The organism is Nocardiopsis rhodophaea, from assembly GCF_039530945.1.
Classification (GTDB): domain Bacteria; phylum Actinomycetota; class Actinomycetes; order Streptosporangiales; family Streptosporangiaceae; genus Nocardiopsis_C; species Nocardiopsis_C rhodophaea.
In genome coordinates this window covers 112027-156622 of record NZ_BAAAPC010000017.1, presented here as the reverse complement: position 1 = coordinate 156622, position 44596 = coordinate 112027, and the positions used below count along the sequence as shown (strand labels likewise).

Below are 44596 nucleotides of genomic sequence, written 5' to 3'. Positions count from 1 at the left end.
TCGCCCGCACCGCCCAGCGGCTGCTCGCGATGGCAGCGGCGATCTGGCACAACTGGGAGACCGGAGCACCGGTCAAGCGCTCCCTGATCGCCTACGACCACTAAAGACATCGGACTCAATCATCTAGCCCGCGCCCGAACCGAGCACGGCTGAGGCCTCCTCCCGCCACAGGCGCGGCAGGAGGCCTCGGCGATTCGGCAATCGTGGATCGCCGCACGCCCGGAGCAACCGGTCACCCGGCGCCGCCGCGGACCCGCTCGGCAAGGTCGGCGTTGCGGGCGATGCTCACCAGCCCGGCGGCAAGGGCGGCGGTGTCCTGCTTGGGGACCAGCCCACCCAGTTCCGGCTCAGAGGCGGGCAGCCCCACGCGCTCGGCGCCGCGCAGGCTGAGGTCGTCGGCGAAGGGGCGCAGCCACGCCCACACCGCCTGGGCCTCGCGGCAGAACATCATCGCACCCGTCGGGCCGATGCCGGGGAAGCGGCGCAGCGCGGCAATGAGACGGCGGCGGTCGCCGCCCGCCTCCTCCCCGAGTCGGCGCAGGTCGCCGTCGTAGTCGTCGAGCACGATCCGCGCACACTCCCCGAGCCGGGTGGCGGTGCTCTCGTCGTAGCGGACGTAGCCCCCGCGCCCCAGGGCGTCCACCCTGTCCTGCCAGTCGAGTCGGGCCATCCCGGACGGAGTGGCGCCGCCGGCAGCGTAGAGTTCCCGTGCCGCGGCGATCGCGATGTCGGCGGAGATGCGCGCGGAGAGCAGGTTCACCAGCACCAGCAGCTGCCACAGAGGCGCGGGACGATCGGCCATGCGGATCCCGGCCCGCTCCGCCAGCGTCTGTCCGGCTTCGCGGACCACGGCCCGAGCGATGTCGGTGTGGGTAGCCATGGCGTCCTCCCTTGTCCGGTGTCCACACACAGAGGTGTCGGTCCCACCGCTATCCCTACCCGACCGCCCGGGTCTCCCTGCCGACGCGGCGCGCCCCGCGCCACGGGGGCGTCGAACCCCCCGGGACACGCCGGTCGCGGCCTTATTGTTAGGCTCCACGCCGAGTCGCGGCGCGGAAAGGGAACCTCGATGGACCGGCGGCGGAGGAACTGGGCGGGAAACATCACCTTCCGCGCGGGGCGCATCCACTTTCCCGCGTCGATCGAGCAGTTGCGGAACCTTGTCGCGCGCAGTGCGAAGGTACGCGCGCTCGGGTCCGCCCATTCCTTCAGCGACGTCGCCGACGGGCCCGGGGATCTGGTCTGCCTCGACGACCTCCCGGGCACGATCGAGGTGGACGGCGAGCGCTCGACCGTGACGGTCGGTGCGGGCGTACGCTACGCGGAGCTCGGACGGCTGCTGCATGAGAAGGGGTACGCCCTGCACAACCTCGGTTCGCTGCCGCACATCTCGGTGGTCGGCTCGTGCGCGACCGCGACGCACGGGTCGGGGGACGCCAACGGCAGTCTCGCCACGGCCGTGCGCGAGATGGAGATGGTCACCGCCGAGGGCGGCCTCGTCGTCCTTCGCCGCGGCGACTCCGGCGGCCCGAACGGCCCCCAGGACTCCGCGGACCACTTCCACGGGGCGGTCGTCGGTCTCGGCGCCCTCGGCGTCGTCGTCCGGATGACCCTGGACATCCGGACGACCTTCGATGTACGGCAGCACGTCTACGAGGGGCTGCCGACCGCGGCCCTGGACGACCACTTCACCGAGATCACCTCCAGCGGCTACAGCGTCAGCCTGTTCACCACCTGGCGGGGGCCGCAGATCGACCAGGTGTGGGTCAAGCGGCGGGTCGACGGCCGCGGCACCTCCCCCGCGGACGGCACCGCCACCGCGGCCCGCGGCCGCGCACGGCCGGGGCCGGACTGGTTCGGGGCGCGGCCCGCGGACGGTCCCCGCCACCCCATCGTGGAACTGTCGGCGGTCAACTGCACCGAGCAGCTGGGGGTGCGCGGCCCCTGGTTCGAGCGGCTGCCGCACTTCCGCCCCGACGCCACCCCGAGCAGCGGCGAGGAGCTGCAGTCGGAGTACCTGGTGCCGCGCCGCCACGCGGTCGCGGCGCTCCGGACGCTGGACGCCATCCGCGACCGCATCGCGCCGGTCGTGCAGGTCAGCGAGATCCGCACCGTCGCCGCCGATCAGCTGTGGATGAGCCCCGCCTACCGGCGCGACGCCGTCGCGTTCCATTTCACCTGGATCGCCGACGCTGAGGCGGTGCTGCCGGTGATGGCGCTGGTGGAGGAGCTGCTGGCGCCATTCGAGGCACGCCCCCACTGGGGGAAGCTGTTCACCACCCCGCCGGGGGTGCTGCGCCCGCTCTACGAGCGCCTCCCCGACTTCCAGCGGCTGGTGCGCCACTACGACCCGGCCGGGAAGTTCCGCAACGACTTCCTCGAACGCCATCTCCTCGACGACGCGTGACGCGCGCCGGGGTCTCCTTCTCCCGCCGAGCGAGGCCCGGCCCGCGTCAGCGGCTCTGCCCCACCGCCGAGCGCAGCATCCGCAGCTGCTCCTGGTACTCCTCGGCGTCGATCTCGCCGCGCGCGAACCGCTCGTCGAGCGTCTGCTCCGCCGCCTCGCGCCGCGCTTCGCCGTCCCGGCGCCCCTCGCGGACGGCATAGCGGACCAGGAGGACGAAGGCCACGATGACGAGGACCCAGAACACCACGGTGCTCAGGCCCATGAGAACGTGCCCCCACGACCCCGTAACCTCGTACCAACCGTGCATCTCGCGCTCCCCCTACGCTTCCACACGTTCACTGGGCCGCACCCCCGTACTTGTGAGGGTGCCCGAGAACGCCGCTCACGCGCCACCGCCGACCGCCGCGCTTCGGCAAGCCCAGATGTCCCGGGGGCGCGCCCCGGCGCGAGACACGGCAGGGCTCAGGCAGGGGACGACCAGTCAGCGAGGACCCGGTCGATGGCGTCGGCGATCCGCGCGCGGGCGTCCTCACGGGCAACGCCCGACATCAGCAGCGCGTCGTAGTCGGTCTCCTCGTGGCGCACTGACGCGATGACCGCGCGCCGGACCGCCTTCGGCTCGACCTCCCGCCCGGCCGCCGAGCGTCCGACGCGGCCGCTGCCGCGCGTCGCGGTGTGCTGGGCGACGCGCAGCGCGCGCTCCTCCGGACAGCCGGGGAACTGGGACAGGATCTCCCGGGCGATGCGCGCCTCCAGCTCCACGTCCTGTTCCGCCCGGCGGACAGCGTCGCGCTCCCGCCGCCGCGCCCGCAGGTCCTCGTCCGCCAGGCACTGCTCCTCCGCGCGCTCCAGGGCGGTCTCTTCGACGAGGATGCCGCGCCGCTGGAAGCGCTTGCGACGGCGGTCCCAGCGGACAGCCACCGCCGACAGCCCGCTCGCCTTCTTCGCACGGCGGGTGAGCGTGGCGTCGCCGGACGGCAGGAGGACGAGGTGGTCCATCTCCGCGCACAGCAGGCAGATCCGCTGCCCCGCCTCCAGCAAGTACAGGTCGCCGACATCGTTGGTGCCGTGGCCGCACTCGGCGCACGACCAGTCCCCATCGGCCATGACGGCCATCAGGTCGGGAACTGTGGTGCGCTGGCGCTCGATGCGCCTGCGCTGCGCCTCGGTCAGGTCCGGGGCGGTCCAGCGCGTGCGGTAGGCGCGCTCCACGGCCGCGTCCCCCTCAGCGGTGAAGCGCAGCGGCCGACGATCGCGTGTGGCGGCGGCGTAGGTGGCTTCCTCGGGGTTCAAACCGTGCTCCTCCGCCCAGGCGCGCAACAGCGCCGCGGCACGCGCCACTTTGTCCGGCGGCGCTTGGACGGCCTGCTCTAGGTGGTCGATCCTGCCCTGCTGCCAGGCGTCCACCTGGGGTTCCGGCAGCCAGCCGAGACCGGTCAGCACGTCGACCGGCGCTACGGCGCCGCGCCGATCGACCGCCTCCCGCGCCGCGGCGGCAACGCGCTTGCCGAGCTTGGTGGTGTGCGGATCGTTGTTCGGGCTCTCCTTGTGCACGCGCAGAGCCTAGCGCCGTCAGACGAGGGTGAAGAGCGGACCGGTGATCGTCAGCCCGAGATCGGGCGTGGCGGCGAAGAAGGCGAACAGCATCAGCGCCGCACCGGCCAGGCCGATGTCCTTGTTGAACTGGATCATCTCGTTCTGCCGGGCCTCGTCGTCGCTCTCCTGCCAGAAGGAGTGCATGAGCAGCGCGGTGGGGACCAGGAAGACCACGAGCAGCAGCGCCCCGAGGTCGGGCCAGATCCCGAGCAGGACGCTCAGCCCGCCGAGGGCGAGCACGATGCCGCTGACGAACACCATGACCGTCGGGGCGGGAACCCCCTTCGACTGCGCATAGCCCGCCATCGCCTTGGGCTGGGTGAGGTGCCCGAGTGCGGAGAAAAGGAAGACGATCACGAAGAAAACACGTCCAATGAGCACCACGATGTCCATCACTGCCCCCTGTCAGGAATGGTTTGCTCAGGTACCCCGTACCCAGCGACGGATCGTCGCGAACAGTAATTTCGTCAATTCTCTCCGTATTGACAGCTCACGGCGCGGGACGTGTCCTCGGTTGCCGGGGACTGCCGTCAGGCAGCGGCGATCGGGGCAAGGTGGACCCTCGTGCGGAACTGACCGGTCCCCTGAGCGGGCGTCCGGCCGTTGACCTCCCGCCCGGTGGTGACGCGGATCCGGCCGGCGACCGTCCTCCGGCCATCCCCGCGTATGCCACCGTTCCGCCCGCTGTGCAGGGCGCCGGGGCGCTGGTCACGGTCGCCGATGTGGGCGTCCGACGGGCGGTGCTGGAGGTTCCGTCACGTCGCGGCCGACCGCAGTGACTCCCGCGCCGCCGCGTACCGGTCGCGGATCTCGGGAACGGGTTCGGCCTCGTGGTCCTCGGCCGGGCGGGGTGCCCAGGCCGGGGGCGTTCCCGCAAGGGCCCACGCCGCTTGCCGGGCGGCGCCGTCGGCGACGTACTCCCCCGGTTCGGGGACGGTGACGGTGCGGCCGAAAATCTGGGGTGCGATGGTCCTTACGGCTCGGGAGCGCGCCCCGCCGCCGACCAGCAGGACCCGGCGGACCGGGACCCCCTCCCCGGCCAGCGCGTCGACCGCATCGGCGAGCCCGCACAGCATTCCCTCGACAACGGCCCGCGCGATGTTGGGCGGAGCGAGGTTGGCCCGGGTCATGCCGTCGATGCGTCCGGTGGCGCCGGGGAGGTTCGGCGTACGCTCGCCGTCCAGGTAGGGCAGGAAGGTCAGCCCCCCGGCCCCCGCGGGGGCGGAGCGCGCCAGGGCGTCGAACTCCTCCAGGCTGACGCCGAGCATCGCGGCACCCGCGTTGAGGGCGCGGGCGGCGTTGAGGGTGCAGACGAGCGGCAGGAAGCGCCCCGTGGCGTCGGCGAACCCGGCGACCTGGCCCGAGGGGTCGGCGGTAGGCGTGTCGGTGGCGGCGAAGGCGGCTCCGGAGGTGCCCAGCGAGACAACGACGTCGCCGGGCCGCACGTCGAGGCCCAGTGCTGCGGCCATGTTGTCACCGGTGCCCGGAGACACGACGCCGATCGGCGGGAGGCCGCGCGCGTCGACGGCGGAGCCGGGCTCGAACGGGGCGGCGACGCGCGGCGTCCCCACCTCGCGGCCGAACGCGAGGCGGAGCAGGTCGGGGCAGTACTCGCCGCGGGCGGGCGCGTAGTAGCCCGTTCCGGAGGCGTCGCCGCGGTCGGTAACCGCGTCCCCGCACCCGGTGAGACGCCAGGTCAGCCAGTCGTGCGGGAGCAGGACCCGCTCGACGCGCCGACTGTTGTCCGGTTCGTGTTCGGCGAGCCAGCGCAGCTTCGCTACGGTCACGCTCGCGACCGGGACGGTTCCCACGGCATCGGCCCAGGCTTTCGGGCCGCCGAGCTCGCTGACCAGGTCGGCCGCGGCGGTGGCGGAACGGGTGTCGTTCCACAGCAGGGCGGGCCGCACCACGCGCCCGTCGGCGTCAAGGGCCACCATGCCGTGCTGCTGTGCGGCGACGCCGATGGCCGCGACCCCGTCGAGCAGGCCGCCCTCAGCGGCGCTGAGCAGGGCGGTCCACCAGTGGTCGGGGTCGATCTCGGTTCCCTCGGGGTGCGTGGCTCGCCCCTCGCCGACCAGCGCTCCTGTGTCAGCCCGGCGCACCACGATCTTGGTGCCCTGGGTGGACGAGTCCACTCCGGCCACGAGCGTCATTCGGCCCCCAAAGCCCGCACTTTCCCACAACCGTATCCGGCACGTGCGGTGATGAGTGTGGACGTTTGCCCACGCGCACGTCAATGTCCCGGATTCCGGTACCGCAGCCGTCGGCCGAGGGTTCGCGGGGAGCGGCAAAGGAGCTTCTCAGCCGAGGTGGGCGCGGATCTGCCGGATGTGTTCGGGGGTGGTGCGGCAGCAGCCGCCGATGAGGCGGGCGCCGGCCGCGCGCCAGCCGCGGGCCTCGGCCCCGAAGCGCACCGGGTCGCTCGATCCGGTCCAGCCGCGGCGCTCCGCATCCCACGTCTCCCCCGAATTGGGGTAGACGACCACGGCGGCGCCACTGGTCGCCGCCTCGCGGATCAGGGAGGGGATGTAGCGGGGCGCGGTGCAGTTGGCGCCGACGGCGACCACCGCGTCGAGTCCGGAGAAGAGTGCCGCGCAGTCGGACAGGCGCGCGCCGTCGTTGATGTGTTCTCCGTCGCGGCAGGAGAAGCTCATCCACGCGCGGACCCCCGGCGTCTCGGCGAGCAGGCGGGCCAGGGCACGGGCCTCGGGGTAGGAGGGGATGGTCTCGCAGGCCAGCAGGTCGGCTCCGCTGTCGGCGAGGATGTGCCACCGGTCGCGGTGCCAGGCGGCCAGGCCCTCCTCATCGAGGTCGTAGGCGCCGGTGTACTCGGCACCGTTAGCCAGGTAGGCGCCGTACGGGCCGACGCTCGCCGCCACCAGTCCGGCACCGCGCTCGTCGCGGGCCTCGGCCGCGAGCGTCACGGACCGGCGGATAAGGTCGGCCGCCTCCCGAACGCTCATCCCGCGTCGGATGAGCGCCGGGACACTGGCCTGGTAGCTGGCGGTGGTGGCGACGTCGGCGCCCGCCGCGAAGAAGTCGCGGTGCGCGCGCCGGATCAGGTCCGGATCGTCCATGAGCAGGCGGGCCGACCAGAGCTCGTCGCTCAGGTCGCAGCCGAGTTCCTCCAGCCGCGTGGCCAGCCCGCCGTCGAGGACGAGGGCGTCGTGCTGGTCGAGCAGTGTGCGCACGAATTCACCCTAATCCAGCGGTCTCGTCGGGCCTTCGGTCGTTCCGGGAGGCGCGAACGGGGCGGCACCTGACGGTTGCCCGAGCGGCCTGCCGCGTCCGTGGCGGCTCTCAGAACCGCTGCGGACTCTCGGCGCCTCGGGCCGCTCCCACCCCAGCAGGCGTCCCAGCGCGCGGGCGAGAATCCCGGCGGCGTCCTCGGCGTTGTCGAACGAGCGGAAGGCCACGTGGTTGTCCGGGCGGACCAGGAGGGCGCCGGACTCGGCGATTTCGCGCAGCCGCGCCCAGTCGCCGTAGGGGTCCTCATACTCCTGGCCGGGGCCGATGACCGCTGTGGCGATGTCCAACCCGAACTCCTTGCCGGCCAGGCGGGCCGCGTCCGCCCAGCACTGGCCGCCGATGCCGGTGATCAGGGTGAACCGGCCCTGCCCGCCCAGGTCGAGGGTGGACAGGTTGCGCGTCCCCGCGGTGAGCCAGGCGTGCGGGAGCTTGGCGCCGGGCCGGGTGGTGGGCTGGTAGTGCAGTTCGGGGTCGCGGTCGTAGCCCGGCTCGGCCGTACCGTCGGGAATGACCGCCGACGAGGTGTAGCGGTGGTTGAGGTCCACACCGTGCGCGTTGAACTCGTACACCTTGCGCGCGATCGCCTCACGCAGCCGGGCACGCTGGTCGGCGGCCTCGGGGGTGTCGGACTTGCGGGCGGCGATGTTGCGGTGCAGCTGCTCGGGTGTCTGCGGGGCCAGGCCGTCCAGCGCCTCGAAGATGGGGGCGGTCTCGACGATGGACTTGTTGGCGCGCTCGACGACCTGCTTGCCGATGGGAGCGCGCTCAGCGTCGTAGCTGTCGAGAAGGGAGGGCGCGGCGGTGCCGTCCAGGACCAGCTTCAGCTTCCAGGCCAGATTGTAGGAGTCCTGGATGGACGTGTTGGAGCCCAGTCCGTTGGACGGCGGGTGGCGGTGGGTGGCGTCCCCCGCGCACAGCACCCGCCGGTTGGAGTACCTCTCGGCGTACATCTCGTTGACGGTCCAGGCGGAGGTGGAGGTGACGGTCACCGGGATCTCGTCGTCTCCCACCAGCTTGCGCACCACCGACAGGGCGTAGTCCTCGGTGAGGTCCGGCGGCCCGCTCGCCACGTCGTACCCCCACACGATCAGCCACTCGTTCCACGGGCGCACGCAGCGGACCAAGCCCGCGCCGATGCCGCCAACGGTCGCTCCAGGCGCCAGCACCCAGTACAGGGTGGCGGGGCGGTGCGCCACGTACTTGGACAGGTCCGCCCGGAACACGATGTTGATGCTGCCCGCGACACCCATGTGTCCGCGCATCGGCAGCCCGGCGTGCTCGGCGACGCGGCTGCGCCCGCCGTCGGCACCGATCAGGTACTTGGCGCGGATCTGGTAGGTGTCGCCGCGCAGACGGTCGTCGACGGTGGCCGTCACCCCGTGGTCGTCCTGCTCGAAGGACGTGTAGGCGGTGTGGAAGCGGAGCCGGGTGCCGCGCTCGATGGCGGCGTTGACGAGTATCGGCTCCAGCAGGTGCTGGGGCATGTCGCACATGCGGGTGGGACTGGCGAGCTCGTGTTCGGCCTGGACGAGCGGGGCGTTGCCCCAGGAGCGCACGCGGCCGAGCTCCTCACCGGCGAGGGAGGTGCAGAAGACCGTGTTGCCCATGAGGTGTTGCGGGGTGGCCTTGGCGACCACGTCTTGCTCGACGCCCAGATCGCGCAACACCTCCATGGTCCGCTGGTTGGTGATGTGCGCCCTCGGGGTGTCAGCAAGCCGCCCGTCACGGGTCACCAGGATGTTGTCGATGCCGTAGGTGCTCAGGGCGAGGGCGGCACTGGCGCCCGCGGGCCCGCTGCCCACGATCAACACATCGGTTTCCACCGCTGCCATCGGGTGCTCCTCCTGATTGGACGACAGACCGTGGGCCCGCCGCCGCACGGGGTCGCGTTGCAGTCGCAGTCGATAATTGGGACACGGGGCGCAATCGTCCCCGCGACGCTCAGCTACCGTAGCCCAGACAGCGAAAGCACACACCCTCGGTTAGTGCGGGAATCTCGTTAGTGCAGGTACGCGATACTGTGGGTTCATGAGGGAAAGCGTCGAGACCGCGTCTACGCCACCCGCCGAGCCGGGCGACACCGGAGACGCGTTCGACGATGTGGCATTCGATGTCTTCGCTAAGCGCTGCCCGTCACGCACCACGTTGGAAAACATCACCGGCCGCTGGGGCGCCCTGGTCCTGGCCGCGCTGAACGACGGCCCCTACCGCTTCAACGCCCTGCGCCGACGGGTCGACGGCGTGAGCGAGAAGATGCTCTCCCAGACCCTGCACGCCCTGGAACGCGACGGATTCGTCATCCGCGACGTGCGGCAGCAGATCCCACCGCACGTGGAGTACCGCCTCACGCCCCTCGGCGCCGCCACCGCGGAAAAGCTTCTGGACCTGGTCGAACTCGTCGAAGCCCGCATGGACGAGGTCCTCAGCGCGCACACGTCCTACGACGCGGCACGCGGCTAAGAACGCACCAGCCCCCGTCGGCCGACGCCGACCCGTCTCGACGCGCGCGAGGTTCGCGTAGTACCTTCCGGAGCCAGCGGTGTGCGGCATACGCGCATTTAGGGACGGAATGGGGCGGCGGGGCCACATGGGGTTACTGCGGACGGTGGCACGGGTTTCCACCAGCGCGCTGATCACGCTTCCGGTGCTGGCGGTCGCACTGCCCGCGCGTGCGACGGTGGGGCCGCCCGAGTCCGCGTGTCAAGGGAGCGGGGAGATCACCGTCGAGGAGTCCCGGCTCAGCGGTGAGGTCCCGCAGGAGATCCTGCGGCGCTCGGGTTTCGACACGGCCGCCACCGACTTCGCCGATGCCCTGTGCGGCGCGCGGAACCCGCGCGCCGCTGAGGCCATGGTCCGGCACCACGGTTCGCGGCTGTGGCGCGCGGCCGTCAAGCGAGCGCAGGAGGTGGGCCGGGCGACCGGTGACCTGAGTGCCGGGGACGACCGCCCTTTGTACTGGGCACGGCTCGGGATGACGGCGGCGCTCCGCCGCTGGGAGCCGTCGTTCGAACTCAGCGACAATGAGCGGGCCGAGCTCATCGCGTCGCTGGAGCGATGGTCACGCGGGCACCACCAGATGCGCTTCCCCGGCGACTCCGACATCACCCGCGTCGTGGTCACCGGGTTCGACCCTTTCCGGCTCAACAATGACATCCGCCAGGCCAACCCCTCGGGGGCGGCCGCACTCGCTCTGGACGGCACGGCCATCGAGACCGATGAGGGGCCCGCCGTTATCGAGGCCGGGATGTTCCCCGTGCGCTGGCGCGACTTCACCGAGGGCATCGTCGAGCACGCGCTGCTCCCCCACTACACCGGCCACCGGCCGGCCGACCTGGTGATCACCGTCAGCCAGGGCCGCGAAGGGCGCTTCGACCTGGAGGCCTACAACGGTGCGTGGCGCGGCGGGGGCACCGACAACCTCATGGTCGGCGTCTCCGGCCAGATCCCCATTCCCGAGGGCGTGCCCACGGTAGAGCCGCAGCCGCAGTGGAGCCCCTCCACCCTCGACCGCGAGGCGATCGTCGACGCGGCCGCCGGGCCCTTTCCCGTCATCGACAACACCCAGGTCACCGAGATCCCGGCCGGGGAGACCGAGCCGGTGGTCCGCCCCGACGGCCCCACTCCGGGGTCACGGGCCGTGGCGGGCGGCGGAGGTGACTATCTCTCCAACGAGATCGCCTACCGCAACACGCTGCTGCGCGACGCGACCGGCCGCGAAATCCCCGCCGGGCACGTGCACACCCCGGTCCTGCACTTCGGTGCGGGCAACGGCGGGGACGTCACCGATGACGTGTTCGAACGCAACCGCACGGAGATCGTCGAGCAGGTGCGCTCCATCGTCGCCGAGGCGGCGGCACACCGGTAGGCGTGCCGCCAAGGGACGACCTCCCTACATCCGACTGGCGGCGGCGACGAACCGCGCCCACTCTGCAGCGGCAAGTCTCAGGTCACCGAGATGCCGATTCTGAGTGTCGCGAATACGGGTCTCGGGGCCTTCGGACACCTCAACACAGTTGGGGCCGTCAACCGAGTAGCTTGATGTGTGCCACGCCTGACGCATCGCATCCATTTCGTACCTTCCTGATTAGCTCCACGGATTGAGCGGGGGAGTACGCCCAGGCCTGGAGTTCGGCCCATACGGCCGAGATCCGCTTCACTTCGGGGGCGTCCGTAACGACAGTGTTCCCCGACATGTGCTCCATATGAGCGATGGCGGGGCGATCGTCGAACAGCAGCAGGCGGAACGGCCCCCCGAGCGCCGGATGGCGCTCAAGCTCTGTCCCCGCTGGTCTCGTCAACGCGACCTCAGCGGTGAAGGTGGATACTTCGCGTGTCACGCGGGGCGGGTGCCCTTATGTGACCGGTCAGCTCGTGTTCAGTCCCCAGCGCGTGCGGATACTCGCGTCGGCCCGGCTGAACACGATGTCGATGAGGATGCCGATCGCCAAGACGACGAAGATGTAGGCGAGCAGACGGTCGGCGTCATTCATGGCGCGCGACTGGCTCAGGGCCCACCCGATCGAGTGCTGCTGGTTGATGATGACGAGGAGCTCGCCGGCCATGAGCGACCGCCATGCGAACGCCCACCCCTGCTTGAGCCCGGAGACGAACATCGGCAACGACGCCGGGACGATGAGGAACCGGTACAGGGAGATCCCGCGCAGGCCCATGACCTGACCGGCGCGCCGCAGGGTCGGCGGGACATAGTCGGCACCGTTGGCCAGCCCGTTGGCGATGGAGGGGGCGGCGCCCAGCACGACGACGAACATGATCGCGGCCTCGCTGATGCCGTACAGCAGCATCGCGAAGGGGAACCACACAATCGACGGCATGGTCTGCAGGCCGGTGATCAGCGACCCGAGGGCGTTGCGCAGCACCTTGAATCGGGAGATCAGCAGTCCGACCGTGCCTCCCACGGCGAAGGCGAGGGCGAAGCCCGCCACCGCGCGCTCCATCGTGGTGCGCACCGCCTCCCAGAAGGCACCGGATTTCAGTTCCTCCAAGAGGGTGCCCAACACACGGTCGGGGCCGGGCAGCACGTAGACGGGTTTCCACCCGATCCACACCACCGCCTGCCAGGCGATGAGCACGACCGCGACGGCCAGGAGCTTGGGCCAGGCGGCCGACCACAGCCGGAAGGCCAGGACCGCGGCCCCGCGCTCCGTCTCCGCCGGATCGGGGCCCAGTTCCAGGGCATCAAGGCCTTGGACCCGTCGGTCCCCGGCGTCGGCCGCCGCTTCCTCGGCGCCCGGCGACGCGTTCTCGGTCGTGGCCCGCGGGGGGCTAGGGCTCGGTTCAACGGGCATGACGGGAGACCTCCGCACGGAGACGATCGGTGATGACGGCGGCCTGCTCGGCGATCTCGGCGGAGTCGATGCGCCGCGGGCGCCGCCCGGCCACGGCGAACTCCTCCATGACCCGCCCCGGTCGGCTGGACAGTAGGACGACCCGGTCGCCCAGCCGCACGGCCTCGCGGACGTTGTGCGTCACAAACAGCACGCTCAGTCCGCGCTCGCGCCAGATCCGCTCCAGCTCGTCGTGGAGGATGTCACGGGTCATGGCGTCGAGGGCCCCGAACGGCTCGTCCATCAGCAGCACGTCGGCGTCCTGGGCAAGTGCCCGGGCCAGCGCCACCCGCTGGCGCATGCCGCCCGACAGCTCGTGCGGACGCTTGCGGGCGAAGCCGCCGAGCCGGACTAGGTCGAGCAGCTCCTCGACGTGGCGCCGCCGCTCGGCTTTGGCGATTCCGCGGACCTTCATCGGCACCTCGATGTTGCCGCCCACGGTCAGCCACGGGAACAGCGCCGCCTCCTGGAACATCATGGAGACCCGGTGTCCGTTCACCGAGACGGTACCCGCGGTGGGCTCGTCGAGTCCGGCGACGAGCGAGAGCAGGGTGCTCTTGCCGCACCCCGAGGCGCCGAGGATGGAGACGAACTCGCCCTGCCGCACCGTGATGGACAGGCCGTCGATGGCGGTCAGTGTGTGGTGGCCGCGCCCGAACACCTTGGTGATGTCGTCGATGGAGACCGCGGTACCGACGGATTCGGCCGTGAGGACACTCATCAGTCAATCGCCTTCCAGTCCGCTGACCCGGTCGCGACCGGCGTCGGAGAGCAGTTCGTTGAGGATGTCGAGGGCGTAGAGGCCGTTGAGGTCCACCGGTGGGAGCACTCCCGCGGCCTCGGCGTGCTCGGCGCTGCCCCGCAGGGAGGGGGCGACCGGGTCGACGGTGAAGGTGAGGTTGTCGAAGGCCGCGGTGAGGAGGTCGTCGTCGAGCCGCCGCCCGCTGAGTTCCGCGAACTGGTCGGCGGTGGCACGGCGGGCGTCCTCGGGGTCGGCGTTCATCCGGTCGATCGTCGCGATGTGGCCCTTGAGCAGCCGCCGCACGTTGTCGGGGTGGGCCTTGAGGTAGTCGGCGTTGACGATGAGCTGGGTCGTCACGAAGCGGCCGCCGGTGTCGGGCCATTCGTCGGATTCGTCCACCAGGACGTGTCCGCCGCCCTTGATCACCAGGCGGCTGAGGTAGGGCTCGGGCACCCAGGCCCCGTCGATTCGGTCGGTGAGGAAGGCATCGACGATCTCGGAGTTCTTCTGCGGGATGATCGAGATGTCGCCGCCGCCCGCCGTGTCGAACGTCCACCCCTGGTTGGTGGCCCACCAGCGCAGCGCCACATCCTGGGTGTTGCCGAGCTGGGGAGTGGCCAGGGTCGCGCCCTTGAGGTCGTCAACCGAGGTGATCTCCGGGCGGACCACGAGTCCGCTGCCGCCGGACGTCGAGCCGGCGATGACGCGCAGGGCGGCGCCCTCGGACTTCGCCCACCCGTTGATGGCGGGGTTGGGGCCGACGAACGCGGCGTCGACGTCGCCGGAGAAGATGGCGTTGACGGCGTCGGGGCCGGCGTTGAAGGTCTGGGTGGAGAAGTCGATGCCGTCGCCGAGCGCGTCGGCGTAGATTCCCTCCTTCAACCCGACGAGCGCGGGTGCGTGGGTAATGTTCGGGAAGTAGCCCAGGACCAGGCGATTCTCCCCGGCGGAGGCGTCGCCGCCGCACGCGGTCGCGGTCAGTCCCAAAAGGAGGAGGGAGGTGGCCGCGGCGGCTCGGCGTAACCTGCGCACGCTCATGCTGTGGAGCCCCTTACATCTGTGACCCTGACTCAGGACTGCGCAAATCCTACTTAATGAGTAGGATTAATGGAAGTGATCTTGCACTCGTACCACCTACTCTCGCCGCCGAACCCCCGCAGCGCACCGAACAGCCCCGACACGCCTGCCACACAGGGATTCCGGGGTCACGGGCGAGCGCCCGCACAGCGGTGCTAGATTCGCCGACTGGCGGCGGGATGCCGGGTTCCTGCCGTTTTCATGCTGATCTTCCGAGTACGGGTGGACCCATGCGCAGAATCCTCATCGTCGGTGCGGGGCAGTCCGGCCTGCAGATGGCGATCGGGCTGCTGGCGGACGACTACGACGTCACGCTGGTCAGCCTCCACTCCCCCGACGAGATCCGGGCCGGTCACGTGATGTCGACCCAGTGCCTGTTCGGCTCGGCGCTACGCGACGAGCACCGACACGGCCTCGATATCCACAACGAGCGGGCACCGCGCATCGGCGGGATCGGCGTGGGCGTCGCCGACAGCGAGGGCCGACTCGGCGCCGACTGGGTGGGGCGGCTGCGCGAGCCCGCGCGGTCGGTCGACCAACGGCTCAAGATGGCCGCGTGGCTGGAGGAGTTCGAGCGCCGCGGCGGACGCCTGATCATCCACGGCGCCACCGTCACCGACCTGGACTGGTTCTCCCGCTCCTACGACCTGGTGGTCGTGGCCACGGGCAAGGGGGAGCTCGGCGAGCTGTTCGAGCGCGACCGCGACCGCTCGGAGTTCAGCGCACCGCAGCGCACCATCACCACCGCCTACGTGCACGGTATGGCGGAACACGGCGCAGGCACCGTGCTGCGCCGCAACATCCTGCCGGGCGTCGGCGAGATCATGGTCACACCCTCTTGCACGCTGAGCGGTCCGTGCCATGCGATCGCAGTGGAGAGCGTCCGCGGCGGCCCGATGGACGCCGGTCCCGAACCGCTCCGTGACGCCGACGCCGTGCTCGCGCACGTCTTGGGGGCGATGCGCGCGCACGCGCCTTGGGAGTACGAGCGGTGCGGCGACGTCGAGCTCACCGACGCCCGCGCGGTGCTGCAGGGGGCGATCACCCCCGTGGTCCGCAAGCCGATCGGGCGGCTGCCCGGCGGAGGTACGGTGCTGGCGATGGGCGACGCGGTCGTCAGCAACGACCCGATCACCTCCCAGGGCGCCAACAGCGCGGCCCAGTGCGCGAAGGTCTACCGGCGCGCCATCGTCGACCACGGCGACCGACCGTTCGACGAGGACTTCATGCGCGCGGCCTTCGACGCCTACTGGCAGCACGCACGGCACGTGGTCGCCTGGAGCACCGTCATGCTCAAGATGCCCCCGCACGCCCAGGAGCTGCTGCACGCCGCGCACTACAGCCAGGAGACAGCGGACCGCTTCGCCAACGGGTTCGCCGACCCCGCCGACTTCATCGGCTGGTTTCTCCACCCAAGGCGCGCGTCGGAGTACCTGACCAGCCTGCCGATCCCGCTCTAGCCGTTCTGCTCGGGGGCGGCGCGGCGCCGACACCGGTTCCCGCGGGGCGCGGGAATTATTGGGGCATGCTGATGACCAGAGGGCCTCCGTTGTCCAGGCCGGTCAGGCCGCGTTCGACGACGACCTGGTCGGAAGGGACGGAGGCATAGGTATCCCTGGCGGCGTCGGCAGGGGCGGGCGATCCAAGGCCTAACACGGCTGCGCCGAATAGAGCTGCACAACGCTCCACAACTATCCAATCACTCGACGTGACGAAGGTGCTTCCCACTCTCCATCACCCCGGTGGGAACGACCTAGCCCGGCATCGACCCAAGACCCCGTAAGCACACGTCCGTATCCGGGTATGCACCGAAAAATCCCATAAACCCGGTCATCCGGTCACCGTGTCCCGCTCGACCGGCAGACCGGCGGCCGCCCAGGCGCGAAATCCGCCGATCATGTCGGTGGCGCGGCGCAGGCCGAGGTCGCGCAGGTGCGCGGCGGCAAGGCTGGAGGCATATCCCTCGTTGCAGAAGAGGATGACGCGCCGGTCAGCGCCGTCGGCCTCGGGGATGCGGTACGGGCTGGTGGGGTCCAGACGCCATTCCAGGACGTTGCGGTCGACGATCACCGCGCCCGGGATCACCCCCTCGGCGGCGCGGTTGACCACCGGACGGGTGTCCACGAGAAGCGCCCCGTCCGTGTGGGCGGCGTGCGCGTCGCCGGGCGTCACCCGGTCGAGCCCGGAGCGCCGACGGCGCAGCAGGTCGTCGATCGCACTCACCGGATCGCCTTCCCGGCCGACGCCGCGCCGATCGTGGGGACGTCGTCGAGGGTGACCACATCGGGCTCTGGGTCGTGGGTGAGGATGCTGTGCGTGCGCCGCAGCCCGCCGTCGTCCAGGTCGTAGTAGGACATGGCGGTCAGCGGAGGGGAGTAGGCGTGCACGCTCACCGCGGGTTCGGGCTCGCGGTTGACGACATCGTGCACGTGGCCGAGGGGGAAGGCGGCGCCGTGGCCGCTCGCGATGGTGCGCCCGCACAGGCCGGAGGCCCAGTAGTGCTCGGTGAGCACGCCGCTGACGACGGTGAGCGCGCCGAGCGATCCGGCGTGGTCGTGCAGGGCGGTGGACTGGTCCTGGGTCCAGGTGATCAGCCAGACGTCGGCGTAGGCGTCTCCGCGGAGCCGGACCGACCAGCGGTTCTCGGCGTCGAAGTGGATCTCGTGCAGTCCGGCGCGGACGTCGGCCGCGGTGGCGACGGTCAGTTCGATGAGTCGGCCCAGGGTAAGGGGCGTCGGTGCGGCGCCGAGGGCAGGGTAGGTGTCGATGCTCATGGGTGTCGTTCCAAGTCGTTCAAGGGGCGGACGGGTGCATGCGTCGCCCCTGACACCCCTCGTCGAAGATGAGACTGCGCCGCCGCGCGGGGCGACCAGCATCGATGACGTCCATGACCGCAGTTAACCACATTCCCTACATACTTGGTGGGTTACCTCCGCCACACCTGGGCGTCCACCACTCCCCTCGCCAACTGCGAAAACAGTGATTTCCTACTTTTTTGGTTGACAAAGACGACTTTTCGCTCAACGCTGGACCCGCGGCCCTGCGACGCGCGGAACCAGGGCCGCCCGGAGCGGCGTCGCCACCACGCGGGAGGTGGCCGACCCGGGTCGGGACCCCAGCGCCCCCCGTCACCCGCCCCAACCGCACCGGATCACCCCGGCCGGAGGGCCGCTCCACGTGTGCGGAGCAGGGCGGCCCTCCGACCGGGCCACCCAATCGCGGTCACAGCGCGGGAGACGGCTTTCACTTCCGACATCACGGCCGCAGTCGACGACCGGATCCGCGCCCTGGAGTCATCTGGCCGAAGGGAACGGCTTCCCTGGTGCGACGTGGTCGCCGCGCCTGCCGCACCCACGTCGCTCCCCACCGCGATCCCTCACGGCACCCCATTCCCCGCCACCGCCCGCCGCTTCTCTCGCGTGAAATTCCGTTTATCTTTCAACTGTTTCCCGATCACGAGAGACCGAACAGCCACACGCTGTGCGAGGAGAACCCCACATGGACGTCCGCCCAGCCGGACTGCACCACGTCACCGCGATCGCGAGCGATCCGCAGGCCAACGCCGACTTCTACCTGAACGCCTTGGGAATGCGGCTGGTCAAGCAGACCGTCAACTTCGACGATCCAGGCACCTATCACCTCTACTACGGCGACAGAGCCGGCAATCCGGGCACGATCATGACCTTCTTCCCGTGGCCGGGCGCCCCCAAGGGCCGCATCGGCGCGGGCCAGGCCACCACCACCTCCTTCTCCGTGCCCGAGGGCTCACTCGGCTGGTGGCAGCGGCACCTGGCCTCACTCGGGATCGCGGCCGCCCGCCCCACCGAGCGGCTTGAGGAGGACGTGCTCACCCTGCGCGATCCCGACGGCCTCGCCATCGAGCTGGTCGCCAGCACCGACGTCCACGGCACCGACCCGTGGGACGGCGGCCGCGTCCCCGTCGAGCACGCGATCCGCGGCATCCGCGCGGTCACGTTGACCGAGCACGACCCGGAGCGCACCACGGACATGCTCAGCGGCCAGCTGGGCTTCCACCTGGTCGCCGAGGACGGCGCCCGCTTCCGCTTCCACGCCACGGGGGCGGGCGCGGGTGTGGGCGCGGTCGTGGACGTCATCGCCGACCCGTCCGCCCAACCGGGACTGGTCGCCGCCGGCACCGTGCACCACATCGCCTACCGCGCCCCCGACCCGCGGGCCCAGCTCTCCTGGCGCACGGCGCTCGTCGAGGACGGCGTCGAAGTCACCGAGGTACGCGACCGCACCTACTTCCAGTCCATCTACTTCCGCGAGCCGGGCGGCGTGCTGCTGGAGATCGCCACCGACGGACCGGGCTTCGACTACGACGAGCCGCTGCTCGAACTCGGCCGCAAGCTGCGCCTCCCGCCCTGGCTCCAGCCCGACCAGGCCCAGATCGAGGCCGCGCTGCCGCCACTGAAGCTCGGAACGTGACACCCGTGGCCCGCTCGAACGTGACGGCCCCCGCCGGGACCGGCCGTCCGCCTCGGCTGAGCCCCGGTTCGTATTCCCGCCCGGAGGAGAACATTTCTGTCTCCTCCGGGCTACATGCACGATCGATGCATTTGCAGCAGTGTCGTCGTGTGTCTGGCGTCCCTTATGGGGACAGCGGACGATCCGGCGCCACACGAGAAGAACGGACACGGACGATGCTGCAGGTCATCGGCGCAGGCATGCCGCGCACCGGAACCGCCTCGATGAAGGCGGCCCTGGAACAGCTGGGGTTCGGCCCCTGCCACCACATGTACGAGGTGATCCAGCGCCCCGAGCAGTCCCGCCGGTGGAGCAGGGTACTGACCGACGATCCGGTCGACTGGGAGTACCTCCTTGAGGGATATCGATCCGCGGTCGACTGGCCCAGCTCCTACTTCTGGCGCGATCTTGCGGCCGCTTACCCCGACGCCAAGGTCATCCTCACCCGGCGCGACCCCCGGCGCTGGTATGCGAGCTGCAAGAACACGATCTTCGAGTTCAACGCGAGGGCAGCACGCGGCGAGAACATCGGCCGGTCCTCGGAACACGAGGAATTCCGGCAGGCGGTGCTGGACGTGATGTTCCAGACCAGCTTTGGCGCCACCATCGCGGACATCCCCGCGGAGGAACCCTCCATCGCGGGGTTCGAGCGGCACAATGCCGCCGTCATCGAGACCGTCCCCGCCGACCGCCTGCTCATCTACGAACCCGGCGACGGCTGGGAACCGCTGTGCGACTTCCTCGAAGTCGACGCCCCGGCCGACGCCCCCTTCCCGCACCTCAACGAGGGCCAGGAGATGCGCCGCATGCTCCAGGAGGGCGCCCGGACCGGTCGCTTCGCCACCCCCTTCGATCGGCGCGATGACGCGGGGACGGCCACGCGGGAACTCGGCTAGCCTGCCGGTATGCCGCAAAACTTCCTGCCCCCGGAGCAGTGGTTCGCCACCCTGCCGACCGCCTACCTGTCCTCCTTCGGGCTCATCAGCGACGAGTCGGGCAATGTTCTGATCGTGGATCCCAACTACCGCGACCACTGGACGCTGCCGGGCGGAGTTGTGGAGGAAGGGGAGGCGCCGCACCTCGCGTGCGAGCGCGAGGTGGCCGAGGAGGTCGGGCTGCGGCTAACGCCCGGGCCCCTGTTGGCGCTGCACTGGAGCGCCCCCCAGGGCGTCCGCCCCAAGCCGTTCGTGGCGTTCATCTTCGACTGCGGGACCGTCGCCTCCGACGCGGAGATCATTCTGCAGGAGGAGGAGCTCGACGCCTACGCCTTTGTCGAGCCAGAGGAGGCCGTGCGGATGCTGCCCGCACCGATCGCGCCCCGCCTCGAAGCCGCGCTGCGGGCCCGCAAGACGGGGAGCACCATCTACGTGCCGTAACCGGGGCCGGTCTGGGCGCGGAAGGGCCCGTCGGGGCCGTCCGTCCTCCGGCCCCGACGGGTCGCCGTGGTTCCCCTCGGGGCGCACGGCCCATCGCTTCAGGCCGCGTGCTCCTCGGCGGAAACGGGGACAGTCTCCCCCCGGCCACAGACAAAACAGGCCCTACGACGGCGGTAGTAGTAGGCCAGCGTCGCCGCGCCGAGCGCCACGCCCCACAGCGGGAACAGGGCGGTGGGCAGGACGCCGAGCGGCTGAATATCCTCGGCGGATCCGCCCACCGCCGCGCCGACCATCTCCGCGTAGCCCGACCACATCGCCACCCCGCCCACGGTCAGCAGCACCGCGACGACCGACGCGGGAACCACCGCGAGCGCGATCGGCACGCGTCGCCCGCTCCGCCCGACCATCCAGCGCGGGAACACCTCGCCCCAGCGCTGGATCAAACCGAGGGTGAGCACAGCGCCAACGAGCCCGAAGGACGCCAGGAACGCACCTGACGTCCACATGCCGAGCTCCTGTCCCTCGCGCAGGAACTCCTCGCTGATCCCCAGCGGAAACCCCAGCGCCCAGGCGAAGCGGGTGAAGGCGTACACGACGGGCGGGACGACGGCCAGGTAGGCGGCGGCCCGGCCCCAGCGCGCCGCGCTCGCCGGGCTCCGCCAGCTCTCGGAGCCCTCCCGCCGCCCACAGCGCGGGCAGCCGCTACCACTGCGGCGGGCATAGGCGAGTGTCGCCAGCGCCCAGAGAAACCCGCCGACCAGCCAGAACAGCTGGTGTGCCACACCCGTCTCCGCGGCGGTGCGCGCGTAGGCCGCGGCGACCTCGGGACGAGTGGCCAGGCTGACCAGCGCATAGGGCGTGTAGCCGATCAGGGTCAGCAGGTCGATGCTGGTCATCAGCAGCAGGAGCTGAACCGCGACCAGTACCCCCAGAGCGATGAGGACCGGCCGAGCGGTCCGGATCCCGCGGAGCATGACGCCACCCAGCACCGCCGCCGGGGCACCGACCACGACGACCGCGACCCAGGCGGCGTCCGGACCGAACCGTCCCACGACCGGTCCGGTAACATCCGACACCGCGTCGGACGCGTAGGGGAAGCCATGCCCGGTCAGCGCCCAATACGCCGCCAGTCCCGTCGACACCACCGACCACGCCACGGCCGCGCGGCCGACATACCGCGCACGCCTGCTGGCCGCCCGCACCGCCGCGTTGTGCGACGTCGGCGCCGTGCCGCACCGCTCGTTCGGTCCCTGACCCATGTGATCCCTCCCGGTTCCCCCGCAGGCCCACGCCTCGGTCCCGTGGGTCCCCTGTCAGCGAGGCCGCATCGAGCGTCTCACCAGGAGGGGCGGCCTGACCTCCCCTGCGAGGGTGGTCCAGCGGGCGGGGCTTCCCCCATGGGAGGGACACGGACGTGGGCAATGAGAAGACGCGGGGGCAGCGGCGCCAGCCGTCCTGCCTGACGCCGCGCCGCCCCCGGTATCCGACCGGACCGGTCAGGGCGGGGTCAGGCAGGCTGGTCGGGCCGGGCCCCGGCCGGCGTGCGGTACGGGAACTTGAGGTCGAAGGCGGGGCGCTCGCTGCGGATCCGCGGCAGGGAGCGGAAATTGTGCCGCGGGGGCGGGCAGGAGGTCGCCCATTCGAGCGAGCTGCCGTACCCCCACGGGTCATCGGAGTCCACCCGCTCGCCGTAGCGCGTGGTGTAGTAGACGTTAGCGAGGAAGAACAGGGTGGAGGCGCCCAGGACGAACGAGCCGACGCTGGAGATGGCGTTGAGCTCGGTAAAGCCGTCGCTGGGCAGGTAGTCGACGTAGCGGCGCGGCATCCCCGCCGCGCCGAGCCAGTGCTGCACCAGGAACGTGGCCTGGAAGCCGAGGAACAGCGTCCAAAAGTGGAACTTGCCCAGCCCCTCATGCAGCAGGCGCCCGGTCATCTTGGGCCACCAGAAGTAGAACCCCGAGAACATCGCGAAGACCACGGTTCCGAACAGCACGTAGTGCATGTGACCGACGACGAAGTAGGAGTCGGTCACATGGAAGTCGATGGGCGGCGAGGCCAGGAGGACCCCGGTGAGCCCTCCGAACAGGAACGTGACCAGGAACCCCATCGCGAACAGCATGGGCGTGGGGAAGGTGAGCTGGCCGCGCCACATCGTGCCGATCCAGTTGAAGAACTTGATGCCGGTGGGAACGGCGATCAGGAACGAGAGCAGGGAGAAGAACGGGAGCAGCACCGCCCCGGTGGCGAACATGTGGTGCGCCCACACCACCATCGACAGCCCGGTGATCGCCATGGTGGCGCCCACCATGGTCTTGTAGCCGAACAGCGGCTTGCGCGAGAAGGCCGGGATCACCTCGGTGATGATCCCGAAGAAGGGCAGCGCGACGATGTAGACCTCGGGGTGGCCGAAGAACCAGAACAGGTGCTGCCAGAGGATCGCCCCGCCGTGGGCGGCGTCGTAGACGTGCGTGCCCAGCATCCGGTCGGTGCCCATCGCCGCCAGCGCGGCGGTGAGCACGGGGAACGCCAGCAGGATCAGGACACTGGTGAACAGCGTGTTCCAGGTGAACAGCGGCATCCGGAAGGGCGTCATGCCCGGTGCCCGCATACACGCGATCGTGGTGATGAAGTTGGTCGCGCCGAGGATGGTGCCCAGACCCGACACGATCAGGCCCAGCACCCACAAGTCGCCGCCCAGGCCGGGAGTCCGCACGGCGTCCGACAGCGGCTGGTAGGCGAACCATCCGAAGCTCGCCGCGCCACCGGGCGTGAGGAACCCGCCCATCACCATGAGCCCGCCGAACAGGAAGAGCCAGTAGCTGAACATGTTCATCCGCGGGAATGCGACGTCCGGCGCGCCGATCTGCAGCGGCATGACGACGTTGGCGAAGCCCACGAACAGCGGCGTGGCGAAGAGCAGCAGCATGATCGTGCCGTGCATGGTGAACAGCGCGTTGTACTCCTGCGCGGTGACCACCTGGAGTCCAGGCCACAGCAGCTCGGCGCGGATCACCATCGCCATGGCCCCGCCGGCGAGGAAGAAAGCGAAGGAGGTGGTGAGGTAGAGGTACCCGATGAACTTGTGGTCGGTGGAACCGAGCCACCGCACGACCGCCCATCCCTGCTTGACGGTGGGGGTCTCGGTGATCTCGCGCGGGTTTCTGTGGGCCTCCGTCTCGGTCATCGGACCATCTCACTCTTGCCCGGCCACAACGCCGGGGCGCAGGTCGTACACGGACACGTCGGAGGAGGTGGGCGGGCCGCCCTCAGCCGGGTCGGGCGCACTCTCCCCGGTGCTGCCCATGACGAGGGCGAGGATCAGAGCCAGGGCGATGGCGGCGATGGCCGCCCACAGCATCATCGGCACCGGCAGGGGAGCGGACGGATCCATCGCCGGATCGGCCTCAGGGATCCGCTCGGCGCACCGCTCCAGGTGATCGGCGAACTCCGGATCCTCCACGCGGAGCTGCTCCTCGATCGCACGGAGCCGCTCCCTCTCGCTTCTGGACAAGGACATCGCGCCCGCCCCTCCCCGCCGCGTCGCATGGATCGGCCGTAGGAAGAATGGACCCCTCACTACCCGCGGTATGCGAGCACTAAACGGAGCGGCCCATCGGCGTCGTGGGGCCGACCGCGGTCCACAACGGATCGCGCTGATATTCGTACCCGCGCAAGCCGGCCCGAACGCCTCACATCGCCCACGTTCACGCATGGGAACCCGGGGAATGCGCGGAGCACCGGGGCCGAGAAAGTTGAATATGTAATGACATCTCCCCCGCACTGTGTCCCCGCCATCCCGACATCGACTCGGCGCCCCTCCGCCGCGCCATGGTGGGCGCTTGGGGCCGCGTGGCCTCCAGCCCGGCGCGCCCATCGTGGCGCCGGCACCTCTCACCAGGACCATATACCGCGACCTGCGCGGTTTCCGCCACCGCCATTCACCTGCCGCGCTCTGCCGAGAATTCACACCGACGCACGCGACCCGTTTCCCCCTCCCTCGAATAATCGTCATACCAGTACATACCTGGCCTCCTGATTTCGCATTACGGGAAAGCACTGAGTGCCCATTTTTGGCGCTTATGGAATGGCCACAATCCGTGTTTTCCCGGCGCACCGCCCGAGCTGCCGCACCAGCGGTTCCGAGCGCGGAACAAGGACCGGTAAAGGCCAGGATCGGGGGAAGGACCTAGAGGGAGAGCACGAAGAGGAGGCGTGGGACACGGCTTCCTCGTGCGTCCGACGGCGGTGGCGCGACAGCAGCGCCCGCCCTGCCGGACATCGCCAACCGGGGGGAATGATGACGCAAACGAAACCCGTGACCCTCGGGCCGCCGGATGTCCAACTCGCCGGTGATCTGGCTGTTCCAGCTGGGGCGTCCGGGATGGTCCTCTTCGCGCATGGAAGCGGCAGCTCCCGGCACAGCCCGCGGCAGAAGGCGGTGGCCTCCGCGCTCAACGAGCGTGGCCTGGGAACGCTGCTCTTCGACCTGCTCACCGATGATGAGGAGGACATCGAAGCCCGCACCGGCACCCATGATTTCCGGTTCGACATCACCTTGCTGTCAGAACGGCTGACCGAGGCACTCGACTGGCTGGGGCGCACCGAGGAGACCTCCGGGCTGCCTGTCGGTCTCTTCGGCGCCAGCACGGGCGCCGCGGCCGCGCTGCGCACATCGGTGCGGCGACCCGACCACGTCAGAGCGGTGGTGTGCCGCGGCGGACGCGTCGATCTCGCACAAGAGACCCTGCAACGCCTTGGCGCACCCGTTCTCCTCATCGTCGGAAGCGCCGACGCACCGATCGTACGGATCAGCCACGAGGCCGCGCGGAGGATCCGCGCACCCCACCAGGTCTACATCGTGCTGGGCGCCACCCACCTGTTCATGGAGCCCGGCGCGTTGGATGAGGTGGCGCGGGTCTCCGGCGAGTGGTTCGAGAGGTACCTCGGCGTGAGCGCATAAGCGCCGTGTGGGTGGTGGTGCGGTTATGAGGGAGAAGGGAGCTCCCGACGACTACCTTTACATTGTAGATTCATTTTTGTCCTGCGGGGGGGATCATTCGACGACGTGGACCCCGATCCCCGCCAGCAGCATGTTCGCCTGGGTCGGCGAAACCGTGGCACCGCGCAGCACGTGGGCGTCGGACAGGGCGATCTCGCCCAGGTCGGCCCCGCGGAGGTCGGCTCCGGCGAACGAGGCCCCCTGCAGAGTGGCGCCGAGCAGCCGGCTCTCCTTCCACACTGTCTCGCGCAGATCGGCGCGGGTCAGGTCGGCCTCGTCCAGTCGAAGGCCGTCCAGCTGCTGTCCGCGCAGCGTGACTCCCTCCAGGCGGGCCAGCATGAGGTTGCACCCGGAGAGGAGGTAGCCGATCCCCCGGCAACCGCCGAGCCCGGCTCCCGTCATCCGGCACCCGGTGAATACCGCATCGGTGAGCAGCGCACCGGCCCAACGCGTAGTGGCCAAATCGACCCGCTCGAAGCGCGCGTCCGCGCACTCGGCCCCGAGGAAGGACGCGCCCGGTGCGCCGCCGCCGTCCCACCGCGACCCGTCCAGCGCGGCGTCGTCCAGCCGCGCGCCGTCGAGCCGACAGCCGGTGAACCGCGCGTCGGCAAGAGCAGCGCCGCGCAGGTCCGCTCCGGTCAGGTCGCAGTCGACGAACACGCGGGGCCGCAGCGGCTCGGCTCGCAGCAGGCGGGTCAGGTCGCGCTGGGAGAGGTCGGCGCCGCGCAGTTCTCCGCCCGCGGCCAGGGTCTCGTCGGTCATGCGGGGCAGGCTAGCGCGGGCTGGTGACAAGGCGGCGCCAGCGCCGGAACCGAGCGGCGTCGCGTCTAGAATCGCTGGAATCGCGGAGATCGTCGGTTTCTCCCCTGTCCCACCCGTGTGAGGAGTCCGCATGACCAATGTCGATATCGTCTACGACCGTCCCGAACAGCTTGAGCAGATCCAGAGCGGCCTGATGCCCGGCGAGCGGATTCTGGCGGTCTACGACGCCATCGGCGTGGGGACCGGCTTCATCGGGCTGACCGACCGGCGGGTGATCATCCAGGACAAGAGCTTCGTCGGCCAGAAGGTCGCGATCACCAGCATCCCGTACCACAAGATCACGTCGGTGAGCGTGCTGAGCAACCGGTCCTGGGCGGGGTCGTTCTTCTCGTCCGGATCGATCGCGATCAACGTCGGCACGCAGGTGTACGAGGTGGACTTCCGCGGTGAGCACAAGAGCCACCACGTCCACAACATCGTTCTCCACTACCTCACGGCGGGTGCCGGGGCCTGACGGCCGCGACGCCCGTTGCCCGCCGCCCGGTCAGTCGCGCAGCTTCAGCGCCAGGAACAGGTCGACGCGGTGCTCCAGGTTGCTCAGGTCGCGGCCGGTGAGCTCCTCGATGCGCCCGATGCGGTAGCGCAGGGTGTTGACGTGCACGTGCATGGTGGCGGCGCAGCGCTGCCAGGAGCCCGAGTGCTCTAGGAAGCGCTCCAGGGTCCGCACGAGCTCGGAGCGGTGGTCCCGGTCGTAGGTGAGCAGCGGTCCGAGCAGCCGGTCGCGGTAGGAGGACTGCACCTCCTCCGGGACGGATGCCAGGAGCAGCTCGTGGGAGTCGATCTCGGCTCCGGCGATGATCTGGGCGCGGCCGTCGCGCAGCTCGGCCAGGCGGCGGGCGTGGCGGGCCTCGACGGCCGCGCCGCGCAGTTCGGGGATGCCGCGGACGGTGGAGCCGATCCCGATGGCCAGCCGGTGGTCGGTCAGGCCGGCTTCCAGCACGCGCAGGGCGTCGCCGATGTGGCGGCGCAGGCGCTCGGCGGCGCGGGTCCCCGAGTCGTCTCGTGCCCCGGTCCCGCCGCGCCGCGTGGCCGCGCACCCACCCGCCTCCTCTTTCGGGGCGGCCGGGAGGGACTCGGGCACCGGCACGACGGCCAGGACGTCGTTGTCCCCGGTGACGACGGCGCCCGGCCATTCGGCCAACAGCTCGCAGACGATCCGGCGGGCGAGGTCGGGAACCCGGGGCTCCGGCCGCATCATCGCGCTGATGACGATGTGTCCGGTGTCCGGGCGGCCGTCCGCCGCTCCCTCGGCGCCAACATGGAGCAGCGCGGCAACCTCGTCGAAGCGCTGGGCGGCCAGCAGCCGGGGAAGGCCCTCGACGTGGCGCGCTTCGTTCAGCGCGTTTTCCTCGATGCGGCTGCGGGCGAGCACCGCGATGGACGAGAGCTCGGCGACCGCCTCGCGGGTCTCCTCCGGCCAGTCGGCGTGGTCGCCAGCGCACACGAGTGTCCACCCGGCGAGGGGGTGCGACTCGCGGGTCTGCACGGGGACGAGCGTCACCGTGCGCGTGGTGGCGGGGTCGGCGGTGGGCATCGCCGTCGCGAACGGCGAGGCGGGCCGGGTCAGGGCGCGGGCGGCCAGCCAGGCCAGGTCCTCGCCGGGCAGGTCGGGGCCGGAGGCGGCGACCTGGCGTCCGGTGCTGGAGACGACCCATGCGTTGAGCCCCGCCTCGGCGGCGGCCGATGCGAACACCTCGGGGAAGTCCGCGCCGGCGGCGACCTCGGCCATCAGCTTGCGGTGGCGGTGGTGGGTCTCGGTGATGGTGGTGAAGCGGTCCTTGGTCAGCAGCCGCAGCACCTCCTCGGTGACCGCGCCGAAGGACGTCTGGCTGGGGACTTCGAGGAGCGGGAGGTCGTGTCTGCGACAGGCCTCGATGAGGTCGCTGGGGACCTCGCCCAGGGCCGTTCCCGCGGCGAGGCAGGCGACGTCGGCCTCGACGAGCGAGTTGACGAAGGTCTCGGAGTCGGCCGGGCTGCTGTGCCACATCATCCCCGTTAGCACGAGTTCGCCGCCGCGGAGGTAGCGCTTGGGTTCGAGCAGGTCGGTGGTGTAGGCCAGCCGGATGTCGCGGTGCACCTGCTCTGACCCGGTCAGGAAGCGCAAATGCAGCCGCGGAATGGCGAGCAATTCACTGATCTGCATGGACTTTCCCTCACGTCACCATCATCGCACCGGTCGGGCGGACCACGCGGTCCGCGTGGCGGACACGTTAGCCCACGACACCACTTGTAGAAAACAACGAAGGAACGGTGTCCACCTGGTGATCACTTCATGCCATCGCTACCTAGCACCCACTCGGTGAGGAGTGTTCTACTTCACATAGATGCCGAACGTTGGGTGAATTTCACTCAACGGACATTCCGCGACACGGCTAATAACGAGGACACGTATGGAATTCATGAGCCCTTCCACGTGGCAGGAAGCGCTCGCCGCCAAGGCCGAGCACCCGGACGCGGTGCCGATCATGGGCGGGACCGACGTCATGGTGGAGCTGAACTTCGACAAGCGTCGCCCGCCGGCGCTGCTCGACCTCTCGCGCGTGCCCGAGCTCGGCGAGTGGGGGCCGGACGGGGCGCACCTGCGTCTGGGGGCCGGGGTTCCCTACACCACTATCGTCGAGCGCCTGGACAGCCACGCCCCCGCCCTGGCCCAGGCCTCCCGCACGGTCGCCTCCCCGCAGATCCGCAACCGCGGAACCGTCGGCGGCAACCTCGGCGGCGCCTCCCCGGCCGGTGACGCCCACCCGCCGCTGCTGGCCACCGACGCCATCGTCGAGCTGGCGTCGGTCCGCGGCGTCCGGCACGTGCCCGCCCGCGAGTTCTACCTGGGGCTGCGGCGCACCGCCCGCCAGGACGACGAGCTCATCGCGGCCGTGCTACTGCCCGAGCCCACCGGCCCCCAGCACTTCAGCAAGATCGGGACCCGCAACGCGATGGTCATCGCCGTGACGTCCTTCTCCCTCGCGCTGGACCCGACCAACCGCAGGGTGGGGACCGGCATCGGATCGGCCGCTCCCACCCCCATCCGCGCCGTGGAGGCCGAGGAGTTCCTGAGCGCCGAGTTCGACTGGGACAACGGGACGGTGCCGAGTGAGGCCGCCGTGCGGCACTTCGGCCAGCTCGTCGCCTCCGCCGCCCGTCCCATCGACGACGTCCGCGGCAGCGCGGACTACCGCAAGCACGCCCTGTCAGTGATGGCCCGCCGCACGCTCGCCTGGTCGGTCACCGACTACCGGAAGGAGAGCAAGCGATGCGCGTGACATTCACCGTCAACGGTGAGGAAGTGACCGCCGACAACGTCTGGGCGGGAGAGAGTCTGCTCTACGTCCTGCGCGAGCGGCTCGGCCTCCCGGGCAGCAAGAACGCCTGTGAACAGGGCGAGTGCGGCTCGTGCACGGTCTACCTCGACGGCGTGACCGCCTGCTCCTGCATGGTCGCCGCCGGACAGGCCAACGGCCGCGACGTCCGCACCGTCGAGGGCCTGGCCGAGGAGTCCGAAAAAGGCTCCGACCAGCGGTTGGGCCACGTCCAGGAGGCCTTTGTCGAAGCCGGCGCCGTGCAGTGCGGGTTCTGCACGCCGGGGCTGCTGGTGCAGAGCGACGACCTGATCAACCGGACGGTCGGCGCGGGCAAGGGCGTCCCCGAGGACGCCGAGATCCGCGAGGCCCTCGCCGGGAACCTCTGCCGCTGCACCGGCTACGAGAAGATCATCGAGGCCGTGCGGCTCGCGGCCGAGCGCGAGGCCGCGACCGTCGGCGGGGGCGGCGGAAGCGCCGGGAGTGCGTCATGAGTACCCTCGTCATCGACGGTGCCTACGTCGCCACGGTGAGCGGCGCCGAGTACGTCGACGGGCACATCGTCGCCGTCGACGGCCGCATCACCCAGGTCGGCTCCGGGGCGGCCCCCGACGTCCCGGGCGCCCAGCGCGTCGACGGACGCGGCTGCATCGCCACACCCGGCCTGGTGAACACGCACAACCACCTCTACCAGTGGGCGACCCAGGGCCTGTTCGCCGATGGCACCCTGTTCGAGTGGCTGACCGGCTCCTATGAGATCTGGCACCGGCTGGACGCCGAGGTCGTCGCCCAGACCACCACGGCCGCGACGGGCTGGCTGGCGCTGTCGGGGTGCACCACCGCCTCCGACCACCACTACATCTTCCCCTCCGGCCGCGGCGACATCGCCGCCGCCGAGGTGGAGGCCGCGCGCCGGGTGGGCATCCGCCTGGACCTGGCCCGCGGCTCGATGGACCGCGGCCAGTCCGCCGGAGGGCTGCCACCGGACAGCGTCGTGGAGACTCTGGACGGCGCGCTCGCCGCCACCGAGGCGGCGATCGACGCCCACCACGACCCGTCGTTCGACGCCATGACGCGCGTCGCGGTCGCGCCATGCTCTCCGTTCTCGGTCAGCCGCGACCTCATGACCGGCGCCGCCGAGCTCGCCCGCGCCAAGGGCGTCCGGCTGCACACCCACCTCGCCGAGACCCTCGACGAGGAGGACCAGTGCCTCGCCGAGTTCGGGTGCACCCCCGTGGAGTACGCCGAGAAGCTCGGCTGGCTCGGCTCCGACGTGTGGTTCGCCCACTCTGTGCACCTCTCCGATGACGCGATCGCCCGCATCGCCGCCACCGGCACGGGCGTCGCCCACTGCCCGACCTCCAACGCGCGCCTCGGTGCCGGTATCTGCCGCACCACCGAGCTGCTGGAGGCCGGGGCACCGGTCGGGCTTGGCGTGGACGGCCCCGCGTCCAGCGAGATGACCCCGCTGTCCGGCGAGATGCACCAGGCGCTGCTCATGGCCCGCGCCCGCAAGGGCCCGCAGGCGCTCAGCTCCCGCCAGGCACTGCACATGGCCACCCTCGGCGGCGCGCGCTGCCTGGGCCGCGACGCCGAGCTCGGCTCCCTGGAGCCGGGCAAGCTCGCCGACATCGCACTGTGGCGGGTCGACGGGTTCGGCTACGACGTGATTGACGACCCGGTGGTCGCACTGACCTTCGGTCCCACTCCCCCGCTGGAGCGGCTGCTGGTCGGCGGCGAGACCGTCGCCGAGCGCGGTGAGCTCCGCACCGTCCCCGCAGGCGAGGCCGCTCGCGTCGGCCGCGCCGCCCACCGGACTCTGCTTCAGGAGGTGAGCCGCTGATGGCCGGCTCCGCCACGCGCACCCCCACCGACCTGTCCAGCACCACCAAGGACGGGGTGGGCGCCAGCCCGCGCCGCCCCGACGGCACGCTCAAGGTGACCGGTGAGTTCGCCTATTCGTCCGACATGTGGATGGAGGACATGCTGTGGGGGATGACACTGCGCAGCCCCCATCCGCACGCGCGGATCCGCGGGATCGACATCACCGAGGCGGTCAAGCTGCCGGGTGTCTACGCCGTGCTCACCCACGAGGACATCCCCGGCGAGAAGCGCTACGGGCTGGAGTACCAGGACCAGCCGGTGCTCGCCTTCGACAAGGTCCGCTACAAGGGCGAGGCGGTGGCCATCGTCGCCGCCGACCACCCCGAGACCGCGCGCCGCGCGCTGGACCGCGTCAAGGTCGACTACGAGGTGCTGGAACCGGTCAGCGACGCGCGCCGGGCCGTGTTCGACGACACGTGCCCGCGCGTCCACGAGGAGGGCACGCTCCCCGTCCACGAGGACTACAACCAGAGCGGCAACCTCGTGCGCTACCAGCCGATCCGCACCGGTGCGTTCACGGGTGACACGCCGGTGGAGGAGCTGCGCGCCCAGGCCGACGCCGTGGTCACCACCGACTACGAGGTCGGCATGCAGGACCAGGCGTTCCTGGGCCCGGAGTCCGGACTGGCGGTGCCGGCCGAGGACGGCGGCGTCGACCTCTACATCGCCACCCAGTGGCTGCACGTGGACCAGCGGCAGATCGCCCCGTGCCTGCGGCTGCCCCAGGACAAGGTGCGGCTGACGCTGGCCGGGGTGGGCGGCGCGTTCGGCGCCCGCGAGGACCTGTCGATGCAGATCCACGCGTGCATGCTGGCGCTGCACACCGGCAAGCCGGTGAAGATCGTCTACAACCGCGAGGAGTCGTTCTTCGGGCATGTGCACCGGCATCCGGCGACGATGCGCTTCGAGCACGGCGCCGCGAGCGACGGCACGCTGCTCTACGCGACGCTGGAGATCATCGTCGACGGCGGCGCCTACGCGTCGGCGACCCCCGCTGTGGTTGGTGTCGCCTCCTCGCTGGGCATCGGCCCCTACGAGGTGCCCAACGTGAAGGTGGACGCTTACGGCGTCTACACCACTAACCCGCCCTGCGGCGCGATGCGCGGATTCGGCGCCGTGCAGGCATGCTTCGGTTACGAGTCGCAGATGGACAAGCTCGCAGCCGAGCTCGGCATGCACCCGGTCGACCTGCGGATCAAGAACGCCATGGCGCAGGGGTCCCGGATCATCACCGGGCAGGAGATCGACGCGCCGCTGCCCATGGCCGACATGCTGCGGCGCGCCCGCGATCTGCCGATGCCCCCGGCCCGCGAGGAACTGCCCGACCCCGCCGACCTGCGGACTCTGCCCGGCGGCGTGGCCAACACCAGCCACGGCGAGGGTGTCGTGCGCGGGGTGGGCTACGGCGTGGGGTTGAAGAACCTTTGCTTCTCCGAGGGCTTCGACGACTACTCCACCGCGCGGGTGCGCATGGAGGTCATCGGCGGCGAGCCGTCGGTCATGGTGCACACAGCCGCGGCCGAGGTGGGCCAGGGCCTGGTGACCGTCCAGGGCCAGATCGCCCGCACCGAGCTGGGTGTTGAGCGCGTGACCATCCACCCCGCCGACACCCAGGTCGGCTCGGCCGGGTCCTCCTCCGCCTCCCGCCAGTCCTACATGACCGGCGGCGCGGTGAAGACGGCCTGTGAGGCGGTGCGCGCGCGGATCTTCGACCTGGTGCGCGAGCGCGGCCTGGTCTCCAGCGACCACCCCCTCAGCGGGCTGAGCCTGGTCGGCGGAAAGGTGGTCTCCGAGAGTGACGGGGTACTCGTCTCCCTGTCCGACCTGCTCGGCGGCACCGTCGTGGAGGAGACCCGCGAGTTCCACCACCGCCCCACCGAGATGCTCGACCCGACCCAGGGCCAGGGCGCCTCGCACACCCAGTTCGGGATGTGCGTACACCGGGCGGTGGTCGACGTCGATGTTGAGCTCGGCTTGGTCAAGGTCGTGGCGCTGGACGCGGTTCAGGACGTCGGCAAGATCATGCACCCGCAGCAGCTCGCGGGGCAGATTCAGGGCGGCGCCACCCAGGGGCTGGGCCTGGCGCTGATGGAGGAGATCCAGGTCTCCGACAGCGAGATCCGCAACCCGTCGTTCACCGACTACCTGATCCCGACCATCCTCGACACGCCGCCGATGCGGATCGACGTGCTGGAACACCCCGACCCGCATGCGCCCTACGGCCTGCGCGGGGCGGGAGAGCCGCCGACGCTGTCGTCGACCCCGGCGATCATCGCGGCGGTCCGCGACGCCACCGGAAGGCCGCTGACCCATGCCCCCGTCCGCCCGGAGGACATCGTGGGTATCGAGCTCTAGCGGCCCTGCGTACCGGCGCAGGCGTCCACAGACCTCGTCGCCCCCAATTCACCGCGGGTCGACGAGCGGGACCTGCCCGCCCCGAGCCGCCGGCGCCCTCGGTGCCGGGGCGGGCAGCCATCCCGGTTACTCGCGTCAGGTTCGCTCGGCCGGATCCGTGTGAGGGTGACCCTCACCGGTCCGGCAGGCGCGTCCGACGCGGGCGGTCCCAACCACCGAATAGCCACCACTGCGCGCTTATCAACGATTTCACCAGTGATGACTTCGGAAAGTGACGATTTAAACACGTAAAGAAATCGCGACCGGATTATCCGCGTCCGATCCCCCCATTTCCCTCCAGGAGGGGACATGACTCGTCTCGACACAGCGGGCTCCCAACCGCAGCCGCAAGCCCCTGCGGACGCCCGGCCGACTCGATCCTGGCTCGATCGGTTCTTCTTCATCACCGAACGCGGCTCCGGCATCGGGCAGGAGATCCGCGGTGGTCTCACCACGTTCATGGCGATGGCCTACATCATCGTCCTCAACCCGATCATCCTCAGCGGCGTCACCGACGTGAACGGCGACACCCTCTCCGCCGCACAGCTGACCACGATGACCTGCCTGTCGGCGGGGATCGTCACCATCCTCATGGGGGTGGTGGGACGCGCCCCGATCGCCTGCGCCGCCGCTCTCGGCGTCATGGCGGTCGTCGCCTACCAGGCAGCCCCGCAGATGACCTGGGCCGAAACCATGGGCCTAGTGGTCTGGCAGGGCATCGCCATCATCCTGATGGTGGTCACCGGGGTCCGGACGGCGGTGATGAACGCGCTGCCGCACAACCTCAAGCTGGCCATCGGTGTCGGCATCGGCCTGTTCGTGGCGCTCATCGGCTTCACCAACGCCACGTTCCTCAGCGCGGGCGAGAGCAAGCTGCTACAGCTCGGCACAGCCGGGCATTTGGCTGGCTGGCCGGTGGCCGTGTTCCTCATCGGCCTGGGCACCGCGACGGTCCTGCTCGCCCGCCGGGTCCCCGGAGCGATCTTCTACGGCATCATCACCGCGACGGTGGTCGCCGTCATCGTGCAGTACGCGTTCCAGGTCCCCGAGGAATCCTGGGGTACGCAGGCCCCCACGCTTCCCACCAGCCCCTTCTCCCCGCCCGACTTCGGCCTGCTGTTCCAGGTCGACATGTTCGGCGCCTGGCAGTCGGCGGGCGTGGCCAGCGCCGGGGTCATCCTGTTCACCCTCGTCCTGGCCGGGTTCTTCGACGCGCTGGGGACCATCCTGGCGATCGGCAAGAAGGCCAACCTCACCGCCGAGGACGGCCAGATGCCGCGGGTCAACCAGATCCTGGCCACCGACGGCGCGGGCGCTATCAGCGGCGGCCTGACCAGTTCCTCGGCCACCCTGGTGTTCGTCGAGTCCACCGCGGGCGTCAGTGAGGGCGCGCGCACCGGGCTGGCCAGCGTCGTCACCGGCGGGCTGTTCCTGTTGGCGCTGTTCTTCGCGCCGGTGTTCAGCGTGGTCCCGGCCCAGGCGGCCTCGGTCGCCATGGTCCTGGTCGGCGCCATGATGATGATGCACGTCGGGCAGATCGCGTGGGACGACATCACCGTCGCCGTCCCGGCGTTCCTGACGATCGCGGTCATGCCGTTCACCTACGACATCGCGCACGGCATCGGCGCCGGGATCATCTCCTACACGCTGATCAAGAGCGCCAGCGGGCAGTCCCGCGACGTTGGCTGGCTGATGTGGGCGCTCAGCGGTGTCTTCGTCATCCACTTCGGACTGGCGGGGATCGAGAAACTCCTGGGGATCTAGCGGGTCCCCCTCGACGGCAAGGTCCCGCCGCCACCCCACCTCCCATCACCCATTCACCCATGGATCGGGCCGCGCCCCCTCCCCTCGGGGCGCGGCCCAATGTGCGCTGCCCCGGCCAGATCCCAATTCGATCAAGCAAGGCAATTGTGGCGTCAGGGACAAGGAGCCAGGGGAGAACCGCTGCGTCCAATGGGAGACAGGGACGAGCACGGCGTGCCCCACCGCGCGTCGTGCGATGGGAGGGGACACCTGCATGACGAGTCCGTTGAAGAAGGGGGACCCGACGCATATCGGGCCCTACGAAGTGACCGCGCGGATCGGAAAGGGCGGCCAGGGGACCGTGTACCTGGGGCGGGCGCCCGGCGGTGACGAGGTCGCGATCAAGGTGCTGACCAGCGAGTGGGCCGGAGACGCGCGCCAGCGCGCCCGGTTCGCCCGAGAGCTGGAGTCCGCCCACAAGGTCGCGCCCTTCTGCACCGCGGCGGTTCTCGACGCCGACCTCGACGCCCCCGCCCCCTACATCGTCAGCGAGTACGTGCGGGGGCCGAACCTGCGTGAGGCCGTGCTGCGGGAAGGGCCGCGCCGGAGGTCCGCTTTGGACCGGCTGGCCATCGCCACGGCGACCGCGCTGGTCGCCATCCACCAGGCCGGCGTGGTCCACCGCGACTTCAAACCCGCCAACGTGCTGCTCAGCGCGGACGGGCCGCGCGTCATCGACTTCGGGATCGCCCGCAACACCGACAGCACGGTCACCCAGACCAACTCGGTGACGGGCACGCCCGCCTACATGGCGCCCGAGCAGATCCGCGGCGGGGAGATCGGCCCCCCGGCCGACATGTTCGCCTGGGCCGGGGTCATCGCGTTCGCCGCCACGGGCAACGGGCCGTTCACCGCCGACAGCGTGCACACGGTGATCCACCGCATCCTGAGCGAGCCGCCCGACCTGACGGAGGTCCCGGACAACCTGCGCCCGCTGCTGGAGGCGTGCCTCAGCAAGGACCCGGAGCAGCGTCCCACCGCCGCCAAGGTCCTCGGACTGCTGGTGGGGCACGACTTCACGAACGGGGCGTCCGCCTCCGGACCCGCCGACCCGGTCACGGCCGTGCTGCGGGAGGGCGCGACGGCCGCGGTCGACGAGCGGACGCGCATCGAGACGATCGAGATCTCCTCCCAGGGATCGCGGCCCGATACCGCTTCCTCCCCCGTGCCGACTTCCTCAGGCGGGGAGGCCACGGAGAAGCAGGAGAGCCGGGAAGCCGCGAGGGACGGCAGCGCGGCACGCGGCGAGGGGACGGAGACCACCGAGCGGACCACGGGCCAGCTCCGCGCCGGGTCGGGCTTGCATGGGAGCGAGACGACGACGCGGCGCGGCCGTATCCCTGGCCGTCTCCTGGGATCGCGGCGAATGACCCGGGAGACGCCCTCCGCGCTTCCGCTGGACCCCGCGGGGCGGAGCGGGTCGGAGCAGACCGGCCCCCGGCACGGGACACCCCGGAGGTTCGGGCGGCGCCTGCTCGTGGGCCTGTCGCTGGCGTGGCTGCTGGTCCTGGGCGGAGCGGCGGCCTGGGCGCTGCTCACCGACGGCGGGTTCGCCGGACTCCACACCCTCATCACCCCCTCCGACGGGACCGACCCCGATACGGGGACCGGTGGCGGCTCCGATCCCGACGGCGGCGGCGCGGACCAGGAGGGAGGCGGCGGAAACCAGCCCGTGAACGGCGGAGGCGGTGACGGCGGCGAGGGCCACGGCGGAGGCGACCGTACCGACGACGGCACCAACGGCCACGGCGGGACCGGTGACGGCACTGGCGGCGGAAACGGTGGCGATGCCGACGACGGTCACGGTGACGGTGGTAACGACGGCGGCTCCGGTGACGGCCAGAACGGTGGTGCTGACGACGGCCATAACGGCGACGGCGGCTCTGGCGCGGGAGGCACCGGCGGCGGAGACGGACACGGCAACGGCGATAACGGCGGCGGATCAGGAGGCGGCACCGACGACCCCAGCCCCCACGACCCGACCCCCAGGGGCGGCACCGGAGATCTGGACCCCCTCCCGTCTACCCCCCGTGGCGAAGCTGACCCCGGGACGCGCAGCGCCCCCGAGCCCAACAGCGGAACGGACGCCAGTCAGGCCCCCGAAGGTGAGACAGACGAATAGCGAGGCCGCGGGGCGACACGCGAGGCTGGCGCACCGCACCGCACCGGCCCGGTGCGATCGCGCATGTCCGTCCCCGGCCCCGAAGCGATTTGAGGTCCGGCTTCCGTACCGGGCGCGCGCCTGCCGCCCTTCCGGGGGCCGTCCCGCACCCGCGCGGGCAACCAAGTGACGGCATCGCCCCCGGAACGGCTCGCGGCAGCGCGGGGTGCGTCAGCCCGCGTACGGGCCGAACGGCGTGTCGCGGTCTTCGGGGTCGGTGGGGTCGGGCGTGTTGGCCACGATCACCGCGATGGGTGGGCACACCATGGCGACCAGGCACATCGCGACGGCCGGGATGACGCCGAAGAGGTAGTAGACCGGCAGCGACCCGGCGAACAACGTCAGGCAGGTTCCCATGAGCCACGCGTAGCGGCGGACACGCCGTCTCATCCCTCCACAGTAGTCCCCCGCCTCCCACCGCCCCTCATTCTCATGACGCGGGGGCCATCGCGTGCCGACGGCGCGGTTTCCGCACTCCGACCAGTCCGTCGCGCACGTCGTATCCGGCGGCTGCCAGGCGCTCCCGGGCGGCCAGGGCGCTGCGCAGCGTCTCCTCGTCGAAGATCCGGTTGTACAGGCTGTCGGGGGTCGCGTTCAGGGTTCGGCGCAGGGCGGCCAGCCCGGCCGTGGTGGCGGTCTGGCCGCCCGGGAGTTCGGGCAGCACGCGGTACTGCCGCCGCGCCCAGTCGGGCAGGGTGTGGTACGCCATGGCGCCAATCGGGAACCACAGCGGTTTGAGGGCGGCCAGTGCCTTCAGGCGGTCCGGGACCGTCGGCCACAGGAGGAACCGCACCGCCTGGACCGCCTCCGGGGTCACCCGCAGTCGCGGCCGGACCTCCGCCAGGTAGCGGCGCATCTCGGCCAGGGACGCGGGAACCTCGTCGGGGCTCAGGCCGACGTAGGTGGCGGTGTGCGCCTGTTCGGCGATGTACCGGTCGGCCTCGGCCGGGGCGACGGGCAGACCGGCGCGGGTGACGACCTCCAGATAGGAGACGACCTCGGCGCAGTGCACCCACACCAGCAGGTCGCGTTCGTCGACCCGGTGCCGGCGGCCGGTACGGGGATCGGTGAACGACAGCCGGGCGTGGACGCGCCGGATCCGCTCTCCCAACGCGTCGGCCTCAGGCGGGCTGCCGTAGGTGGTGACCGCGACGAAGTGGGTGGTGCGCAGCAGGCGTCCGGTGGGGTCGTCGGTGAAGTCCGACCGCTGCCACACGCCCTGCATGGCCACCGGGTGCAGCGCCTGCAACATCAGGGCGCGCACCCCGGCCACCCACATGGCGCGGTCGAGATGGATACGCCAGGTGATGCTCTCCGGAGGGGCGACCGTCGGCCGCATGCGAGCCCACCTCTCCTTCCCATCCTTGCGACGGGCCGCCGCCCTCGTGCGCGACGGTCGTGTCTCCAGGGGACGCACGCCAGTCTAACGACCGCTTGGTTGGCGGCTTCCTTGGGGGAGGCGCACAGGACGCTGGGGCGGCGGGACAGATCCGGGCCCAAGGCCCTGTATCCGCGGCCGGCCGGCCCCGGGCGCCCGACCACCGGGTGCGGGGATGCCGCGAAGGGAAGGTGTCTCACCAGGGAGGTCGAACCATATGTCGTCATCAATCCTCGTCGGCGTTGACGGTTCGGAAGCCAGTCTCGTCGCGCTCGACTGGGCGACCGAGGAAGCCGCACTGCGGGGAAGCCGGCTGCGGCTGGTGTCCTCGGCATGGGTGCCGGCGCTGGAACAGATGTTCGTCCACGACGTCGAGAGCTGGAACGGTCACACCCAGCGGGTGCTGTACGAGGCCGAGGAGCGCGTACAGCAGACGGACCCCGATGTGCGGGTGGAAACGAGCGTCGGATACCGGGAGCCGGCCGCCGCCACCCTGGTCCACGCCGGCCGCGAGGCGGACCTCATCGTGGTCGGCCTGCGGGGACGCGGGGGCTTCCCCGGGATGAAGATCGGTTCGGTGGCCTACGCGGTGGCCGCGCATGCCACCACCCCGGTGGTGGTCGTCGGCCCCGAGGCGCGACCGGTCATCACGACCCCGCAGATCGTCGTCGGTGTCGACGACTCCGACCTGGGTCGGGCCGCATTGCGCGCGGCCTTCACCGAAGCCCGCCTGCGCTCGGCGCTCCTGCGCGCGATCTACGCCGTGCGGGTGCCGCCGGACATCCTGGCCGTCGTCACCCTCGGCGGATACGACCTCGAATCCATGCGCGCCGATCGCGAGCGGCTCACCCGCGACACCCTGAAGGAATTCCGCGACGAGTTCCCCGACGTACAGGTCGAGACAGAAGTCCAGTGGGACGACGCCACCCACGCGCTCAGCCACGCGTCGGCTTCGGCCCAGCTGGTCGTCGTCGGGGCGCGCGGACGGCACGGCTTTCCGCTGCTGGCCCTGGGCTCCGTCGCGCACGGGGTCCTGCACCACGCGGCGTCACCGGCGATGATCGTCCACGTGCCCGACTCCCACGGTGAGCAGTAATCGCCGGGGCGCGCCCACGGCCCGGCGTCCGAGCGCCGGGAGTGCTCGAAGCTCCGGTGGTTGGCTGGGGTGCGGCGTGGGGGTCCTGTGTCGGTTGGGCGAGACTTTGCCGCATCGGGAGGGAGGAATGCCGGTGATCGGCGCCACACTCGGAGGGTGGAAGGGTGAATGTCGCCGCCGAAACTCTCGGACACCTGCGCACCCAGGGAGACCGCCATGATCACCACCGACTTTATTCCCGGCTCGCCCTGCTGGATCAAGCTGAGCACCCCCGACGTCGACCCCACGGTCGCCTTCTACCGCGGCGTTATCGGTTGGGACGCCGTGTCCGCCGGGCCCGACACCGCCGGATACGTGCTGTTCCAGAAGGACGGCAAGTCCGTGGGCGGCGTCGACCCGCTCATGGCCGAGGACGCGCGGTCCGTCTGGACGGTCTACTTCACCTGCTCCGACGCCGACGCCACCGCCCGCACGGCCGAGGGCCTCGGGGGCACCGTGCACATGAAACCCATGGACGTGCTGGACCTCGGACGCGCCGCGGAGATCTCCGACCCGCAGGGCGGGCGCTTCGGTGTGTGGCAGGCGGGCTCCTTCCCCGGCTTCGAGGTCGCGGACGCGGCGGGAAGCGTGTGTTGGACCGAGCTGTACACCCCTGACGCTCAGCGCGCCATGGAGTTCTACGCCGACCTCTTCGGCTGGGGGTTCCAGGACATGGACACGCCGGGTGACAGCACACAGACCTACACGCTCCTCACCCCTGCTGGGGCCGGGGACGAGCGGATGCACGGCGGGCTCATGCAAACAGACACCGCCGCGATACCGGGGGCCGAAGGCCGCGCCTACTGGCACCCGGTGCTGGCCGTGGCCGACTGCGATGCCGCCGTAGCCCAGGTCCGGGCCGGGGGCGGGCAGGTGTTCATGGGGCCGGAGGACGCCGAAGGCGTCGGCCGGCTGTCCGTGGCCCACGACCCCTTCGGGGCCGAGTTCGTCCTGCTGACCCCGTCCCCGGAGTGACGCCGCATGACCGCCCGCGCCGGAACGCGACGCGGGCGGCCGGGGGACGGCATCCCAGGGGTCTCCTTTTGATCTTCCGTAGGGGCGGTTGGGTCGCGCTTGGCATTAGTGCGCCGTGTGGGTGGGGACGATGCAGCCGAGGGTCCTGAGATGAAAAGTAGATTGAGGTTGTACCGTCGACGCGGCCTTCGTCACAGACGGCCGGGGCGCGCGGCCTGCATGGCACTGCGAGGCCGCTGGATCGACCGGACAGCCTGACCATAGGAGGTCCACAAGATGCCCGCCTACGGCGTGCCCGAACACGGAAACCCGATCACCACCACTGACGCGGGCGCCCCCGCACCCAGCGACGAGCAGTCGTTGAGCGTCGGGCGCGACGGGCCACTCGTTCTTCACGACGCGTACCTCATCGAGAAGATGGCGCAGTTCAACCGAGAACGCGTCCCCGAGCGCGTCGTGCACGCGAAGGGGACCGGAGCCTACGGCGTCTTCCGCGTGACCAACGACGTCAGCCAGTACACCTGCGCCGATCTCTTCCAGCCGGGGCGCGAGACGCCGATGCTCGCCCGCTTCTCCACCGTCGCCGGAGAGCTGGGTAGCCCGGACACCTGGCGCGACCCGCGGGGCTTCGCCCTGAAGTTCTACACGCGCCAGGGCAACTACGACCTCGTGGGCAACAACACGCCCATCTTCTTCATGCGTGACCCGCAGAAGTTCCAGGACTTCATCCGGTCGCAGAAGCGCAACCCGCGGACGGGGCTGCGCGACCACACGATGCAGTGGGACTACTGGTCGCTGTCGCCGGAGTCGGCGCACATGGTCACCTGGCTGATGGGCGACCGCGGGATCCCGCGCTCCTACCGCCACATGAACGGGTACGGCTCGCACACTTACATGTGGATCAACGCGGAGGGGCGCCGGGTCTGGATCAAATACCACATCCACACCGACCAGGGCATCGACTTCCTCACCCAGGAGGAGGGCGACCGTCTGGCCGGGGCGGACGCCGACTGCCACCGACGCGACCTATACGACGCCATCGAGCGCGGCGACTACCCGTCGTGGACGCTGAAGGTCCAGGTCATGCCGTTGGAGAACGCGGAGAACTACCGGTTCAACCCCTTCGACCTCACCAAGGTGTGGCCCCACGGCGACTACCCACTGATCGAGGTCGGCCGGATGACCCTGAACCGGATCCCGGAGGACTTCTTCATCCACGTGGAGCAGGCGGCGTTCGAACCCAACAACCTGGTGCCGGGTGTGGGCCCGTCGCCAGACAAGATGCTGCTGTCGCGGCTGTTCTCCTACGCCGACACTCACCGCTACCGGATCGGCGTCAACTACAACCAGTTGCCGCCGAACCGGCCGGAGGTACCGGTGCGCTCGTACTCCAAGGACGGGCCGATGCGCTTCTTCACGTCCAACACCGGGGCGGTCTACCACCCCAACTCGTTCGGCGGGCCGGACGCCGCCGTTCAGGAGGGCACGGAGCACGCCTGGTGGACGGTGGAGGCGGGTGACCTGGTACGGGCGGCCTACACCGACCACCGTGAGGACGACGACTTCGTCCAGGCACGGATGTTGATCAACGACGTCCTGGACGACGCCGCCCGGGACCGCCTGGTCTCCAACGTGGCCGGACACATGTCCACGGTCACCGACGAGGGCGTGCTGAGCCGGGCGATCAACTACTGGCGCGACATCGACCCCAAGATCGGTGACCGCATCGCCGACTCCGTTCGGGTCAAGCAGCCGGCTTAGCCGGGCACGAGAATCCACCCGAATCCACCGCGCCGACTCCCCGGGGGGTCATCGGCTCCCGGGGAGCGGTGTGCGTGGCGCCCGCCTCAGTGCTGCAGTCGGCGCAGATCGTCCAGGTCGAGGACGACCACGCTGCCGCGGCGCAGCCGGACCAGGCCCATATCGGCCAGCTCGCCGAGGGCCTTGGTGGTGCGCTCGCGGGTAGTGCCGGTGAGGCGGGCGAGCTGCTCGTGGGTGAGCTTGATGGGAGCCGGTTGGCCGTCGCCCGCGGGGTCAGCGATCTTGCATAGGGTCGCGGCGGTCCGCTCGGTGACGTTCTTGCTCATCACGTCCGTCAGCCTCTGCTCGCAGTCGGCCAGCCGCTCTCCGAGCTGCTCGACGATGCGGGTCGCAATGCGCGGGTCGGAGAGCAGCAGCCGGCGCACGTCGGCGCCGCTCATCAAACACAGCATCCCGGTACCCAGCGCCTCGGCCCAGGTGCCGTTCATCCGCAGGCCCAGTACCCGCATCTCGCCGAAGATGGTGCCGGGACCGGCGATGGCGGTGGTGATGGTGCGCCCGTCCTCGGCGACCCGGAACAGCCGCACCCGGCCGCGCTTGACGATGTAGAGGGTCTGCGCTCGCGTCGCCGGGGAGTGGACGATCTGCCCCGCGCGCACCGAGTGCGCCGGGGCCTGGGAACCGATGACCTCCATCTCGCCCTGACTGAGGTCGCGGAAGACCGCGACCTCCGACAGGCACCAGTGCCCCTCCGGGGCCGGATCCCGGTGGTGCGAGAGTTGCACCTGATCTCCACTTTCCCCGTGACCGGGGGGTCGTCCAGTTCCGCTTCTCCGATCATGTCAGGCTCGTCCAGCTCGGTCAGCAATTCCAGGTAAGCGGGGTTGCCTTGGGAGAGCATCCGATTCCCCAGCAGGAAGGTCGGGGCGCCGATCACCGACGCGGGGACCCGGGCCCCGGGGTCCGCCAGGTCGATGACCTCGATCGGCTGCTCCGGGCGCACCCTGCGCACCCACGCGACCAGGTCGAGCGCCCGCTCACACCCCGGGCAACCGGGGGCGACGAAGACGCGCAGTACAGGTCGCACGCCCTACACCTCGCGCCGGCTCAGGCCGTACAGCGCGGCGGCGGTGACGAGCCCGTAGACCACATGCCCCATGAGGCTCATCATGGCCGTCTGGTTGATGTTGAACACGGGCATGCCGAGCATGGTCGGCATCAGCACGAGGGCACCCAGGACCCACCAGACCATGCCGTAGACGACGCCCGCCCCGAGCAGCGCCCAGATCCGGTCGGCGAAGGCGCCGACGAGGACGCCGAACACCAACCCGATTCCGGCCGAGATCACCAGGTGGACGACTCCGCCCACCGCCGGGTTCTGACTGCCCACGAGCATGGCGACCATCGGCAGCATCCCCATCATCGCCATGAGCACCCCGAAGACGATCCCTCCGACCAAGCCGGCCAGTACACCGCGCCAGGCGTGTGTCACCGCGTGGGAACGGGCGTGAGCGATCGTGGACATGGCATCCACCTCCCCGACAGACACAGTCGCGTCCGCGACCTGCGGACGGCGTCATGCGGCCAGCGCCCCCGGGCCTCGCGCCCGCCGTCGGTGCCCTCGGTCACATGACGGCGCGGCGCTCCGAGGCGCCCGGCGGCGACCCGGGGCTCCGGGAGGCGCCTCTGACCACATCACCCATTGCAT

General features: G+C 70.6%; 42 protein-coding genes and 1 pseudogene. 19 read left to right on the top strand and 24 right to left on the bottom strand.

What is annotated here, in order from left to right; translation table 11 throughout:
* Positions 1-104: pseudogene (locus ABD259_RS25920) on the top strand (IS982 family transposase); the annotation flags it as partial.
* 128 nt (positions 105-232) lie between these two features.
* On the opposite strand, the gene ABD259_RS19070 reads toward ABD259_RS25920, so the two are convergent.
* On the bottom strand, positions 233-880 hold the full coding sequence (locus ABD259_RS19070; protein WP_344106963.1) for an HhH-GDP family DNA glycosylase: 648 nt from the start codon (positions 878-880) through the stop codon (positions 233-235).
* A gap of 189 nt (positions 881-1069) precedes the next feature.
* On the opposite strand from ABD259_RS19070, the gene ABD259_RS19065 reads away from it, so the two are divergent.
* Positions 1070-2407, top strand: a complete 1338-nt coding sequence (locus tag ABD259_RS19065) for a D-arabinono-1,4-lactone oxidase (protein ID WP_344164295.1) — start codon at positions 1070-1072, stop codon at positions 2405-2407.
* Positions 2408-2453: 46 nt separating this feature from the next.
* On the opposite strand, the gene ABD259_RS19060 is transcribed toward ABD259_RS19065, so the two are convergent.
* From ABD259_RS19060 to ABD259_RS19035, 6 genes are all read right to left on the bottom strand, one after another.
* Positions 2454-2714 carry an SHOCT domain-containing protein gene (locus ABD259_RS19060; RefSeq protein ID WP_344106961.1) on the bottom strand — a complete coding sequence of 87 codons (261 nt, stop codon included), beginning with the start codon at positions 2712-2714 and terminating at the stop codon, positions 2454-2456.
* A gap of 155 nt (positions 2715-2869) precedes the next feature.
* A complete protein-coding gene (locus ABD259_RS19055; protein WP_344106960.1) occupies positions 2870-3961 on the bottom strand; it encodes a DUF2293 domain-containing protein in 1092 nt (363 codons plus the stop codon).
* 18 nt (positions 3962-3979) lie between these two features.
* Entirely contained in the window at positions 3980-4396 is a 417-nt protein-coding gene (locus ABD259_RS19050) for a DoxX family protein (RefSeq protein ID WP_344108558.1), read from the bottom strand.
* Positions 4397-4758: 362 nt separating this feature from the next.
* Positions 4759-6156, bottom strand: coding sequence for a xylulokinase (gene xylB, locus ABD259_RS19045; protein WP_344164292.1), 1398 nt, complete (start codon positions 6154-6156; stop codon positions 4759-4761).
* Positions 6157-6303: 147 nt separating this feature from the next.
* Complete coding sequence (gene mmuM / locus ABD259_RS19040) at positions 6304-7194, bottom strand: homocysteine S-methyltransferase (protein ID WP_344108563.1); 891 nt, start codon at positions 7192-7194, stop codon at positions 6304-6306.
* Between the two features lie 9 nt (positions 7195-7203).
* Positions 7204-9084, bottom strand: a complete 1881-nt coding sequence (locus ABD259_RS19035; RefSeq protein ID WP_344164289.1) for an FAD-dependent oxidoreductase — start codon at positions 9082-9084, stop codon at positions 7204-7206.
* 196 nt (positions 9085-9280) lie between these two features.
* On the opposite strand from ABD259_RS19035, the gene ABD259_RS19030 reads away from it, so the two are divergent.
* Positions 9281-9712 carry a winged helix-turn-helix transcriptional regulator gene (locus ABD259_RS19030; RefSeq protein WP_344164286.1) on the top strand — a complete coding sequence of 144 codons (432 nt, stop codon included), beginning with the start codon at positions 9281-9283 and terminating at the stop codon, positions 9710-9712.
* 127 nt (positions 9713-9839) lie between these two features.
* Entirely contained in the window at positions 9840-11117 is a 1278-nt protein-coding gene (locus ABD259_RS19025) for a pyroglutamyl-peptidase I (RefSeq protein WP_344108569.1), read from the top strand.
* Between the two features lie 24 nt (positions 11118-11141).
* On the opposite strand, the gene ABD259_RS19020 is transcribed toward ABD259_RS19025, so the two are convergent.
* Genes ABD259_RS19020 through ABD259_RS19005 form a run of 5 tightly spaced genes read right to left on the bottom strand, consistent with a single transcriptional unit; the run spans position 11142 to position 14377 of the window.
* On the bottom strand, positions 11142-11312 hold the full coding sequence (locus tag ABD259_RS19020; protein ID WP_344164304.1) for a DUF397 domain-containing protein: 171 nt from the start codon (positions 11310-11312) through the stop codon (positions 11142-11144).
* Positions 11275-11589 carry a Scr1 family TA system antitoxin-like transcriptional regulator gene (locus tag ABD259_RS25915; protein ID WP_412759478.1) on the bottom strand — a complete coding sequence of 105 codons (315 nt, stop codon included), beginning with the start codon at positions 11587-11589 and terminating at the stop codon, positions 11275-11277. Before ABD259_RS25915 ends, ABD259_RS19020 begins: the two co-directional genes overlap by 38 nt.
* 27 nt (positions 11590-11616) lie before the next feature.
* Positions 11617-12558, bottom strand: coding sequence for an ABC transporter permease (locus ABD259_RS19015; RefSeq protein ID WP_344108574.1), 942 nt, complete (start codon positions 12556-12558; stop codon positions 11617-11619).
* Complete coding sequence (locus tag ABD259_RS19010) at positions 12548-13318, bottom strand: ABC transporter ATP-binding protein (RefSeq protein ID WP_344108576.1); 771 nt, start codon at positions 13316-13318, stop codon at positions 12548-12550. Before ABD259_RS19010 ends, ABD259_RS19015 begins: the two co-directional genes overlap by 11 nt.
* Positions 13319-13321: 3 nt before the next feature.
* On the bottom strand, positions 13322-14377 hold the full coding sequence (locus ABD259_RS19005) for an ABC transporter substrate-binding protein (protein WP_344108579.1): 1056 nt from the start codon (positions 14375-14377) through the stop codon (positions 13322-13324).
* A 269-nt stretch (positions 14378-14646) separates the two neighbouring features.
* Between ABD259_RS19005 and ABD259_RS19000 the strand changes: the two genes are divergently transcribed.
* Positions 14647-15876: a styrene monooxygenase/indole monooxygenase family protein gene (locus ABD259_RS19000; RefSeq protein ID WP_344108581.1), complete on the top strand. Its 1230-nt coding sequence runs from the start codon at positions 14647-14649 to the stop codon at positions 15874-15876.
* Positions 15877-15931: 55 nt separating this feature from the next.
* Here ABD259_RS19000 and ABD259_RS18995 read toward each other — a convergent pair whose 3' ends face one another.
* The 3 genes from ABD259_RS18995 to ABD259_RS18985 form a co-directional block, all read right to left on the bottom strand.
* Positions 15932-16072, bottom strand: coding sequence for a hypothetical protein (locus tag ABD259_RS18995; protein ID WP_344164283.1), 141 nt, complete (start codon positions 16070-16072; stop codon positions 15932-15934).
* A gap of 174 nt (positions 16073-16246) precedes the next feature.
* Positions 16247-16639: a rhodanese-like domain-containing protein gene (locus ABD259_RS18990; RefSeq protein WP_344108583.1), complete on the bottom strand. Its 393-nt coding sequence runs from the start codon at positions 16637-16639 to the stop codon at positions 16247-16249.
* Positions 16636-17190, bottom strand: coding sequence for a cysteine dioxygenase (locus tag ABD259_RS18985; RefSeq protein ID WP_344164280.1), 555 nt, complete (start codon positions 17188-17190; stop codon positions 16636-16638). The genes ABD259_RS18990 and ABD259_RS18985 overlap by 4 nt, the downstream gene beginning before the upstream one ends.
* A gap of 724 nt (positions 17191-17914) precedes the next feature.
* Between ABD259_RS18985 and ABD259_RS18980 the strand changes: the two genes are divergently transcribed.
* From ABD259_RS18980 to ABD259_RS18970, 3 genes are all read left to right on the top strand, one after another.
* Positions 17915-18865: a VOC family protein gene (locus tag ABD259_RS18980; RefSeq protein ID WP_344108588.1), complete on the top strand. Its 951-nt coding sequence runs from the start codon at positions 17915-17917 to the stop codon at positions 18863-18865.
* 215 nt (positions 18866-19080) lie between these two features.
* A complete protein-coding gene (locus ABD259_RS18975) occupies positions 19081-19800 on the top strand; it encodes a sulfotransferase family protein (RefSeq protein WP_344108591.1) in 720 nt (239 codons plus the stop codon).
* A 9-nt stretch (positions 19801-19809) separates the two neighbouring features.
* Complete coding sequence (locus tag ABD259_RS18970; RefSeq protein WP_344108594.1) at positions 19810-20280, top strand: NUDIX domain-containing protein; 471 nt, start codon at positions 19810-19812, stop codon at positions 20278-20280.
* A 98-nt stretch (positions 20281-20378) separates the two neighbouring features.
* Here the strand turns inward: ABD259_RS18970 and ABD259_RS18965 are convergent, their stop codons facing one another.
* The 3 genes from ABD259_RS18965 to ABD259_RS18955 form a co-directional block, all read right to left on the bottom strand.
* On the bottom strand, positions 20379-21539 hold the full coding sequence (locus tag ABD259_RS18965) for a hypothetical protein (RefSeq protein WP_344108597.1): 1161 nt from the start codon (positions 21537-21539) through the stop codon (positions 20379-20381).
* A gap of 248 nt (positions 21540-21787) precedes the next feature.
* Positions 21788-23464 (bottom strand): aa3-type cytochrome oxidase subunit I, encoded by a 1677-nt coding sequence (gene ctaD, locus ABD259_RS18960; protein WP_344108599.1) that lies wholly within the window; start codon positions 23462-23464, stop codon positions 21788-21790.
* 9 nt (positions 23465-23473) lie between these two features.
* Positions 23474-23797 carry a DUF3040 domain-containing protein gene (locus ABD259_RS18955; protein ID WP_344108601.1) on the bottom strand — a complete coding sequence of 108 codons (324 nt, stop codon included), beginning with the start codon at positions 23795-23797 and terminating at the stop codon, positions 23474-23476.
* A gap of 780 nt (positions 23798-24577) precedes the next feature.
* Between ABD259_RS18955 and ABD259_RS18950 the strand changes: the two genes are divergently transcribed.
* Positions 24578-25240, top strand: coding sequence for a dienelactone hydrolase family protein (locus ABD259_RS18950; RefSeq protein ID WP_344108603.1), 663 nt, complete (start codon positions 24578-24580; stop codon positions 25238-25240).
* A 93-nt stretch (positions 25241-25333) separates the two neighbouring features.
* On the opposite strand, the gene ABD259_RS18945 is transcribed toward ABD259_RS18950, so the two are convergent.
* Positions 25334-26041, bottom strand: coding sequence for a pentapeptide repeat-containing protein (locus ABD259_RS18945; RefSeq protein ID WP_344164277.1), 708 nt, complete (start codon positions 26039-26041; stop codon positions 25334-25336).
* A 130-nt stretch (positions 26042-26171) separates the two neighbouring features.
* On the opposite strand from ABD259_RS18945, the gene ABD259_RS18940 reads away from it, so the two are divergent.
* On the top strand, positions 26172-26555 hold the full coding sequence (locus ABD259_RS18940) for a PH domain-containing protein (protein WP_344108607.1): 384 nt from the start codon (positions 26172-26174) through the stop codon (positions 26553-26555).
* Between the two features lie 30 nt (positions 26556-26585).
* Here the strand turns inward: ABD259_RS18940 and ABD259_RS18935 are convergent, their stop codons facing one another.
* On the bottom strand, positions 26586-28244 hold the full coding sequence (locus ABD259_RS18935) for a PucR family transcriptional regulator (RefSeq protein WP_344164274.1): 1659 nt from the start codon (positions 28242-28244) through the stop codon (positions 26586-26588).
* A 247-nt stretch (positions 28245-28491) separates the two neighbouring features.
* Here ABD259_RS18935 and ABD259_RS18930 point away from each other — a divergent pair, with 247 nt between their 5' ends.
* The 6 genes from ABD259_RS18930 (at position 28492) to ABD259_RS18905 (ending at position 37600) form a co-directional block, all read left to right on the top strand.
* On the top strand, positions 28492-29361 hold the full coding sequence (locus tag ABD259_RS18930; RefSeq protein ID WP_344108611.1) for an FAD binding domain-containing protein: 870 nt from the start codon (positions 28492-28494) through the stop codon (positions 29359-29361).
* The gene (locus ABD259_RS18925; protein WP_344108614.1) at positions 29352-29891 is read left to right on the top strand and encodes a (2Fe-2S)-binding protein; all 540 of its coding nucleotides are present in this window, start codon (positions 29352-29354) and stop codon (positions 29889-29891) included. The genes ABD259_RS18930 and ABD259_RS18925 overlap by 10 nt, the downstream gene beginning before the upstream one ends.
* The gene (locus tag ABD259_RS18920) at positions 29888-31240 is read left to right on the top strand and encodes an 8-oxoguanine deaminase (protein ID WP_344108615.1); all 1353 of its coding nucleotides are present in this window, start codon (positions 29888-29890) and stop codon (positions 31238-31240) included. The genes ABD259_RS18925 and ABD259_RS18920 overlap by 4 nt, the downstream gene beginning before the upstream one ends.
* Entirely contained in the window at positions 31240-33636 is a 2397-nt protein-coding gene (gene pucD, locus ABD259_RS18915; RefSeq protein WP_344164271.1) for a xanthine dehydrogenase subunit D, read from the top strand. Before ABD259_RS18920 ends, pucD begins: the two co-directional genes overlap by 1 nt.
* Positions 33637-33984: 348 nt before the next feature.
* The gene (locus ABD259_RS18910) at positions 33985-35439 is read left to right on the top strand and encodes an NCS2 family permease (protein ID WP_344108620.1); all 1455 of its coding nucleotides are present in this window, start codon (positions 33985-33987) and stop codon (positions 35437-35439) included.
* 253 nt (positions 35440-35692) lie between these two features.
* Positions 35693-37600, top strand: a complete 1908-nt coding sequence (locus ABD259_RS18905) for a serine/threonine-protein kinase (protein WP_344164268.1) — start codon at positions 35693-35695, stop codon at positions 37598-37600.
* Between the two features lie 210 nt (positions 37601-37810).
* Here the strand turns inward: ABD259_RS18905 and ABD259_RS18900 are convergent, their stop codons facing one another.
* Positions 37811-38029 carry a DUF3099 domain-containing protein gene (locus tag ABD259_RS18900; protein WP_344108624.1) on the bottom strand — a complete coding sequence of 73 codons (219 nt, stop codon included), beginning with the start codon at positions 38027-38029 and terminating at the stop codon, positions 37811-37813.
* Between the two features lie 40 nt (positions 38030-38069).
* Positions 38070-38978, bottom strand: a complete 909-nt coding sequence (locus ABD259_RS18895; protein WP_344108626.1) for an oxygenase MpaB family protein — start codon at positions 38976-38978, stop codon at positions 38070-38072.
* A gap of 256 nt (positions 38979-39234) precedes the next feature.
* Between ABD259_RS18895 and ABD259_RS18890 the strand changes: the two genes are divergently transcribed.
* The 3 genes from ABD259_RS18890 to ABD259_RS18880 all read left to right on the top strand — a co-directional run bounded on the left by ABD259_RS18890 (position 39235) and on the right by ABD259_RS18880 (position 42888).
* Positions 39235-40113: a universal stress protein gene (locus ABD259_RS18890; protein ID WP_344108628.1), complete on the top strand. Its 879-nt coding sequence runs from the start codon at positions 39235-39237 to the stop codon at positions 40111-40113.
* Positions 40114-40329: 216 nt separating this feature from the next.
* Positions 40330-41127 carry a VOC family protein gene (locus tag ABD259_RS18885; protein WP_344164265.1) on the top strand — a complete coding sequence of 266 codons (798 nt, stop codon included), beginning with the start codon at positions 40330-40332 and terminating at the stop codon, positions 41125-41127.
* Between the two features lie 276 nt (positions 41128-41403).
* Positions 41404-42888, top strand: coding sequence for a catalase (locus ABD259_RS18880; protein ID WP_344108633.1), 1485 nt, complete (start codon positions 41404-41406; stop codon positions 42886-42888).
* Positions 42889-42974: 86 nt separating this feature from the next.
* On the opposite strand, the gene ABD259_RS18875 is transcribed toward ABD259_RS18880, so the two are convergent.
* Both ABD259_RS18875 and ABD259_RS18870 read right to left on the bottom strand, forming a co-directional pair.
* Positions 42975-43673: a Crp/Fnr family transcriptional regulator gene (locus ABD259_RS18875; RefSeq protein ID WP_344164262.1), complete on the bottom strand. Its 699-nt coding sequence runs from the start codon at positions 43671-43673 to the stop codon at positions 42975-42977.
* Positions 43674-43978: 305 nt separating this feature from the next.
* Positions 43979-44413 carry a hypothetical protein gene (locus ABD259_RS18870; protein WP_344164259.1) on the bottom strand — a complete coding sequence of 145 codons (435 nt, stop codon included), beginning with the start codon at positions 44411-44413 and terminating at the stop codon, positions 43979-43981.
* Positions 44414-44596: the final 183 nt, after the last annotated feature.

Coding starts and splice junctions, on each gene's coding strand:
- ABD259_RS19070 (WP_344106963.1), bottom strand. CDS start 880: ATGGCTACCCACACCGACATCGCTCGGGCCGTGGTCCGCGAAGCCGGA.
- ABD259_RS18985 (WP_344164280.1), bottom strand. CDS start 17,190: ATGAGCATCGACACCTACCCTGCCCTCGGCGCCGCACCGACGCCCCTT.
- ABD259_RS18955 (WP_344108601.1), bottom strand. CDS start 23,797: ATGTCCTTGTCCAGAAGCGAGAGGGAGCGGCTCCGTGCGATCGAGGAG.
- ABD259_RS18975 (WP_344108591.1), top strand. CDS start 19,081: ATGCTGCAGGTCATCGGCGCAGGCATGCCGCGCACCGGAACCGCCTCG.
- ABD259_RS19005 (WP_344108579.1), bottom strand. CDS start 14,377: ATGAGCGTGCGCAGGTTACGCCGAGCCGCCGCGGCCACCTCCCTCCTC.
- ABD259_RS18945 (WP_344164277.1), bottom strand. CDS start 26,041: ATGACCGACGAGACCCTGGCCGCGGGCGGAGAACTGCGCGGCGCCGAC.
- ABD259_RS18890 (WP_344108628.1), top strand. CDS start 39,235: ATGTCGTCATCAATCCTCGTCGGCGTTGACGGTTCGGAAGCCAGTCTC.
- ABD259_RS19010 (WP_344108576.1), bottom strand. CDS start 13,318: ATGAGTGTCCTCACGGCCGAATCCGTCGGTACCGCGGTCTCCATCGAC.
- ABD259_RS18940 (WP_344108607.1), top strand. CDS start 26,172: ATGACCAATGTCGATATCGTCTACGACCGTCCCGAACAGCTTGAGCAG.
- ABD259_RS18970 (WP_344108594.1), top strand. CDS start 19,810: ATGCCGCAAAACTTCCTGCCCCCGGAGCAGTGGTTCGCCACCCTGCCG.
- ABD259_RS19065 (WP_344164295.1), top strand. CDS start 1,070: ATGGACCGGCGGCGGAGGAACTGGGCGGGAAACATCACCTTCCGCGCG.
- ABD259_RS19020 (WP_344164304.1), bottom strand. CDS start 11,312: ATGCGTCAGGCGTGGCACACATCAAGCTACTCGGTTGACGGCCCCAAC.
- xylB (WP_344164292.1), bottom strand. CDS start 6,156: ATGACGCTCGTGGCCGGAGTGGACTCGTCCACCCAGGGCACCAAGATC.
- ABD259_RS18920 (WP_344108615.1), top strand. CDS start 29,888: ATGAGTACCCTCGTCATCGACGGTGCCTACGTCGCCACGGTGAGCGGC.
- ABD259_RS19060 (WP_344106961.1), bottom strand. CDS start 2,714: ATGCACGGTTGGTACGAGGTTACGGGGTCGTGGGGGCACGTTCTCATG.
- ABD259_RS19030 (WP_344164286.1), top strand. CDS start 9,281: ATGAGGGAAAGCGTCGAGACCGCGTCTACGCCACCCGCCGAGCCGGGC.
- ABD259_RS18910 (WP_344108620.1), top strand. CDS start 33,985: ATGACTCGTCTCGACACAGCGGGCTCCCAACCGCAGCCGCAAGCCCCT.
- pucD (WP_344164271.1), top strand. CDS start 31,240: ATGGCCGGCTCCGCCACGCGCACCCCCACCGACCTGTCCAGCACCACC.
- ABD259_RS19000 (WP_344108581.1), top strand. CDS start 14,647: ATGCGCAGAATCCTCATCGTCGGTGCGGGGCAGTCCGGCCTGCAGATG.
- ABD259_RS18965 (WP_344108597.1), bottom strand. CDS start 21,539: ATGGGTCAGGGACCGAACGAGCGGTGCGGCACGGCGCCGACGTCGCAC.
- ABD259_RS18980 (WP_344108588.1), top strand. CDS start 17,915: ATGGACGTCCGCCCAGCCGGACTGCACCACGTCACCGCGATCGCGAGC.
- ABD259_RS18930 (WP_344108611.1), top strand. CDS start 28,492: ATGGAATTCATGAGCCCTTCCACGTGGCAGGAAGCGCTCGCCGCCAAG.
- ABD259_RS19015 (WP_344108574.1), bottom strand. CDS start 12,558: ATGCCCGTTGAACCGAGCCCTAGCCCCCCGCGGGCCACGACCGAGAAC.
- ABD259_RS18895 (WP_344108626.1), bottom strand. CDS start 38,978: ATGCGGCCGACGGTCGCCCCTCCGGAGAGCATCACCTGGCGTATCCAT.
- ctaD (WP_344108599.1), bottom strand. CDS start 23,464: ATGACCGAGACGGAGGCCCACAGAAACCCGCGCGAGATCACCGAGACC.
- ABD259_RS18935 (WP_344164274.1), bottom strand. CDS start 28,244: ATGCAGATCAGTGAATTGCTCGCCATTCCGCGGCTGCATTTGCGCTTC.
- ABD259_RS18950 (WP_344108603.1), top strand. CDS start 24,578: ATGACGCAAACGAAACCCGTGACCCTCGGGCCGCCGGATGTCCAACTC.
- ABD259_RS18885 (WP_344164265.1), top strand. CDS start 40,330: ATGATCACCACCGACTTTATTCCCGGCTCGCCCTGCTGGATCAAGCTG.
- ABD259_RS18870 (WP_344164259.1), bottom strand. CDS start 44,413: ATGTCCACGATCGCTCACGCCCGTTCCCACGCGGTGACACACGCCTGG.
- ABD259_RS18905 (WP_344164268.1), top strand. CDS start 35,693: ATGACGAGTCCGTTGAAGAAGGGGGACCCGACGCATATCGGGCCCTAC.
- ABD259_RS18900 (WP_344108624.1), bottom strand. CDS start 38,029: ATGAGACGGCGTGTCCGCCGCTACGCGTGGCTCATGGGAACCTGCCTG.
- ABD259_RS18880 (WP_344108633.1), top strand. CDS start 41,404: ATGCCCGCCTACGGCGTGCCCGAACACGGAAACCCGATCACCACCACT.
- ABD259_RS19050 (WP_344108558.1), bottom strand. CDS start 4,396: ATGGACATCGTGGTGCTCATTGGACGTGTTTTCTTCGTGATCGTCTTC.
- ABD259_RS19035 (WP_344164289.1), bottom strand. CDS start 9,084: ATGGCAGCGGTGGAAACCGATGTGTTGATCGTGGGCAGCGGGCCCGCG.
- ABD259_RS18925 (WP_344108614.1), top strand. CDS start 29,352: ATGCGCGTGACATTCACCGTCAACGGTGAGGAAGTGACCGCCGACAAC.
- ABD259_RS19025 (WP_344108569.1), top strand. CDS start 9,840: ATGGGGTTACTGCGGACGGTGGCACGGGTTTCCACCAGCGCGCTGATC.